This is a genomic window from Duganella sp. GW821-FHT01E12 (assembly GCF_059422325.1).
In genome coordinates, this window is the sequence record NZ_JBWKWR010000013.1 from 110,325 (window position 1) to 165,904 (window position 55,580).

General features: G+C 65.0%; 57 protein-coding genes and 1 pseudogene (2 of these 58 cut by a window edge). 33 read left to right on the plus strand and 25 right to left on the minus strand.

Going from position 1 to position 55,580, the window contains the following annotated elements; genetic code table 11:
• The 3 genes in view from AC07WS_RS26690 to AC07WS_RS26700 are tightly spaced (at most 16 nt apart) and all read left to right on the plus strand, a layout consistent with a single transcriptional unit that may run on beyond the window.
• Positions 1-460, plus strand: the 3' end of a protein-coding gene (locus AC07WS_RS26690; protein ID WP_494731977.1) for a CIA30 family protein. The gene continues 1,352 nt to the left of window position 1, outside the view; only the last 460 of its 1,812 coding nucleotides appear in the window; the start codon falls outside the window, past its left edge; it ends in the stop codon at positions 458-460.
• 16 nt (positions 461-476) lie between these two features.
• Positions 477-1,592, plus strand: coding sequence for a sensor histidine kinase (locus tag AC07WS_RS26695; protein WP_494731978.1), 1,116 nt, complete (start codon positions 477-479; stop codon positions 1,590-1,592).
• Positions 1,589-2,200, plus strand: coding sequence for a response regulator (locus tag AC07WS_RS26700; RefSeq protein WP_494731979.1), 612 nt, complete (start codon positions 1,589-1,591; stop codon positions 2,198-2,200). Before AC07WS_RS26695 ends, AC07WS_RS26700 begins: the two co-directional genes overlap by 4 nt.
• Here AC07WS_RS26700 and AC07WS_RS26705 read toward each other — a convergent pair.
• A complete protein-coding gene (locus AC07WS_RS26705; RefSeq protein ID WP_494731980.1) occupies positions 2,197-3,153 on the minus strand; it encodes a DUF535 family protein in 957 nt (318 codons plus the stop codon). The genes AC07WS_RS26700 and AC07WS_RS26705 overlap by 4 nt on opposite strands.
• Positions 3,154-3,397: 244 nt before the next feature.
• On the opposite strand from AC07WS_RS26705, the gene AC07WS_RS26710 reads away from it, so the two are divergent.
• Positions 3,398-4,381 (plus strand): ribonuclease T2 family protein, encoded by a 984-nt coding sequence (locus AC07WS_RS26710; RefSeq protein ID WP_494731981.1) that lies wholly within the window; start codon positions 3,398-3,400, stop codon positions 4,379-4,381.
• Here the strand turns inward: AC07WS_RS26710 and AC07WS_RS26715 are convergent.
• Entirely contained in the window at positions 4,378-4,668 is a 291-nt protein-coding gene (locus AC07WS_RS26715) for a hypothetical protein (protein WP_494731982.1), read from the minus strand. The genes AC07WS_RS26710 and AC07WS_RS26715 overlap by 4 nt on opposite strands.
• A 290-nt stretch (positions 4,669-4,958) precedes the next feature.
• On the opposite strand from AC07WS_RS26715, the gene AC07WS_RS26720 reads away from it, so the two are divergent.
• Both AC07WS_RS26720 and AC07WS_RS26725 read left to right on the plus strand, forming a co-directional pair.
• Positions 4,959-5,789 carry a ParB N-terminal domain-containing protein gene (locus AC07WS_RS26720; RefSeq protein ID WP_117010194.1) on the plus strand — a complete coding sequence of 277 codons (831 nt, stop codon included), beginning with the start codon at positions 4,959-4,961 and terminating at the stop codon, positions 5,787-5,789.
• 35 nt (positions 5,790-5,824) lie between these two features.
• Positions 5,825-8,014, plus strand: a complete 2,190-nt coding sequence (locus tag AC07WS_RS26725; RefSeq protein WP_494731983.1) for an acylase — start codon at positions 5,825-5,827, stop codon at positions 8,012-8,014.
• Here AC07WS_RS26725 and AC07WS_RS26730 read toward each other — a convergent pair.
• The 3 genes from AC07WS_RS26730 to AC07WS_RS26740 are packed head-to-tail and all read right to left on the minus strand — an operon-like array spanning position 7,999 to position 11,118.
• A complete protein-coding gene (locus tag AC07WS_RS26730; protein ID WP_494731984.1) occupies positions 7,999-8,535 on the minus strand; it encodes an HNH endonuclease in 537 nt (178 codons plus the stop codon). The genes AC07WS_RS26725 and AC07WS_RS26730 overlap by 16 nt on opposite strands.
• A gap of 40 nt (positions 8,536-8,575) precedes the next feature.
• Positions 8,576-9,754, minus strand: coding sequence for a trans-sulfuration enzyme family protein (locus tag AC07WS_RS26735; protein ID WP_494731985.1), 1,179 nt, complete (start codon positions 9,752-9,754; stop codon positions 8,576-8,578).
• Positions 9,751-11,118, minus strand: coding sequence for a pyridoxal-phosphate dependent enzyme (locus AC07WS_RS26740; RefSeq protein WP_494731986.1), 1,368 nt, complete (start codon positions 11,116-11,118; stop codon positions 9,751-9,753). Before AC07WS_RS26740 ends, AC07WS_RS26735 begins: the two co-directional genes overlap by 4 nt.
• Positions 11,119-11,313: 195 nt before the next feature.
• Between AC07WS_RS26740 and AC07WS_RS26745 the strand changes: the two genes are divergently transcribed.
• Positions 11,314-11,874, plus strand: a complete 561-nt coding sequence (locus tag AC07WS_RS26745; RefSeq protein WP_494731987.1) for a thymidine kinase — start codon at positions 11,314-11,316, stop codon at positions 11,872-11,874.
• Between the two features lie 19 nt (positions 11,875-11,893).
• On the opposite strand, the gene AC07WS_RS26750 is transcribed toward AC07WS_RS26745, so the two are convergent.
• The 7 genes and pseudogenes from AC07WS_RS26750 to AC07WS_RS26780 form a co-directional block, all read right to left on the minus strand.
• Positions 11,894-12,229, minus strand: a complete 336-nt coding sequence (locus AC07WS_RS26750; RefSeq protein WP_494731988.1) for a hypothetical protein — start codon at positions 12,227-12,229, stop codon at positions 11,894-11,896.
• Entirely contained in the window at positions 12,226-13,413 is a 1,188-nt protein-coding gene (gene metC, locus AC07WS_RS26755) for a cystathionine beta-lyase (RefSeq protein ID WP_494731989.1), read from the minus strand. Before metC ends, AC07WS_RS26750 begins: the two co-directional genes overlap by 4 nt.
• A 14-nt stretch (positions 13,414-13,427) precedes the next feature.
• The gene (locus AC07WS_RS26760) at positions 13,428-14,090 is read right to left on the minus strand and encodes a gamma-glutamylcyclotransferase (protein WP_494732037.1); all 663 of its coding nucleotides are present in this window, start codon (positions 14,088-14,090) and stop codon (positions 13,428-13,430) included.
• Positions 14,087-14,485 (minus strand): GFA family protein, encoded by a 399-nt coding sequence (locus AC07WS_RS26765; RefSeq protein WP_494731990.1) that lies wholly within the window; start codon positions 14,483-14,485, stop codon positions 14,087-14,089. Before AC07WS_RS26765 ends, AC07WS_RS26760 begins: the two co-directional genes overlap by 4 nt.
• A 71-nt stretch (positions 14,486-14,556) precedes the next feature.
• Entirely contained in the window at positions 14,557-15,375 is an 819-nt protein-coding gene (locus AC07WS_RS26770) for an aspartate 1-decarboxylase (protein ID WP_494731991.1), read from the minus strand.
• Between the two features lie 115 nt (positions 15,376-15,490).
• Positions 15,491-16,282: a serine O-acetyltransferase EpsC gene (gene epsC, locus AC07WS_RS26775; protein ID WP_494731992.1), complete on the minus strand. Its 792-nt coding sequence runs from the start codon at positions 16,280-16,282 to the stop codon at positions 15,491-15,493.
• A 286-nt stretch (positions 16,283-16,568) separates the two neighbouring features.
• Positions 16,569-17,015 (minus strand): annotated as a pseudogene (locus AC07WS_RS26780) (MFS transporter); the annotation flags it as partial.
• Positions 17,016-17,145: 130 nt separating this feature from the next.
• Here AC07WS_RS26780 and AC07WS_RS26785 point away from each other — a divergent pair.
• The 12 genes from AC07WS_RS26785 to AC07WS_RS26840 all read left to right on the plus strand — a co-directional run bounded on the left by AC07WS_RS26785 (position 17,146) and on the right by AC07WS_RS26840 (position 22,530).
• Entirely contained in the window at positions 17,146-17,406 is a 261-nt protein-coding gene (locus tag AC07WS_RS26785; RefSeq protein WP_494731993.1) for a hypothetical protein, read from the plus strand.
• A 106-nt stretch (positions 17,407-17,512) separates the two neighbouring features.
• Entirely contained in the window at positions 17,513-17,821 is a 309-nt protein-coding gene (locus tag AC07WS_RS26790; protein ID WP_494731994.1) for a tyrosine-type recombinase/integrase, read from the plus strand.
• A 115-nt stretch (positions 17,822-17,936) separates the two neighbouring features.
• Complete coding sequence (locus AC07WS_RS26795; protein ID WP_494731995.1) at positions 17,937-18,185, plus strand: hypothetical protein; 249 nt, start codon at positions 17,937-17,939, stop codon at positions 18,183-18,185.
• 194 nt (positions 18,186-18,379) lie between these two features.
• Positions 18,380-18,766: a hypothetical protein gene (locus AC07WS_RS26800; protein ID WP_494731996.1), complete on the plus strand. Its 387-nt coding sequence runs from the start codon at positions 18,380-18,382 to the stop codon at positions 18,764-18,766.
• Between the two features lie 343 nt (positions 18,767-19,109).
• Entirely contained in the window at positions 19,110-19,652 is a 543-nt protein-coding gene (locus AC07WS_RS26805; RefSeq protein ID WP_494731997.1) for a DUF1643 domain-containing protein, read from the plus strand.
• 10 nt (positions 19,653-19,662) lie between these two features.
• Positions 19,663-19,950, plus strand: a complete 288-nt coding sequence (locus AC07WS_RS26810) for a hypothetical protein (RefSeq protein WP_494731998.1) — start codon at positions 19,663-19,665, stop codon at positions 19,948-19,950.
• Positions 19,951-20,015: 65 nt separating this feature from the next.
• Positions 20,016-20,258 carry a hypothetical protein gene (locus tag AC07WS_RS26815; RefSeq protein ID WP_494731999.1) on the plus strand — a complete coding sequence of 81 codons (243 nt, stop codon included), beginning with the start codon at positions 20,016-20,018 and terminating at the stop codon, positions 20,256-20,258.
• 8 nt (positions 20,259-20,266) lie between these two features.
• The gene (locus AC07WS_RS26820) at positions 20,267-21,274 is read left to right on the plus strand and encodes a restriction endonuclease (protein ID WP_494732000.1); all 1,008 of its coding nucleotides are present in this window, start codon (positions 20,267-20,269) and stop codon (positions 21,272-21,274) included.
• Positions 21,275-21,346: 72 nt separating this feature from the next.
• Positions 21,347-21,568 (plus strand): hypothetical protein, encoded by a 222-nt coding sequence (locus tag AC07WS_RS26825; protein WP_494732001.1) that lies wholly within the window; start codon positions 21,347-21,349, stop codon positions 21,566-21,568.
• A gap of 64 nt (positions 21,569-21,632) precedes the next feature.
• The gene (locus AC07WS_RS26830) at positions 21,633-21,938 is read left to right on the plus strand and encodes a hypothetical protein (RefSeq protein ID WP_494732002.1); all 306 of its coding nucleotides are present in this window, start codon (positions 21,633-21,635) and stop codon (positions 21,936-21,938) included.
• Between the two features lie 171 nt (positions 21,939-22,109).
• Complete coding sequence (locus AC07WS_RS26835) at positions 22,110-22,274, plus strand: hypothetical protein (RefSeq protein WP_494732003.1); 165 nt, start codon at positions 22,110-22,112, stop codon at positions 22,272-22,274.
• A gap of 121 nt (positions 22,275-22,395) precedes the next feature.
• Positions 22,396-22,530, plus strand: a complete 135-nt coding sequence (locus AC07WS_RS26840; protein ID WP_494732004.1) for a hypothetical protein — start codon at positions 22,396-22,398, stop codon at positions 22,528-22,530.
• A 144-nt stretch (positions 22,531-22,674) separates the two neighbouring features.
• On the opposite strand, the gene AC07WS_RS26845 is transcribed toward AC07WS_RS26840, so the two are convergent.
• The gene (locus AC07WS_RS26845; RefSeq protein ID WP_494732005.1) at positions 22,675-24,066 is read right to left on the minus strand and encodes an MFS transporter; all 1,392 of its coding nucleotides are present in this window, start codon (positions 24,064-24,066) and stop codon (positions 22,675-22,677) included.
• Positions 24,067-24,177: 111 nt separating this feature from the next.
• Between AC07WS_RS26845 and AC07WS_RS26850 the strand changes: the two genes are divergently transcribed.
• Positions 24,178-24,729, plus strand: a complete 552-nt coding sequence (locus AC07WS_RS26850) for a hypothetical protein (RefSeq protein WP_494732006.1) — start codon at positions 24,178-24,180, stop codon at positions 24,727-24,729.
• Positions 24,730-24,745: 16 nt separating this feature from the next.
• Here the strand turns inward: AC07WS_RS26850 and AC07WS_RS26855 are convergent, their stop codons facing one another.
• The 4 genes from AC07WS_RS26855 to AC07WS_RS26870 form a co-directional block, all read right to left on the minus strand.
• Positions 24,746-25,174, minus strand: coding sequence for a copper chaperone PCu(A)C (locus tag AC07WS_RS26855; protein WP_494732007.1), 429 nt, complete (start codon positions 25,172-25,174; stop codon positions 24,746-24,748).
• A complete protein-coding gene (locus AC07WS_RS26860) occupies positions 25,171-25,788 on the minus strand; it encodes an SCO family protein (RefSeq protein WP_494732008.1) in 618 nt (205 codons plus the stop codon). Before AC07WS_RS26860 ends, AC07WS_RS26855 begins: the two co-directional genes overlap by 4 nt.
• Positions 25,789-25,868: 80 nt before the next feature.
• Entirely contained in the window at positions 25,869-26,234 is a 366-nt protein-coding gene (locus AC07WS_RS26865; protein ID WP_494732009.1) for a DUF2946 domain-containing protein, read from the minus strand.
• A 36-nt stretch (positions 26,235-26,270) separates the two neighbouring features.
• Positions 26,271-28,274 (minus strand): methyl-accepting chemotaxis protein, encoded by a 2,004-nt coding sequence (locus AC07WS_RS26870; protein ID WP_494732010.1) that lies wholly within the window; start codon positions 28,272-28,274, stop codon positions 26,271-26,273.
• 340 nt (positions 28,275-28,614) lie between these two features.
• Here AC07WS_RS26870 and AC07WS_RS26875 point away from each other — a divergent pair, with 340 nt between their 5' ends.
• From AC07WS_RS26875 to AC07WS_RS26905, 7 genes are all read left to right on the plus strand, one after another.
• A complete protein-coding gene (locus tag AC07WS_RS26875; protein ID WP_494732011.1) occupies positions 28,615-30,873 on the plus strand; it encodes a carboxy terminal-processing peptidase in 2,259 nt (752 codons plus the stop codon).
• Positions 30,874-31,228: 355 nt separating this feature from the next.
• The gene (locus tag AC07WS_RS26880) at positions 31,229-31,498 is read left to right on the plus strand and encodes a hypothetical protein (protein WP_494732012.1); all 270 of its coding nucleotides are present in this window, start codon (positions 31,229-31,231) and stop codon (positions 31,496-31,498) included.
• Between the two features lie 2 nt (positions 31,499-31,500).
• Positions 31,501-32,025, plus strand: a complete 525-nt coding sequence (locus tag AC07WS_RS26885) for a DNA-binding protein (protein ID WP_494732013.1) — start codon at positions 31,501-31,503, stop codon at positions 32,023-32,025.
• 205 nt (positions 32,026-32,230) lie between these two features.
• Positions 32,231-33,757, plus strand: a complete 1,527-nt coding sequence (locus AC07WS_RS26890) for a catalase (RefSeq protein ID WP_494732014.1) — start codon at positions 32,231-32,233, stop codon at positions 33,755-33,757.
• An 86-nt stretch (positions 33,758-33,843) separates the two neighbouring features.
• Complete coding sequence (locus AC07WS_RS26895; RefSeq protein WP_494732015.1) at positions 33,844-35,988, plus strand: gluconolaconase; 2,145 nt, start codon at positions 33,844-33,846, stop codon at positions 35,986-35,988.
• 52 nt (positions 35,989-36,040) lie between these two features.
• Positions 36,041-36,925, plus strand: coding sequence for a phosphatidate cytidylyltransferase (locus AC07WS_RS26900; RefSeq protein WP_494732016.1), 885 nt, complete (start codon positions 36,041-36,043; stop codon positions 36,923-36,925).
• Between the two features lies 1 nt (position 36,926).
• Positions 36,927-38,720 (plus strand): bifunctional alpha/beta hydrolase/class I SAM-dependent methyltransferase, encoded by a 1,794-nt coding sequence (locus tag AC07WS_RS26905; protein ID WP_494732017.1) that lies wholly within the window; start codon positions 36,927-36,929, stop codon positions 38,718-38,720.
• Here the strand turns inward: AC07WS_RS26905 and AC07WS_RS26910 are convergent.
• Complete coding sequence (locus AC07WS_RS26910; protein WP_494732018.1) at positions 38,671-39,282, minus strand: CDP-alcohol phosphatidyltransferase family protein; 612 nt, start codon at positions 39,280-39,282, stop codon at positions 38,671-38,673. The two genes, AC07WS_RS26905 and AC07WS_RS26910, sit on opposite strands and share 50 nt — an antisense overlap.
• Positions 39,282-40,457 (minus strand): phosphatase PAP2 family protein, encoded by a 1,176-nt coding sequence (locus tag AC07WS_RS26915; RefSeq protein ID WP_494732019.1) that lies wholly within the window; start codon positions 40,455-40,457, stop codon positions 39,282-39,284. The genes AC07WS_RS26910 and AC07WS_RS26915 overlap by 1 nt, the downstream gene beginning before the upstream one ends.
• Positions 40,458-40,546: 89 nt before the next feature.
• On the opposite strand from AC07WS_RS26915, the gene AC07WS_RS26920 reads away from it, so the two are divergent.
• The 6 genes from AC07WS_RS26920 (at position 40,547) to AC07WS_RS26945 (ending at position 47,419) form a co-directional block, all read left to right on the plus strand.
• On the plus strand, positions 40,547-41,653 hold the full coding sequence (locus AC07WS_RS26920; RefSeq protein WP_494732020.1) for a patatin-like phospholipase domain-containing protein: 1,107 nt from the start codon (positions 40,547-40,549) through the stop codon (positions 41,651-41,653).
• Positions 41,650-42,381: an SDR family NAD(P)-dependent oxidoreductase gene (locus tag AC07WS_RS26925; RefSeq protein WP_494732021.1), complete on the plus strand. Its 732-nt coding sequence runs from the start codon at positions 41,650-41,652 to the stop codon at positions 42,379-42,381. The genes AC07WS_RS26920 and AC07WS_RS26925 overlap by 4 nt, the downstream gene beginning before the upstream one ends.
• 213 nt (positions 42,382-42,594) lie before the next feature.
• Complete coding sequence (locus tag AC07WS_RS26930; RefSeq protein WP_494732022.1) at positions 42,595-44,409, plus strand: glycoside hydrolase family 16 protein; 1,815 nt, start codon at positions 42,595-42,597, stop codon at positions 44,407-44,409.
• Positions 44,410-44,627: 218 nt separating this feature from the next.
• On the plus strand, positions 44,628-45,818 hold the full coding sequence (locus AC07WS_RS26935; protein WP_494732023.1) for an acyl-CoA dehydrogenase family protein: 1,191 nt from the start codon (positions 44,628-44,630) through the stop codon (positions 45,816-45,818).
• Between the two features lie 9 nt (positions 45,819-45,827).
• The gene (locus tag AC07WS_RS26940; protein WP_494732024.1) at positions 45,828-46,967 is read left to right on the plus strand and encodes an acyl-CoA dehydrogenase family protein; all 1,140 of its coding nucleotides are present in this window, start codon (positions 45,828-45,830) and stop codon (positions 46,965-46,967) included.
• Positions 46,967-47,419: a MaoC family dehydratase gene (locus AC07WS_RS26945; protein ID WP_494732025.1), complete on the plus strand. Its 453-nt coding sequence runs from the start codon at positions 46,967-46,969 to the stop codon at positions 47,417-47,419. Before AC07WS_RS26940 ends, AC07WS_RS26945 begins: the two co-directional genes overlap by 1 nt.
• 7 nt (positions 47,420-47,426) lie before the next feature.
• On the opposite strand, the gene AC07WS_RS26950 is transcribed toward AC07WS_RS26945, so the two are convergent.
• The 6 genes from AC07WS_RS26950 to AC07WS_RS26975 all read right to left on the minus strand — a co-directional run.
• Complete coding sequence (locus AC07WS_RS26950; RefSeq protein WP_494732026.1) at positions 47,427-48,362, minus strand: diguanylate cyclase domain-containing protein; 936 nt, start codon at positions 48,360-48,362, stop codon at positions 47,427-47,429.
• A complete protein-coding gene (locus AC07WS_RS26955; protein ID WP_494732027.1) occupies positions 48,359-52,882 on the minus strand; it encodes a PAS domain-containing protein in 4,524 nt (1,507 codons plus the stop codon). The genes AC07WS_RS26950 and AC07WS_RS26955 overlap by 4 nt, the downstream gene beginning before the upstream one ends.
• Positions 52,883-52,969: 87 nt before the next feature.
• Entirely contained in the window at positions 52,970-54,037 is a 1,068-nt protein-coding gene (locus AC07WS_RS26960; protein ID WP_494732028.1) for a phosphotransferase, read from the minus strand.
• A gap of 120 nt (positions 54,038-54,157) precedes the next feature.
• Positions 54,158-54,934, minus strand: coding sequence for a class D beta-lactamase (blaOXA, locus tag AC07WS_RS26965; RefSeq protein ID WP_494732029.1), 777 nt, complete (start codon positions 54,932-54,934; stop codon positions 54,158-54,160).
• Entirely contained in the window at positions 54,934-55,488 is a 555-nt protein-coding gene (locus tag AC07WS_RS26970) for a prepilin-type N-terminal cleavage/methylation domain-containing protein (RefSeq protein ID WP_494732030.1), read from the minus strand. The genes blaOXA and AC07WS_RS26970 overlap by 1 nt, the downstream gene beginning before the upstream one ends.
• Before the next feature lie 84 nt (positions 55,489-55,572).
• Positions 55,573-55,580: the end of a hypothetical protein gene (locus AC07WS_RS26975; protein ID WP_494732031.1), read on the minus strand. 712 nt of this gene lie beyond the right edge of the window; only the last 8 of its 720 coding nucleotides appear in the window; the start codon falls outside the window, past its right edge; it ends in the stop codon at positions 55,573-55,575.

A 55,580-nucleotide genomic window follows, 5' to 3' on the forward strand; every position in this document is an offset into this window, starting at 1 on the left:
GGCCAGCCCGATCGGCATGGGCTGGGTGCCGTCCACCGACCAGTTCGCGGGCGGCAAATCCACGGTCGAGCTGAAGGTGCAGGAGGCCGGCGCGGACGGCCAGCGTCCGGTGGCGGTGAGCGCGAAAGTGCTGCCCGGCTTTGCCTATCCCTGGGCCGGACTGGCTTTCATGCCGGGCGCGCAGATCATGCAGCCTGCCGACCTGAGCGGCGCCAAGGTGCTGCGTTTCCGTGTCAAGGGCGACGGCCGGCGCTACAATGTGTCCGTCCTGTCGAGCGGGCTGAATATTCCGGTCAAACAGGCCTTCGAGGCCTCGGGCGAGTGGAAAGAAGTGGCGCTGCCGTTCGACGGCTTCAAGGGCGTGGACTTCGGGGCCGTGACGATGATAGCGTTCCACGCCGGCCCGGCGGTGGGCGACTACCAGTTCCAGATCGCCGACGTGCGGCTGGTGAACGAATAACAGAACGGGGAAGAGCTTGGGTATCGGACACAGAGTAGTGAGCGCGCTGCGCGCCCCGTGGGTGCCGCCGGCCATGGGCAAGGGGCCGTATTTGTGGGTGTGGTCGTTTCTGTTCATCCTGTGGAAATACGTCTACGTCGGCCCCAGTCCGGCCGAGCTGGTGTGGCTGGCGCTGACGGCGCTGGTGTTCTTTCCCGTGTACTTCCTCAGCTTCTGGCGCAGCGATGCGCAGGTGGTGCCGCTGCTGCTGTTCGTGGTGCTGCTGGGCGTGCTGTGGGCGCCGTACAATTCCGGCGCCAGCACTTTCTTTATTTTCGGCTGCGCCATGTGTTCGCGCATCGAACGGCGCGGCTACGCCTACCTGGGGATCGCGCTGGTGCTGCTGTGCGCCTGCCTGATGACGCCGTATGTCACGCTGAAGATCAACTTCCTGGCGCCGGCGCTGATCGTCGGCGGCCCGGTCGGATTCGCCAGCGTCATCGAGGAAAACATGCGGCGCTCGCGCGACCAGCTGCTGCGCAAGCAGGAGGAGGTGGCGCACCTGGCGCGCATCGCCGAGCGCGAACGCATCTCGCGCGATTTGCACGATCTGCTGGGCCACACGCTGTCGATGATCACGCTGAAGGCCGAGCTGGCGGGCAAGCTGCTGGAGCGCGACGCGGCGGCTTGCCGCTGCGAGATCCGCGATATCGAACAGAGCGCGCGCAAGGCGCTGGGCGAGGTGCGCTCGGCGGTGACGGGCATCCGCCAGACCGGCTTCGCGCACGAGCTGGCGACGGCGCGCGCCAGCCTGGCGGCGGCCAATGTCGGCTTCACCGAGCAGGTGCAGACCTGTCTTCTGCCGGCCGCGCTGGAGAACGTGCTGTCGCTGGCGCTGCGCGAGGCGGTGACGAATATCCTGCGCCACGCCGGCGCATCCCATTGCGAGGTGCGGATGACGCTGGAGTCGGGCATGGTGGTGCTGCGGGTGCGCGACAACGGCAGCGCGCTGGAGCGCGGCGGCGCCATCGTCCACGGCTCGGGGCTGAGCGGCATGAAGGAGCGGGTGGCCGCGCTGGGCGGGCGGCTGGCGTTGCGGGTCGACCGCGGCCTGGCGCTGGAACTGAGTTTGCCGATGGGAGTGGCTGCATGACGATGATATCTGTGGTGATCGCCGAAGACCAGGCGCTGGTGCTGGGCGCGCTGGCCGCGCTGCTCAAGCTGGAGGGGGATCTCGACGTGGTGGGCCAGGCCGCCAACGGTGAGCAGGCGCTGGCGCTGTGCCGGTCGCTGCGGCCGGACATCCTGCTGACCGATATCGAGATGCCGCTGATGACGGGACTGGAACTGGCCGCCGCCCTGGCGGGCGAGGCGCTGCCGACGCGGGTGATCATCGTGACCACCTTCGCCCGCAGCGGCTACCTGCGGCGCGCGCTGAGCGCCGGCGTGCGCGGCTACCTGCTCAAGGACGCGCCGGCCGAGACGCTGGCGGCGGCGATCCGCACCGTGCATGGGGGCGGCCGGGCCGTCGCGCCCGAACTGGCGCTGGAGAGCTGGAGCGGTCAGCAAGACCCGCTCAACGAGCGCGAGCGGCAGGTGCTGCGGCTGGCCGGCGAGGGCCGCAGCAGCGGCGACATCGCGCGCCAGATCCATCTGTCCGAAGGCACGGTGCGCAACTACCTGTCCGATGCGATCAGCAAGCTCGACGCGGGCAACCGCGTCGAGGCGTTCCGGCTGGCGCGCGACGCCGGCTGGCTTTAGGCGGGCGCGGTACCGCTGAACAGGTCGCGGCTCAGGTTTTCCTGGACCGCGTCCACGATGCCCTTGCGGAAGCGGCGCTTGGCCAAGGTGCGGGAGCGGTGCTTCTGCTGGACCAGTTCGATGGGCTTTTCGGGCAGGCTGGCATCGAGGAAGAAGGCGTTCCGGTCGGTTTCGTGGGCGCCGATGGTGCCCCAGAACGTATCGTAGTCAAAATGAATGCTGGCCTCATAGTCGGCATTGTTTTTCGACAGCTGTTCCTTGTTCGACACGCCGACGATGGTATCGATCCCGAAGATGCGCGAAATCGCCTCGACCGCGCACAGCAGCATGCGCGGCGGCGCCACGTCGGACAGCGCTTTGGTGGCGGCGCGCATGGCGTCGTGCGTGCCTTTCACACCTTGAATCTTGCCGACGAAAATAGCCCGGTTCGAGTGGTCCGTATTCCAGCAGCTGCGCGCCAGTTCCCCCGGCACGATCGTGGCGCACATCACATACAGGGTGCTGTCGTTGGCTTCGAACAGCAGCAGCAGATCGCCTTCGTGATCGACGATCCGGTAAGGCCGGTCCAGATTGCGCGGAAATGCCAGCCGTATTTTGTAATGATTATCGTCGATCGCCGATTCCCAAATAACTGGAAACTCGTCCATTAACCGGTGAAAGAAATCCGGTGAAATTTTGCTGCTGAGGCAAAGATAATGGTAGCGCAAGATTTCCTGGGAATCTTTGACCGACAGGGACTTCGATAAATAATTTCCTCTTAAATATTTATATTTGATCTTGGGGTGTATTTGGCTCAACGGGGCGACCCGTCCGGCGTTCAGGGTGGCCAGGAGGCGGCGGTGGCCGCGGAAATGCAGGGCTAATGGCAGCGCCCGCTGCCAAACCAGCATTTTGACCCTGTTCACCATACTGGCGGTGCTGCGTGATACGGAATTGCTTTGGACAGTGATCATTTTGTTTTCGCGTTTCTGGATTCAGGAGCCAAGCGTCATCTGCTTGTAACCTTCTAAATCGCTTTGTATCAGATTGTATCCAGACATTGATTTTATAACATTACAAATCGGTAATAGTATTTTCTTTCAGTTATGCTAGATATCTATTTATTAACAATTTGTGACATCAGGAAATCTTGTTTTTGATGTATCTCCGGGCTGTCCGGTAAAATGGCCGCCTTTTGGCCCATTCAGTGGAGATGTCATGCACCGTCAAATCGCAGCGGGTTTATTTTTTGCTTTCATTGCAGTAGCCTGCGGCGCCAGCGAATCGGCCAGCGGCAAGTTCACCGCCACCCAGAGTTGCGAGGCCTATGCCTCGTTTGCCAAGCGCAGCAACCCGGGCGCGGTGCAGGTGGCCGCCGGCGCCAGCTACACGGTGCGCGAGATCAACAAGGTCGATTACGACTGGCTGCGGGTGGAAGTGCCGGGCGCCGAGCCGTCGCTGCGCTGGGTGCAGCGCAGCTGCGGCACGCCGGCGCTGGCCGAGCAGCCGGCCAGGGCGGCCGGTGGCGAGCACGCGGGCGGCGAGAGCTGCAGCATCGCCAACCAGCAGGACAGCTATGTGCTGGCGATCACCTGGCAGCCCGGCTTCTGCGAGCACGTGCCCTACAACGGCAAGAAGCCGGAATGCGACGCCATGAACAGCGGCGCGCTGGAGGCGAAAACGCTGAGTCTGCACGGCCTGTGGCCGAACAAGAAGGAATGCGGCACCCGCTACGGCGGCTGCGAAGGGCCGGCGTTCGCGCTGACCAAGGAAACCATCGCCCAGATCGCGCCGTGGATGCCCAACTTCTATTTCGAGCGCAGCTTCGGCGCCTACGAGTGGAACAAGCACGGCAAATGCCAGGCCCTGCCGTCGGACGAATACTTCGTCAAGGCGGTGTCGGCGGTGCGGGTGGTGAACGATTCGGAGGTGGGCAAGATCGTGCTGGGCAGCGTGGGCAAGAGCTTCCGCGTCGGCGACTTCTTCGAGCGCGTCAAGGCGCGCTATGGCGACCGGGTGGCCGCCAGCGTGACGCTGGTCTGCACCCAGCGCAAATACTTGCAGGAGATCCGCGTGGCGCTGCCGCTGGACTTCAGCACCGAGCGCGAACTGCCGCAGCTGGTCGGCAACGGCGCGGCTCCGGCGCCGCGCGAGATCGGCTGCGACGACGAAGTCTACGTCGAGGCGGCCGGCAGGAATTAGGCGGCGGGCAGTTCCTTGAGGCCGCTCCAGGACAGCGTGGTCGCCTCGGTCACCAGCACCGAAGCGCCGGCGTGGATGGTCTCGGCCAGGCGGTGGACGGCGTCCCGTACTTCGTTGATGGTTTCGCTGCCGCTGTAGATGAAGGTGCCGGGCGGCAGGTGGTAGCCGCGGCCGTCGTCGGCCTTGACCCCGGCCGCGATATTGTATTTCGACAGTTCGTGGCTCAGGCGCAGCACGGCGTCGGGCGCGGCGTCGGCGAAGGCAATATGAAGGATGTAGGTGATCATGGTCGGGCCTTGGTGGAGGAAGCTGAATCATGCGCCAAGGTTTAGGCAAAAGCAATCTTCGGCCGGCTGACATGGAAAAGCCCCGAGCAGGCGGGAAACCTGTCGGGGCTTGGTGTCAATTGGCGGAGAAAGCTTGTTGACTGGAAAGCATGATAGTGGAGGATGCTTAAGATTGCCTTAATTGCCATTCCGGCCCGGGGCTTTGGCGGCGCGCGCGGATGGTGTAGCATGCTGGACGGCGATTTGGCCGGGCGCACAGGCGCCGGCCCGCCGGTATTTCGAGGACAACTATGCAAATCAAAATTAACGACGTGTTGCGCGGCTATATCGAGCCGCTGACCGAGGCCGAGTACGCGGCCCTGGAACGCAGCATCCTGGTGGAAGGCTGCCGCGACGCGCTGGTGCTGTGGGAAGACGTGCTGGTGGACGGCCACAACCGCTACCAGATCTGCCAGCAGCATGGCGTGCCGTTCAAGGTCACGGAAAACACCAGCTTCCGCAACCTGGACGATGTCAAGCTGTGGATGATCGATAACAACCTGGGCCGCCGCAGCATTTCCGACTTCCAGCGCGGCGTGCTGGCGCTGCGCAAGAAGGAAATCGTCGCGGCCCGCGTGGCCGAGCTGGCCGCGCAGGCGGCCGCCGAGGATGCGGCCATCGCGCCGCCTGAAGGCGAGGCGCCCAAGGCCAAGCCGGCCGCCATGCCGCTGACCTCGCGCGAGGACATCGCCCGCGCCGCGCGCCTGAGCAGCGCGACCATCAGCCAGATCGAGAAAATCCAGAAGACGGCCACGCCGGAGCTGGTGGAGGCGGTTCGTTCGGGCACGATCTCGATCAACGCCGCCGCCACGGTGGCGTCGCTGCCGGAAGCGGATCAGGTGGCCGCGGTCGCCGGCGGCAAGAAGGAGTTGCAGAAGGCCGCCAAGGAAGTGCGCGAGCTGCGCGCCGCCTCGCGTCCCGCCAAGGAGCCGAAGGAGGGCGGCGGCGACTACGGCCGGCCGTTGACGGAGGTCGAGGAACTGCGCGCCGAGAACGCCTCGCTCAAGGAAAAGAACGCGGCGCTGCGGGCGGAAATCACCGCGCTGCAGCTGCGCATCTCGGAGCTGGTCGACGCCAGCTGAGTTGTAATTCCCCACCCACCGCCCGGAGTCTGTCGATGCGTTCTTGCTTAGCCCTGATGTGTTGTGTAGCGATGAGTACGGCGGTGGCGGCGCCGCCGGAGGCCGCGCGTCTGAAGGCCACGGCCCAGCGCGTGACCATCCTGCGCGACCAGTGGGGCATCCCCCACGTCTACGGCAAGACCGACGCCGACGCGGTGTTCGGCCTGATGTACGCGCAGGCCGAGGACGATTTCAAACGGGTCGAACTCAACTACATCAACGCCATGGGCCGGCTGGCCGAGGTCGAAGGCGAGGCCGAGCTGTACCGCGACCTGCGCATGAAGCTGTTCATCAATCCGGCCGACCTGCAGGCGCAATACCGGCAAAGCCCGGCGTGGCTCAAGCAGCTGATGGTGGCCTTCGCCGACGGTTTGAACTACTACCTCGCCACCCACCCCGACGTCAAACCCGCGCTGATCACGCATTTCGAGCCGTGGATGGCGCTCAGCTTCAGCGAGGGCAGCATCGGCGGCGACATCGAATCGGTGGACCTCAAGCAGCTGCAGGAGCTGTACGCCAACGGCGCCAAGCTGCCGCTGGCGCCGCCGGTGCTGTTGTCGGCGCGCGGCGACGGCGTCGATCCGGACAAGGAGCCGGGCGGCTCCAACGGCTTCGCCATCGCGCCCGCGCTGAGCAAGGACGGCCACGCGCTGCTGCTGATTAATCCGCACACCTCGTTCTACTTCCGGCCCGAGGTGCAGGTGCACAGCGAGCAGGGCCTGAACGCGTATGGCGCCGTGACCTGGGGCCAGTTCTTCGTCTACCAGGGCTTCAACGACCGGCTGGGCTGGATGCACACCTCCGGCGGCGGCGACGTCATCGACGAATACCTGGAGACCATCAGCGGAAAAGACGGCCAGTTCTACTACCAGTACGGCCAGGAGCAGCGGCCGTTGAAAGCGCTCGACATCGCGCTGCCGTACAAGACGGCGGGCGGCATGGCCAGCAAGACGGTGCGGGTCTACTACAGCCACCACGGCCCCATCGTGCGCGCGAAGGATGGCAAGTGGATCGCCGTGCGGCTGATGAACGAGCCCCTGAAGGCGCTCACGCAATCCTACATCCGCACCAAGGCCCGCAGCTACAAGGACTTCTACAAGGCGATGGAGTTGCGCACCAATTCGTCCAACAACACCGTGTATGCCGACGCCGACGGCAATATCGCTTATTTCCACGGGAACTTCATCCCCAAGCGCGATCCGCAGTTCGACTGGAAGCATCCGGTCGACGGCAGCGATCCGGCCACCGAATGGCAAGGCCTGCACGCGGTCAAGGACACCATCACCTTGTTCAATCCGAAGAACGGCTGGATACAGAACACCAACAACTGGCCCTACACGGCGGCCGGCGCGTACAGCCCGAAGGCGAGCGACTACCCGGCCTATATGTCGATGAATCCCGAGAACCCGCGCGGCATCCACGCGGTGCGGGTGTTGGAGAACAAGAAGAACTTCACGCTCGACAGTCTAATCGCCAGCGCCTACGACACGCAGCTGCCGGCCTTCGAGCCGCTGCTGCCGCAGTTGTTCGCGGCTTGGGACGAGCTGCCCGACGGCGATCCGTTCAAGGCCAGCCTGGCGCCGCAGATCGCCGCGCTGCGCGGCTGGAACATGCGCTACGGGCTGGAGTCGGTGCCGACTTCGCTGGCGGTCTTCTGGGCGCAGGATCTGACGGCGACCTACGGCGCGGCGGCCAAGGCGCGCGAGGTGCAGGTGCTCGACTATCTGCAGGCGGCGATCACGCCGCAGCAGCGCCTGCAGGCCTTGGAGCGCGCTTCGGCCAAGCTGGCGGCGGACTTCGGCACATGGCAGACGCCGTGGGGCGAGATCAACCGCTTCCAGCGCCTGACCGGCGACATCGTCCAGCCCTTCGACGACAGCAAGCCTAGTTTGCCGGTGGCGTTCGCGTCGGCCAACTGGGGTTCGCTGGCTGCCTACGGCATGACGTCAAAAACCAAAACCAAAAAAATCTACGGCGAGCGTGGCAACAGCTTCGTGGCGGCGGTGGAGTTCGGGCCGCGCATCAAGGCGCGCAGCATCCTGGCGGGCGGGGAGAGCGGCAATCCGACCTCGCCGCATTTCAGCGACCAGGCCGCGATGTATGCGCGCGGTGAATTCAAGGACGTGTTGTTCTACAAGGCGGACGTGGAAAAACACCTGGAACGCAAATATCACCCAGGTGACTGAGGCCCGCCACCCGGCAGGGCGTCGCCGATGGTGCGCGCCGGGGCGGCTGCAGCTTCGGCTTCCGCCGCTGCCGCGGCCAGGGCTGCCGCGGCGGCGCGTGCCGCCGGGCTGGCGTAGCGCGTTTGCGGCTGCGCGGGCACGGGAGGCGGCGCCGGCGCCGGTGCCGGCTCGATAACCGGCTCCTTGCTCCACGCCAGATTCTCGACCTTGTTGTTGCGCGGGTTGCCGTCCTTGTGGCGGACGTACTTCAAGCCCGATGGATTGGGCAGGTGCGCCTCGGCCACCAGCTCGTGCACCAGGAACTCGCCTGTGCGCTGGCCGTTGCGCAGCTTGACCATCAAGCCTTCCGGCGTGACCTTGGGCCGCAGCGCCGTCACCTTGGGGCCGCCGGAAGCCAGCACGCGGCCGTCCTTCGACACCTTGTAGAAGTCGCTGCCGGGCACAGGCTTGGCGCTGGCCACGCCGATCGAGTAGACGGCGCCTATGGCCAGTACGCCAATGATGATTAAGAGGAATTCCATGAGGTCTCGGGCTGATTACGCGATTCCCGGATACTAGCACCTAAATCGCGTCGAGCGAGCGGCGAATATCGGCCCTTAAATCCTCTATATCCTCGATTCCCACCGACAGCCGTATCAAACCGTCGCCGATGCCCAGCTTGGCGCGCTGCGCCGGCGGGATGGTGGCGTGCGTCATCAGGGCCGGATGCTCGATCAGGCTTTCGACGCCGCCCAGGCTCTCGGCCAGCGCGAACACCGAGCAGCATTCGAGGAAGCGGCGCGCGCCGGGCAGGTCGGTCTTCAGGTCGATCGAGATGATGCCGCCGAAACCGTCCATCTGGCGCTTGGCCAGTTCGTGCTGCGGGTGCGATTCCAGGCCGGGGTAGTAGACCTTGCGCACCTCCGGCTGCTGCTCCAGCCAGCGCGCCAGCTCCAGCGCGCTGCGGCAGTGGCGTTCCATGCGGATCGCCAGCGTCTTCACGCCGCGCAGCGCCAGGAAGCTGTCGAACGGGCCGGCGATGGCGCCCACCGAATTTTGCAGAAAGCCGAGCTGCTCGCTCCACGCCTGCTGGTGCGGCTCGCCGCCCACCACGGCGATGCCGCCGATGATGTCCGAGTGGCCGTTCAGGTACTTGGTGGTCGAATGCACCACGATGTCGAAGCCGTGTTCCAGCGGGCGCTGCACCAGCGGGCTGGCGAAGGTGTTGTCGGCCACGGCGATGATGCCGCGCTCGCGGCAGATCTTGGCGATCGCCTTCAGGTCGGCCAGCTTGAGCATCGGGTTGGTCGGCGTTTCGACCCAGACCATCTTGGTTTCGGGCCGGATCGCGGCCAGCAGGTTCTCCGGATTGGTCAGGTCGACATAGGTGAAGTCGTGGCCGGCGCTGCGGCGGCGCACGCGCTCGAACAGGCGGTAGGTGCCGCCGTACATGTCGTCGCCGGCGATGATGTGGGCGCCGGCGTCGGCCAGTTCCAGCACCGTCGAGATCGCCGCCAGGCCGGAGGCGAAGGCGTAGCCCTGCGCGCCGCCCTCCAGGTCGGCCACGCAGCGCTCCAGCGCCCAGCGCGTGGGGTTGTGCGAGCGGCCGTAGTCCAGGCCCTTGTGCACGCCGGGGCTGTCCTGCACGAAGGTCGAGGTGGCGTAGATGGGCGGCATGATGGCGCCGGTCGACGGGTCGGGCGATTGGCCGGCGTGGATCACGCGCGTGGCCAGGGCTGCTTTTTTGTGCGCTTGGTTCAAGATAGAGTCCTTCTCAGGTGGTTCAGCAAATCGAAGCGGGTGATCAGGCCGTAGAAGGCGTCGGCGTCGGCCACCACGGCGGTCAGGCCGCGGTCCAGGGTGCTGCGCAGCGCCTGCACGCTGGCGCTCGGGTGCAGCGTTTCGAGGCGCGACGTCATGGTCGCGCCGACCAGGCTGGAGAATTGTTCGGCGTGGTTGTCGACCTTGAGCAGCAGGTCCGACTCGTCGATGATGCCGACCAGCCTGCCGTTCTCCAGCACCGGCAGCTGCGCCACGTCGGTGCTGCGCATGCGGTTGAAGGCGGTCAGCAGCGTGTCGCCGGGCGCGACGCTGACGACGTCGCCCTCGTCGTAGCGGCGGCCGATCAGGTCGCGCAGGTCGTGCAAGGGCTCGCGCCGCAACAGGCCCTGGTCGTGCATCCAGCCGTCGTTGTAGACCTTGGACAGATAGCGCGTGCCGGTGTCGCACACGAAGGTGACCACGCGCTTGGGCGTGGTCTGTTCGCGGCAGTACTTGAGCGCGGCGGCCAGCAGGGTGCCGGTCGACGAACCGCCCAGGATGCCTTCGGCGCGCAGCAGGCTGCGGGCGCTGTCGAAGCTTTCCTGGTCGGTGATGGTGTAGGCCTTGCGCACGCCGCTCAGGTCGGCGATCGCGGGAACGAAGTCTTCGCCTATGCCTTCCACCGCCCACGAGCCGCTGGTGTCGGACACATGGCCGGTGTCGACGTATTCGGCGAGGATGGAACCTTTGGGATCGGCCAGCACGAAGCCGACCTGCGGCGCGGCGCGGCGGAAGTAGCTGGTCAGTCCGGCCAGGGTGCCGCCGGAGCCGACGCCGACCACGATGGCGTCCAGCTCATGGCCCATCTGTTCCCAGATTTCCGGGCCGGTGGTGGTCTCGTGCGCCAGCGGGTTGGCCGGGTTGTTGAACTGGTCGGCGAAGAAGGCGCCCGGCAGCTCGCGCGCCAGGCGGGCGGCGTAGTCCTGGTAGTAGTCGGGGTGGCCCTTGCCGACGTCGGAGCGGGTGGTGCGCACCTCGGCGCCGAGCGCCTTCAGGTGCAGCACTTTTTCGGTGGACATCTTGTCCGGCACGACCAGCAGCACGCGGTAGCCCTTGAGCCGGCCGACCAGCGCCAGGCCCAGGCCGGTGTTGCCGGCGGTGGCTTCGACGATGGTGCCGCCTGGCTTGAGCCGGCCGTCGGCCTCGGCCGCTTCGATGATGGACAGGCCGATGCGGTCCTTGATCGAGCCGCCTGGGTTCTGCGACTCCAGTTTGAGGAACAGTTGGCAGGGGCCGGTGTCGAGGCGGGTGACCTGGACCAGCGGGGTGTTGCCGATGAGTTTGAATAATGCGGGGGTGGGCATGCGATTCTCCTTGCGAACTGTCTGCACGGGAGGATTGTGTCCGTCCGTGCTTTTTTGTAAAGAGCGGATGGTAGGCCGCTCTATAAGCGCTGGAAAGGAATGTTTTCGAGTTTCTATATGCGAAAAGCACAACGGCCAGTATGCGCCTTTTTCAAGAACGACGGTTTATAATCGCGCTCTTCAAAAGGGGCAGTAGTGGCTAAACTTTATTTCCGTTATTCTGCGATGAACGCAGGCAAATCCACCGCGATGCTGCAGGTGGCGCACAACTACGAGGAGCAGGGCCAGCAGGTGCGCCTGTTCACCGCCGCCATCGACAACCGCTACGGCGTGGGCCAGGTGACGTCGCGGCTGGGGCCGCAGCGTCAGACCGAGGTGTTCGACGCCGACACCAACTTCCTCGATGCGATCAACCAGAAGATCGCCTGCCTGCTGATCGACGAGGCGCAGTTCCTCAGCACGCAACAGGTGCAGCAGTTGCATCAGCTGGCGCAGGTGCGCGGCATCCCGGTGATTACCTACGGCCTGCGCACGGACTTCCGCGGCGAGCCTTTCCCCGGCTCGGCCTATCTGCTGGCGCTGGCCGACGATATCGAAGAGCTCAAGAACATCTGCAGCTGCGGCAAGAAGGCCACGATGAACATCCGCGTCGATGAGAACGGCAAGCGCCTGAAGGAAGGCGAGCAGATCAGCATCGGCGGCAACGAGAGCTACCGCCAGGCTTGCGGCCGCTGCTTCTACACGGACAGCCACTAGGCACCGGCGGCTGGCGTCTTCACCCGTCGCGGTGGAACGCCAGCCAGTATGACTCGCGGCAGGCGTTGTCGAAGCTGCGGCGCGCGGGCGTCACCTGGCAGCCGCCATGTTGCAGCACCTCGTAGATGATCCAGCATTCGGCGCAGGCCAGGTCGCTGGGGAAGTCGTCCTGTTCCACCACGCGCCGGATCACCACGCCGTTATCGAAGCGGAAGATGGTTTCCTCCTTTCTCACCTCAAAGCCCTGATCCACCCAGCTTTCCGTGGACTGCGTCCGCTCGACGATGGCGACGTCGCTGCTCTGGCCGTGGATGGCGCTGACATAGCTGACGAGTTGGTCCGTCGCTGAATTCATGGTGAAAAACGGCGCATGGCGTCGAAGCCCCGGCCCAGGTCGGCCAACAGATCCTGCACGCCCTCTATGCCGACGTGCAGGCGCAGCATGGTCGCGTTCCAGCGGCCGGCGGTGACGCTGCGCGCGGCGCCAGGCGCGACCGGCAGCACCAGGCTTTCATATCCGCCCCAGCTGTAGCCGAGGCCGAACAGGGCCAGGCCGTCGATCAGCACCTCCTGGGCAGGCGGCGCGATCCCGTCGCGGAACGCCACTCCCATCAGGCCGCCGGCATATTGCGGGCGGAAGTCGCGCCGCCAGAGGTCGTGGCCGGGACTGCCTTCCAGCGGCGGATACAGCACGCGTTCCACCTCCGGCTGTTCGCTCAGCCAGGCGGCCACGGCCAGCGCGTTGTCGCGATGCAGCGCCAGCCTGGCTGCCAGGGTGCGCAGGCCGCGCAACGTCAGATAGGCGTCGTCGCCGCCGACCGAGATGCCGAGGCTGCGGTGGGTCTGGTACAGCGTGGGCGCAAGCGCCTCGCCGCACAGGATGGCGCCCATCAAGACGTCGGAGTGGCCGACGATGTACTTGGTGGCGGCGTGGATCGAGACGTCGATGCCGAGCTTGAACGGCTCCCATCCCAGGGGCGTGGCCCAGGTGCTGTCGGACACCACCAGCGCGCCGTGGCGATGCGCTTCGGCCGCGATGGCCGGGATGTCCTGCACCTCGAAGGTCAGCGAGCCGGGCGATTCCACGTACACCACCTTGGTCTGCGGCCGCAGTTGTGCGCGGATGTCGGCGCCCAGCAGCGGATTGTAGTAGGTGGTTTCGATGCCCATCTGCTTGAGCAGGCCGTCGCAGAACACGCGGGTCGGCGTGTAGACCGCGTCGGTCATCAGCAAATGGTCGCCGGGGCGCAGCAGCGACAGCAGCGTGGTGGTGATGGCGTTCAGGCCGGAGGGGGCGAGCAGGCAGGCGGCCGCACCCTCCGCGTCGCACAGGGCGCGCTCCAGCGCGCGTGTGGTGTCCGTGCCCAGGCGGCCGTAGGCGGCGCGCGTACCGTGCGCGGCCTTGAGCTGGGCCACGTCCTGGAACAGCAGCGTGGAGGCGCGCACCAGCGGCGGATTGACCGGGGCGGGGCCGGGGCCGGCCGGGCGGTCGGTGTGGCCGAGGCGGGTGTGCGGGTGGAGCGGTGCGTCAGTCGTCATCGCCGATTTTCCAGTCATGTGGGTGAGTGGGGCGCGGCCGGTGGCGGGCAGCGGTGCAACACCGACTCCAGCGCGCGGTCGCGGATGCGGTGCCGGCGCAGGGCCTGCACGGTCTGCGCCAGGTAGTCGTAGCTGGAGCCGTGGGCGCCGTGCGCCTGGGCCAGCACATGATGCAGGACCTCGGGCGTGAGGCGGCCCGCATAGCAGGACAGCTCGCGGCAGATGGCGAAGCTGAAGGCGCGCACCCGGCGGCCGTCGGCCAGCCTGCAGCGCAGCCATACCGGGCGATACGACTCCATCGGCATCTCGCGCCGCCACAGCGTGGCCAGTTGCTGTTCCAGGTCGCGCCCCGCCAGGCGCAGCGCGACGCCCTGGCAGGAGCCGCCGCGGTCGAGCGCCATCACCAGGCCGGGCCGCTGCGGCGTGCCGCGGCTGACCCGGGACCATAGATACAGGCCGCGATGGTAACCGTGCACCCGTGCGATGACCTGTTCGCCGACCGGCAACTCCGGCTTCCAGATCAGCGAGCCGTAGGCAAACAGCCACAGCTCGTCCGCCATGTCGCGCCCGGCGAAAAAGGCGGCGCGGCAGGCATCGCGCTCGGCCTCGCTCAGCACGCGCGACGCGGCCAGATCGGGTGGGTAGGCGGACGATGGCCGCCCGCTGCCGTGGCTCACGTCAGCGCGCCCGGATAATGCGGTGCGTTGTGCGGGATGTCGTACCAATGCACCTGGTGCGCGGTCCAGATATGCGCTTGCAGCGGCAGGGACGGCAGGTCGTCGATGGTGCCGGCGCGCAGGATGACGAAGCTGGGATCGTTCTCGTGCTGGGCATAGATGGGCGAGCCGCAGTGCGAGCAAAAATAGCGTGTCTTGCCGGCCGAGGCCTGATAAGCCTGCAGCGCCTCGCGGCCGTTGACGATGCGCAGGCCGTCGCTGGCGGTGAGCACGCTGGTCGCGAACGCCGTGCCGTTGACCTTGCGGCAGGTGTGGCAATGGCAGTGCCTGAAGCCATACAGCTCGCTGCTGATTTCAAATTGCACTGATTTGCAATGGCAACTTCCTTTAAGCATGATCGACTCCGGTGGGTGGGAGGGCGAGGCGCGGCCGGCGCCGAAGCGGGCCGCGCCTGGACCGGCTGGCTTTATTCGGCGATAAAGTGGATGGTCGGATGGAACTCAGGCGCGGTGGTGGTGACATAGGCGGCCTGCGAGATGCGGTCGCCCACGTCGGCCACGGCGGTCAGGGCGCCGGAGATGCCGATGGTCTTCTTGGTCAGGCTGGGGACCACATAGCTTTCGGCCGAGAAGCCGCCACGGCTGGCGTTGTAGATCATGATGCTTTGCGAGGTGCAGAAGCCGGCCTTTTGCATGAATTCGATCGGCAGTTCGGCGCTCATCTCGATGCAGCCGCGCTTCTCCACCGTTTCGATGGTCAGGCCGGCCAGCAGGTTGGACAGGTAGGTGCGCGGCAGCACGGCGCGCTCGGCCACCAGTTCGGCGGTCATGTCCGGCACCTGTTCAAACTTGCCCTTGCGTTCCAGCACGACCTTCACGTCGTTCAGCTCGTTGATCATGTCATCGTGCGGATGCAGGCGCACGTCGAGGATCGAGGGCTTGAGCTTGCCGGCCACGTGCTGCTGGTGCTGCTCGCTGTCGAGGTTGGTGGTGGTGATGATGCAGCACAGCTCGCCTTCACCCAGCAGGTGGGCGATTGCGCCGCGCGCCTCGACCTGGTCGCCGTCGCCGGGGATGGCGAAGGTGTACATGCGGTTGACCCAGTTGTTGCCGCCGATCTTGGTCACGTTGATCTGCTCGTAAGGGGCGATGTCCGCCAGGCGCATCATTTCCCGGGGCAGGATCAAGCCTTCCGGCACTGCCGCCGAGGTGGTCACGTCGGACTTGTTGACGCGCACATTGTGGATGCAGCTACGTTTAACGCGATAAAAACTGTTGTGATTCATATTGCTAGCCTCTTAATGGTGGTTAAATAGAACAACAATAATTTCGCCATGAAATTTGTATTAATTCATGGCAAACGACAACATGTTTATTTCCGTGGACAGGCGATAAACAATTCTAGATAGGGTGCAAATTTCTGGCGTAATAGCCGGCGACCGTCGTACCTGGCGCGACATCCTTCACCACGACCGCGCCGGCGCCGATTTTCGATCCGGCGCCCACCGTGATGTCGCCGAGAATAATGGCGCCGGCGCCGATCAGCACATGGTCCTCCACAGTGGGATGACGTTTATTTCCCCGGCCGCCGCCGCCCGCGCTGCCGAGGGTAATTCCATGCAATAGAGATACGTGACTGCCAATTTCGGCGGTTTCTCCAATCACCAGGCCGGTGGCATGGTCGAGGAATATGCCGCCTCCCAATTTTGCTGCCGGGTGAATATCGATCGCCATATTGACGCTGGCATGGTGTTGAATCGCCAGCGCCAGACAATGGTTATTTCTGGACCAAAAATAATGCGCCAACCGGTGGAGCTGGATGGCGTGAAAACCCTTGCAAAAGAGCAGAGGCTGCCAGGCGTAGCGGATGCAAGGGTCTTTCTCGACGAAGGCCCGCAAATCGCTGGCGGCCATGGCTGCCAGCGGGGAATGGTCGAACGCTTCCTCAATGCAATGGTGCATAAAAGCCGGCAAGAATATACTGCCGCGCATTCTTTCCAACAGGGCCAACTTGAGCATCTCGTCGAAACTATGCGCCGCTTTAATCTGCCTGATCCAGCTGCCGTGTTCGAGACCCTCCGGTGCTAATTCCTGCAATGCATTTTTTAATTCCGTAAAGATAATATCGTCGCCGACCGGCATGGGGGTATCATCAGTTGTTCCTTTGGCGAGGTTTTCAACAAAGAGGCTCATGATTAATAAATCCGGTGCTTTAATGGTGATTAACTTTTGGAAATTAAAAATTAAATCAGGAAATTATTTGCTGCTAACACTATTTGCGATGGATTTAAAGCGTATGAAATGCTAACTAATGCAAAATTGTTTGTATACCAAAATTTATATATTGATATGATTTTTTTGTTGGGTGAGATTTGAAGAGATTTAAACCCGGTGGGTTGTGGTAAAGGCGGAGGAGGAGGGGGAGGGGGAGTGGCCCGTCTGAGGCGGCGCGCAAGGGCGCCGCCGGGCCGGTGCTGCGTCAGTTGATGCTTGTCGAGGGCAGGGTGGTGGCGCCGATGTGGCGCAGCACCGGCGTCTTGAATTCGAAGCGTTTGATCTCGCCGACCATCAGCACGTAGCACAACACGGTGACGGCGGCGTTGGCGCCGACGAACACCAGCGCGCCGGCGAACGAGCCGGTTTCCTGCAGGATGTAGCCGATCACGATCGGCGTGGTGATGCCGGCCGTGTTGCCGAAGGTGTTGAATAGCGCGCCGCTCATGCCGCCGGCCTCCTTGGGAGATGTGTCGGCCACCACCGCCCAGCCCAGCGCGCCGACGCCCTTGCCGAAGAAGGCCAGCGACATCACCAGCACCACCAGCCAGTCGGCGTCGACGTAGTTACAGACGATCATCGACATCGCCAGCAGCATGCCGCCGACGATGGGCGTCTTGCGCGCCATCGACAGCGACCGGCCCGACTTGATCGGGGGTGCTCGAAAATGGGTGACTGGCTTTCCGGGGACGCGAGGGTTCATGCGGTGTTAGACCCAAAAAAGAGCCTGACCGGTTCTCACTCTGAATTAAGTCTGTTTCCAACCTATTCAGAGGACCACCATGCCGCAAGCCGCAGTCTTGAAGCCGGGCCAGTACCGGCACCTTCTCCGCGTCACCAGAGCCACCAGCCGCGAACCAGAGCGCGATATCCTTGTCCTGCTGCTCGGCATCCACACAGGGATGCGCATGTTCGAAATCGCCCAGATCGAGGTCGGCGACGTAATGCTCCCGTCCGGGGGGGGCGATCCGGGCAGAAGTATCGCTCAGGGCCAGCATCACGAAGGGATTGCGCCAGCGCTGCATCTATCCGACAAACCGTGATCTGGTCGCCGCGATTGATGACTAACTCGCGCTGCGCGTCGAGCGGCGCTGGCGCATGAGCGATGATCCATAGCGGTATCGTGGCCTGCGGCCGGATAGCACACTCGTGCTCACCTTCAAGGGCCATCGCTACTCCATGAACACCAAGCGCCGAATCAATGAGGCTGGCGAGCAGGTCGATTACGCAGCCTGTGACGCGCTGCAAGCGCATGTTGCGAAGTTGTACCGGGATGCCGGGATCAAGGGCGGCAGTTCTCACGGCGGCCGGCGAACCATGGCCAGCCGACTCTTGGCCAACGGCGTTGAGCTGAGCACCGTACAATTGATGCTAGGGCACGCCGAACTGGACCACGTCGATTCGTATTTGGAGATTTCTCATGCGCGGCTTCGTCAGGCATTCGCCGACGTGTTGTGATAATTGGTGAGATTGCATCCGCTGCAAATAATCTAAAATGTTCTTTCAATTTGGAAACATCTCATTGTCGCGGAAACAACCAGCTTCAATGACATTCACGCCCCATGGAAAACAAATGGCAAATAAGACATTTGGTGATGTGGCGTACGTTCATGCTGCTGCGCAGGACTGCGTGCCTAGTGCGTCTGTACCCGCACCTTATGCGGTAGGCGATACGGTTGGAGTTGAGTTGGGAGACGGCACGATTGTCGATGTCGAACTTAGCGTGGCCGATATCGTCTACGGCAGCTTCCAAGGTGTGGTGAAAGATAATGTGACCGAAGGTATCGAAATCGGCGACGTTGTTACCTTCCGTTTTAAATAGGCGGGAAAAACGCTGCTCATTGATACGGGAAGAATCATGTGTGACCCAACGCAAACTCTTCAGGGAAGCTCGAATTACCGGTGATTTTGCCAGCGCGACAAATCAGGTAGGAGTCAGTTCGTCAACATCATGCCAGAATTGGGGTGGTTTTTCGAGGTGCCCTTCAGTGGGTGCAGGAAAAGGATGTGATGTCAATGTACATCGACACCGCGAAGACGTTTATCTCTCTCAGTTCCGGTGCGCTCGGATTGACAATGGTCCTCAGAGAGAAAATCGTCGGCGCAAAGCCAGGAACAGGTGTGACCAGGCTTCTGCTCAGTGCATGGGCGTTTTACTTGGTGGCAATTTGTGCGGGCGCATTTTACACATACGAGGCGGTCAATTTCTTGGATGCCCAGTCCTGTTCACCAGGCGAAGCGGGACCATTTCAAGTTTTGGTAGACTCTCCCGGCTACCTTTATAGCTTAATGCTGTCCACATTTATCGTGGCATCCGTTCTTCTTGTGCTTTCATCCTGGACTCAACTATCGACGATGAGCAAACCTAAAGGCGAATCGGCGCCGGAGGAATATCGTGACTGATTGCGGATTGCTGTTCAATGACGGTTGGAAAATTCTGACGTTGGAAACGCGCCCTGGCGGCGCCCGCAACCGGCCGGCCGCTGGCGCAAGGAAAATACCGTATAAACGGTTTATAAGGAAAATACATAATGAAAACGTTCAATGCTGTAGCAATCGCAATTGTGTTGAGCGGATGCGCCTTCGTCCCAGTGCAGGAACAGACATTGAAGAATGCCAGTGGTGGTGCAATCATCTGTAAGCAGGTCGGCACTGGGTTGATTTCATCATCTGTCGGTAGATCACGGTTCGATGAATGTGTGTCAAACGCCAAGGCTAGCGGTTACCAATAAGCAGAGAAGATAGCGTGATACGCCGAGAAATAAAATACCTGACCGGATCAACCGGCGCAATCTTTTCCGACTGCGAGGTTTACCGCTACTTGCTGTGGAGGGTATGGAACGATACGCTGCCAACGGCCCTGCTGTTGCTGATGAATCCGAGCAAAGCCGACGAAGTTGACAACGACCCCACAGTTGCACACCAGATAAAGCGCGTGATGATGTGGCCGCAGCTGGGCTTCAACTTCGCTGTTGGCGGTCTGGAGGTGGCCAATGTATTTGCCTATCGGGAAACGGAGTCTGACAAACTTGCTCCGCTACACGCTTCTGGATTTGACCTTGTCGGCGAGGACAACGATGCGATGATTCTTGAGGCGGCTCGACGTGCTTCGATCGTAGTTTGTGGGTGGGGGCAGCCTGGCGCTCTCGGCGGCCGTGGCGAGGCGGTATTGCGGTTGCTGAGAAACAATGGCATCAAGCCGTTTGCGCTGAAGTTGAGTAAGGATGGAACGCCGAGGCACCCCTTGTACGTTGGCTATAAGACCGCCCCGATTGCGATCGAGGGTTAAGGAAAACCCCATGACTAAGACCTCCATCGACGTTCGCGGCGAAGCTAGCGAGCATGACGAGAAGTTCGAAGAAGCCATGGCGGAGGGGGACGAATTTTGTGCAGCCTTTCATGCGCGGGATGCGATTCAAGCACAGATGCGGGCCGAGGAACTATTTCGTGCTGAACATCCAGAAGTGGAGCGGCTCGACACTGTTCACAAGGATTTGATGCGATGCGTCGATGTTCTCGCGGGAATCTCTAAATGGCTGGCGGGTATCTTCTGCGTGCTTTGCTATATCGCCTACAAATTGCATTAATGTGAAAATCCGGCGCTCTCGTGGTGCCCCGTAGCTGGCCGGAAGCCAGCTTACAAGGAACCGCAATGAACACACCTACGATTGCCGAAGCACAGGCGCTGGACGGTAAGATTTTCGCGACGCTGAACGAACGCAAGATCGAAGTCTTGGACTACTACCGTGATCGCGGCCGCAAGTTTGGCGTGGCCGTCTCGATCCTCAACGAGGCAGATCCCGAGGAGCTGGCGCGCGCCGCGTCCAAAGGGCAAGCAGACCAGATTATGAAGCGTGCGAATAGCCGCGTGTCGGTGACCTTCTCGGCCAGCTAGGAAAGAGTATGCACCCTAACCCGTCTGCCGATCAACTTCGATCTAGGCTGAGCTCAACTGAGCGTGACGCGTATAGCGATTTCGATCATTTCTATCGGGATGATGACTCGAATGAGTGGATCCTTAATGGCAATAGTTTGCCCCAGAAACGTAATAGAGAAATTTTCACGTGGATCGATCGGGCCATGCGCGGACGCACGCACTGTCCCTTTTGCAACAGCAATCTTATCGGCAGCGACACGTTTGAATACTACGACGACCTTGCAGGTGAATCGGTTGTAGTCGACGATGAAGCCAATGCGGACGGAATGTGCGTCCATGGAACGCTTGCAGTGTGCCAACGATGTTGGTACTGGCATTGGTTTTCTGGCGGCACGAAGGGTCGCATTGTTGTATGGGATGCGTCTGTGGGGAAGTTGAGGTCCTTTGAACCGAAGGCCCCCGAAGGATGCTTTCAAGAACTTGCGATATGGCTCCGCCGAGATCCGAAACGATGGAACTCTCTAGATCCAAAAGTTCTCGAAAAATTTGTGGCCGATATCTGGCGCCAAAATTATGCACACGCCGAGGTTATCCATGTTGGAAAGCCCAAAGATGGTGGTACAGACGTCCTCTTTATCGATTCGTCGGAGCGGCAATGGCTGATTCAAGTAAAACGTCGAAAAGATTCACGGAAAGGTGAAGGAGTTTTAACGCTGCGACACTTGTTGGGCACTATGGTTACATATCCGTCTAAACACGGCATCGTAGTCTCTACAGCCGATCACTTCTCGACATATGCGCTAAATGAAAGGAAACGAGCCGCAGATGCCGGTCTTACGGTGGAGCTTATTGATCGCGGAAGGTTGGATCGGATGCTGCAGGGATATCACCCCGCATTCCCATGGTTGAAATTCTTGGAGGTGAACCATCCTTCGCATGCAGAGTCTTATGCACAGCGAGGATTTGGTCCTGAGAACAGGACGAGGCCGGTGAAAGATACGTACACTATCGATATGTTTGCTAACAGCAATTGACACCACTGTACGAGGACGTCAGTAGGCATGGTGCCTCCCCAGTTGAAAGGCCGCCTCGTAGCGGAATCGATCATGGCGAAAAAGGGATTCAATGTCCATATCATTAAGGCGGGAATGGAGGCTGAATATCGCATGCTAATGTTGGGGCAGGTAACCGACGCCAGTGGCAAACAGATTCGCTCCGACCTAGTTATGAGCACTGTCATTATCGAAGCCGTCAGCTTGCCGGCGGCGAAGCGCATCGTTCGCGAGAAATATCCCAACGCGAACACTCGCGTCATCCCACTCGATTAATCGGGAAAATTCCGGGGTGCTTTCGCACAGGTGAAAACGATTTATACAATTTTAGGACAAACAGATGGGCCAAGCAAAACAACGCGGCAGTAGAGATGAACGAGCAGCCCAAGCTCTACAGAAAATCGAGGCGATCAAGCCCAAGTCAATTGTCTGCAACAATTGCAAGGCCGAGATTACCGATGTGCATACGACGGACGCGCGCGGCATGGTCGGTATTGAAGGCGCATTCGCTGGAATGTGCGACTGCGGTCACACTACCTGGGCAGTCGCCGGTCATCCGGACACCGTTGCGGGTCTGATGGAATCTCTGCACGAAACGACGGGCGGGGAGTCAATTGTCGGCTCGATGCCGATTAAACGAAACTGAAACGGAAAATCGCCTACTGCAATACCAAAGCCCGCCCCGAGCGGGCTGTGGCATTGAGAAGGTCGGGCGCGGTGCTAGGCCGATAAGGAAGCGAGTGACGAAATGGGACAGGCGAATGCACGCGGAACTAAGGCTGAACGAGTCGCTCAAGCGATTGCGCGAAAAGGAACAGTGACCATCACCAATCCTCTCACAGGGAAGCCGTTTGAAAAGACTCCGGACGGGATTTCGCTGGAAGGAGTGACGTTCCCAGATAAGGACGCGGCGTGGAAGTTCATTACTGAGCATTGGAAGAATCCCGTTGAAATGGCGGATGTTTCTGCTCACGCGGGTTAGGGAAACGGTATAAATCATTTATAAGGAAAACCCGCGCCTTATGGCGCAACTCGCTGGCAGGCAGCCAGCGAGTTGCCAGGGTTCGCGAAAACGAAAATGGTATAAATGATTTAGAATATTTATGAACAACATGAAATTGTCTGCCTTGCGCTTTGTGAAGGACAGCGCGGTGCTGGCCAGCGAGGGATATGCCCACAGCAGAGTCGCGCCACCTCCTCGGCGCTGGACGATCAATTCCGTCCGAATGATCGGCTGAAGAGGCAATGGATGGGGGCATCCCGTCTAAAACGACGCTGGGTTCCGTCGTACAGCAGATAATGCGTTGACCTTGTATCTGACTATCGGTCGTTCTTGATAATTCTGCGGCGGCGTTCCCGGCCGTCGCAGAGTCGGTGCGTCATCAGTTGACGCTCGTCGCGGGCACGGTGGCGCCTGCATCCGGCACCGCGCCGTCAATGTGGCGCAACACCGGCGTTGTGAATTCGAAGCGTTTGATCTCGCCGACCATCAGCACGTAGCACAACACGGTGACGGCGGCGTTGGCACCGACGAACACCAGCGCGCCGGCGAACGAGCCGGTCTCCTGCAGGATGTAGCCGATCACGATCGGCGTGGTGATGCCGGCCGTGTTGCCGAAGGTGTTGAACAGCGCGCCGCTCATGCCGCCGGCCTCCTTGGGCGAGGTGTCGGCCACCACCGCCCAGCCCAGCGCGCCGACGCCCTTGCCGAAGAAGGCCAGCGACATCACCAGCACCACCAGCCAGTCGGCGTCGACGTAGTTACAGACGATCATCGACATCGCCAGCAGCATGCCGCCGACGATGGGGGTCTTGCGCGCCATCGACAGCGACTTGCCGGACTTGATCATGCGGTCGGAGATCACACCGCCCAGCACGCCGCCAAGGAAGCCCGCCACCGCTGGCAGCGCCGCCACGAAGCCGGCCTTGAGGATCGTCATGTGGCGCTCGCTGACCAGGTAGACCGGGAACCAGGTCAGGAAGAAGTAGGTCAGCGTGTTGATGCAGTACTGGCCGATGTAGACGCCCAGCAGCATGCGGTTGCCCAGCAGCTGGCGGATGCAGGACCAGGTGTCGAGCGTGGTGGTGGCGACGGCCCTGTCCTTGCTCTCCAGGTCCACCAGCGCGCCGCCGGCCGCGATGTAGTCCAGCTCGGCCGCGTTGATGGCCGGATGATCCTTCGGCCCGTAGACCGTCTTGCGCCAGACCAGCGACATGACGATGCCCAGCCCGCCCATCACGTAGAACACGCTCTCCCAGCCGAAGCTGTGGACCAGCCAGCCCATCAGCGGCGCGAACAGCACCGTGGCGAAATACTGCGCCGAGTTGAAGATGGCCGCCGCCGTGCCGCGCTCGGCCGTCGGGAACCAGGCCGAGGCCAGCCGGCTGTTGCCGGGGAAGGAGGGCGCCTCGGCCGCGCCGATCAGCAGCCGCAGGCAGAACAGCGTGGACAGCGCGGCGGCGCCGGTCAGAAAGCCCACCGTGCCCATCAGCATGGTGAAGGTGGACCACAGGAAGATGCTGAAGAAATACGTGCGCTTGGAGCCGAAGCGGTCCAGCAGCCAGCCGCCCGGCAGCTGGGCCAGCACGTAGGACCAGGCGAAGGCCGAGAACACAAAGCCCATCTGCACGGGCGACAGGCCCAGCAGCTTCTTGAGCTCCGGCCCGGCGATGGCGATGGTGGCGCGGTCGGCGTAGTTGATGGTCGTGACGGCGAACAGGATGGCCAGTATCAGCCAGCGTACCCGGCTGGCCTTGGTCGGTTGAGGTGTCATGCGGTCTCCTTGCTATGATGGTTTTGCAGCGATCATAACTTAGATGTCAGACATCGTACAACTATATTGTGCGCAATTGACGCGCCCCCGCCTCCGTGCGACGATGCGGCCATGAGCAGCCTGTTTGAATGTAGTACGCTCGCGCCGGCGTGGTTTTGCCAACACCGCGACATTTTGCTGTATCTGGCGCCTTCCCTCGTGCTGGCCCTGCTGATCCGCGTCCTGTCGGCGCGGCATCCCATCTTTTTCCTGTTCACCGTGGCTGGCACCGTGTGCCATGAACTGGCGCATTTCGTGGCCGGCCTGCTGACCTATGCGCGGCCGGCCGCGTTCACCGTGATCCCGCGCAGGGTGGGGCACGGCTGGGAGCTGGGCTCGGTCAGGCTGACGCGGGTGCGCTGGTACAACGCCGCGCCGTCGGCGCTGGCGCCGTTCGTGGTGGTGCTGCTGCCGTTCGTGGTGGCGTGGTGGCGCACCCGCGCCGGGCTGCATTTCCAGTGGATAGATTTGGCGCTGGCGTTCGCCGTGGCGCCGCAGTTCCTGGCCTGCTGGCCGTCGACGGTCGACTGGAAGATCGCGCTGCGCTCCTGGCCGTACCTGCTGATCGCCGGCCTGCTGTGGTGGTCGATGTCCTACTGGTGGCCGCTGCTGCGGGCGCTCTGACGGCCACCGGGCGCGCTTAGTGCGCGCCGTTCAAGGGCTTGACGACGGCGTCCACCGCGACCTTGCTGCGAACCTTGTGTGCGTCTTCAAACTCCAGCGTCAGCGGGATCTTCTCGCCGTTGCTCAGCGGCTGCTTCAGCTGCATCAGCATCAGGTGGTAGCCGCCCGGCGACAGCTGGACCGGCTGGCCGGCGGGCAGCGCCAGGCCGTCGATCTGGCGCATGCGCATAACGTCGTCGGCCATCTTCATTTCGTGTACCTCGACCACGCCGGCCGCCGGCGAGCTGGCGCCGACCAGGCGGCTGTTCTGCACCGAGGTCAGCGTCATGAAGGCGCCGGTGGCTTTCTGCGAGGCCACGGTGCCGCGCACCCAGGCCTCGCTGACGGTCACTTGCGCGAACGCGGGCAGGGCGGCGAGGAGCATCAGGTAGATCATGCGTTTCATGAGAAGAGTTCTTTCAGGAAGCTGGTTTCTTTTTTGGGTTGCATCAGTTGGCGCAGATCGGCCGCGCATTGCTGGGCGGTTTGCTCGTGCTTGAAGGCCAGGCGGATCTTGCCGGCGGCATCGAACACGTAGGTGATGGCCGTGTGGTCCATTGTGTACGAGCTGCCGCTGGGGACTTTGCGGTAGAAAATCTTGAAGTCCTTGGCGGCCTTGGCGGTTTGCGCGGCGTCGCCGCGCAGGCCGACGAAGCCGGGATCGAAGGCGCGCATGTAGTCGGCCAGCAGCGCGGCGGTGTCGCGCTCGGGATCGACGGTGACGAACAGCACTTGCAGCCTGGCGCCGTCGGCGCCCAGCAGTTTCTTGATTTCGACGGCGCGCGACAGGGCGGTCGGGCAGACGTCCGGGCATTGCGTGAAGCCGAAGAACAGCAGCACGTATTTGCCTTTGAAGTCCTGCAGCGAGGCGGGCTTGCCGTCGCCGTAGAACAGGCGGAAGTCGGGGCCGATGCTGCTGCCGGTGATGTCGATGCCGGTGTAGGCCGGCGCCGCGGCATGCGCGGCCAGCGGCAGTGTGGCCGCCGCGGCCAGCGCGGTGAGTAGGGTACGGCGTTGCATGGTTGATCCTGTGAGTCGTTGAACAGGCGCACGCCGGCCGTCGCCGGTGCGGCGCGGTGGCATGCGGATTTAACGGGAGGTCAAGCCAGGGCGGGCGGCCCGCGCGGCTGCGCGCTGGACCAGTTGAACAGCGGGGTGGGGGATTGGTAGTGCAGCGCCGGATAGGCGTCGTGGCCGCGCAGCACGGTGAGCGCGGACGACGGCGCCGGCGGCGGCGCGCAGGTGTCGGCATGGGTGGCGCACAGCGCGCAATGCTTGATCGCGTGCGTGGCCGGATCGCCCGGCGCGGGCTTGGCCGGCGCGCCGCTGCTGCAAATTTCCAGCGCCAGCGGATCGCGCTCCAGCGCGGCCATCGCGTGGCCGATCGCCGGGGCGAACAGGTTCAGCACGATCGCCATGCAGACGATCAGGCTGTAGCCGCGCCGGTGCTTCAGAAATTTGCCCATGGCGCGATTATAGGGCAAAGCCGGCGCCGGCGCAGCTTACCTCAGCGCGAGGCGGGGCGCGGCGTGGGCATCGCCCAGCTTGAAGATCCGCACCACTTGCTCCAGGTCGGATGCCTGGTCCTGCAGCGCATGGGCCGCCGCCGCCGCTTCCTCGACCAGCGCGGCGTTCTGCTGCGTGACCTGGTCCATCTGCGCGATCGCCTCGTGCACCTGGCCGATGCCGGCGCGCTGCTCTTCGCTGGCGCTGCTGATCTCGGCCATGATGTCGGTCACGCGGCGCACGCTGACCACCACTTCCTGCATCGTCGTGCCGGCCCGCGCCACCTGCTCGCTGCCGGTTTCGACCTTGCCCACCGAATCGTCGATTAGCGCCTTGATTTCCTTGGCCGCCGTGGCCGAGCGCTGCGCCAGGTTGCGCACTTCCGAGGCCACCACCGCGAAGCCGCGGCCCTGCTCGCCGGCGCGTGCCGCTTCCACGGCCGCGTTCAGCGCCAGGATGTTGGTCTGGAAGGCGATGCCGTCGATGACCGAAATGATGTCGACGATCTTGCGCGAGGACTGGTTGATCGAGCCCATGGTGTCGACCACCTGCGCCACCACTTCGCCACCCCTGGCGGCGATGCCGGACGCGGCCAGCGCCATCTGGTTGGCCTGCGCGGCGTTGTCGGCGTTCTGCTTGACGGCGCTGCTGAGCTGCTCCATCGACGCGGCGGTCTCCTCCAGGCTGGAGGCCTGCTCTTCGGTGCGCGACGACAGGTCGAGGTTGCCGGCGGCGATCTCGTTGGAGGCGGTGGCGATCTGCTCGGCGCCCAGGCGCACCCGGCCGACCACGCCCGACAGGTTCTGGCTGATGCCGTTCAGGGCGCGCAGCACGCGGCCGATCTCGTCCTTGTTGTCGATGGCCAGTTGCACGTCCAGGTCGCCCTGGGCGATGCGGGCCGCGGCCGCTTCGGCGCGGGCCAGCGGGCGCGTGACGTTGGCGCGCACCAGCAGGAACAGGACCACGGCGAACAGCGCCAGCGACACCAGGCCCAGCAGGGCGTAGCGGTTGCGCAGCTGGCCCGCTTCGTGGGTGATCTCCTCGGTGTAGGTGCCGCCGACGATCAGCCAGTTCCATGGCTTGAAGGTGTGGAACTCGACCATCTTGTCGCGCGGCGCGGCGCCGGCGCTGTCGGACCAGGCGTAGCTCATCGCGCCTTTCTGTTGCGCCAGCATGTCCTTGACGAAGGGACGGCCGTCGCTGCTCTGGCTGTCGATCAGGTTCTCGCCTTCCTTGGCCGGATGCACCAGCGCCGTGCCCTGCGCCTTGCCGGGCGCCGCGTTGAGCACGTAGATGTAGCCGGTGTCGCCGATCTTGATGGCCTTGATTTTTTCCTTCAGCATGGCCATGTTCTTCGAGATGTCCAGGCCGATGAACAGCACGCCGATCACCTGGCCGCGCTCGTCCTTGATGGGATCGTACTGCGTGATGTACTGCTTGCCGAACAGCGTGGCCAGGCCGATGTAGTTGCCGCCGGCGCGCAGCGGCGCGTAGCTCGGGTGGGCGTGGTCGAGCTGGGTGCCGACCGCGCGCTCGCCGTTTTCCTTCTTCAGCGAGGTGCTCACGCGCACGAACTCCTCGCCGCTGGCGGCGAAGATGGTGGCGACCACGCCGGTGTCGGCGGTGAACTTGTCGGGGATGGCGAAGTCCAGGTTCAGCGCGCGGCCGTCGTGCTTGAGCGTGGGCGTGGGCTTGCCGCCGATGTCGACCGTGGCGCCGGCGTCCAGCGTGAACTTGCCGTCGCCGAAGCCGGCCGCGAACAGGCGGGCAAAGCTCGACGCCTCGTTGGTCATGGCGGTGTTGAACACCTCGACGGTGTTGGCGATGCCGCCCAGCGTGTTGGCGACGTTGGCCTTGGCGCGCTCGGTCAGCATGGCCGAAGTGCTCATGTTGATCAGGCTCAGCAACATGGCCAGGATGACGGCGATCAGGCCGAAAGTGAAAACGGAAATCTTGGTGCCGACGCCCCAGTCGCGGGGGGTCATAGTAAAGGTTTGCATGTGCTTATCAGGTCTAGGTACTGCGGATTGAGGGCTCGAAGGCGAGCATGCTCCAGCGGAGCGACTGCGTGAGGACATCAGGGCGCCTCACGGGTCGAGGCGAACGGGCGCTGCCGGAGTGCTGCGTGGCGGGCCGTCAAAAAACAACAGAGCGGCATGATATCACAGTTTTGCTGCATGGCAACATCGATGCCTGTGGGGTATTTCAGGCCCGCTTAAGCTTGCGCAGGGACACTGCAAACTCCCAGAGCCTGGGTGCGGTGCTATCCTGTAGAATGGAATGGCAGGCAGGAGCACTGCGCAGGACGATATTGATAACACTACGTTTCGGAGTAAGCCGATGAAGAAGCAAATGCTGTTGGTGGCCATTTTAGCGGCGCTGTCGGCGCAGGCCGGCGCCGCCGTGCCGGAAAAAGCCGCGGCGGAGACCGTGCTCAAACCCCAGCCTGGCCAGGCCCAGGCGGCCGTATGGGCCTCGCGGGTGCTGACCAAACTGCATTACAAGTCCACCCCGCTGGACGACGCCATGTCGGAAAAAATCTTCGACCGCTATTTTAAATCGCTGGATTCGGAAAAACTGTTCTTCACCCAGGCCGACCTCGACCAGTACGCCATCGTGCGCACCCGCCTGGACGACGCCATCAACGGCGAGAACCTCAGCGTGCCGTTCGCCATCTACAACCTGTACCAGCAGCGCTTCAACGAGCGCATCGCGTACGCGCGCGAACTGCTCAAGACCAAGCCCGACTTCAGCCTCGACGACAGCTACCAGTACGACCGCGAGAAGGCCGACTGGGTCAAGAGCGACGCCGAGATGAAGGAACTGTGGCGCAAGCGCGTCAAGAACGACTGGCTGCGCCTCAAGCTGGCCGGCAAGGACGACAAGGGCATCCGCGAGACGCTCGACAAGCGCTACGAGAACTACATCAGCCGCTCGCGCAAGCTGACCAATGAGGACGTGTTCCAGATCTTCATGAACGCCTACGCCATGTCGATCGAGCCGCACACCAACTACCTGGGCCCGCGCGCGTCGGAGAACTTCGACATCGCCATGCGCCTGTCGCTGGAAGGCATAGGCTGCGTGCTGCAGACCCGCGACGAATACACGGTGGTGCGCGAAGTGGTGCCGGGCAGCCCGGCCGGCTTGTCGGGCAAGATCAAGGTCGGCGACAAGATCCTCGGCGTGGCCAAGGACGACAGCTCGCCGATGACCGAGGTGCTGGGCTGGCGCATCGACGACGTGGTCGCGCTGATCCGCGGGCCCAAGGATTCCACCGTGCGGCTCGACATTCTGCCGGCCGACGCCGGCGTCGACGGCAAGCACGCGCTGGTGTCGCTGGTGCGCAAGAAGATCAGCATGGAGGAGCAGTCGGCCAAGAAGTCCATCCTGGAAGTCAAGGATGGCACGGCCAAGCGCCGCATCGGCGTGATCTCGCTGCCGACCTTCTACCAGGACTTCGAGGCCAGCCGCAAGGGCGACAAGGACTACAAGAGCGCCACCCGCGACGTGGCCCGCCTGCTGGGCGAGCTGAAGAGGGAAAAAGTCGACAACGTGCTGATCGACCTGCGCAACAACGGCGGCGGTTCGCTGGCCGAGGCGGTGCAGCTGACCGGCCTGTTCATCGACAAGGGCCCGGTGGTGCAGCAGCGTAACAGCGACAACAAGATCGAAGTCGAAAGCGACACCAACCCGGGCATGGCCTGGGATGGCCCGCTGGGCGTGCTGATCAACCGTGGTTCGGCCTCGGCCTCCGAGATTTTCGCGGCCGCGATCCAGGATTACGGCCGTGGCGTCATCATCGGCGAGCCGAGCTTCGGCAAGGGCACGGTGCAGACCATCTTCGGCCTGGACCGCTTCTCGCAGAACGACAAGGTGCATTACGGCGAGCTGAAGATGACCATCGCCCAGTTCTTCCGCATCAACGGCGGCACCACCCAGCTGCGCGGCGTCACGCCCGACATCAAGCTGCCGACCATGGCCGATTCGGACACCTTCGGCGAGTCGAGCTACGACAACGCCTTGCCGTGGACCTCGATCAAGCCGGCGGTCTACATCCCGGCCGGCGAGTTGAAGGAAATCCTGCCGCTGCTGGACAAGAAGCACGAGGCGCGCGTGGCCAAGGACAAGGACTTCCAGTACCTGACCGAGGACATCGCACTGGTCAAGAAGCAGCGCAAGGACAACCTGATCTCGCTCAACGAGGCGGTGCGCCGCAAGGAGCGCGACGCCCAGGAAGCCCGCGCCAAGCTGCGCGAGGCGCGCCTGCTGTCGACCACGCCGGGTGCGGACGATCCGGTGTTGCTGCCGGATCCGAAGGACGTGCTGAACAAGGCGATCTCGGCCAAGCCTGCCAACGGCAAGACGGCGCCGGTGCCGAAGGTGGCGGCGGTCAAGGGCGCGCTGCGCACCGACGACGGCCTGCAGGGCGACGAGCGCTCGCTGACGGCCGAGCTGGACGCGGAAAAGGCCGCCAAGGCCGCCAAGGACGTGCTGCTGAACGAAGCGGTCCACATCCTGGCCGACGAGGTGGGACTGCTGAAAACCGACACCCGCATGGCCTCGCGCGTGCTGCCGTACGCGATGGACGCCAACAAATAAGCTGTTGAACACAACCGGGCCCCGTGCATGTCGCGGGGCTTTTTTTTTAGTTATTCACGGTGTGTATTTCTGCTATTGCCAATATAAATTGGACCTATATGCCGCGATGCAGCATCATTCACCTGTCTCCTCTATCTCCTCCAAGGAAATAGATTCAGCCCGCTAACTTAGCGGGCTTTTTTTTTCTTGTGGGGTTTAATAAGCACTTGGCCCATTCCTTTTAACACCCAAGACTTAGCCATATTATTCCGTACCGCAACAAGGCTCATAGTTGGTTGCTATGCGTTTGATGCGCGCCCCACAATCGGTTGTCACTTGACAACCGATTGCCATGCCACTAGGATTGGAGATATGGATGGCTCGTACTGCGCACCCGAAAAAGGAAGTTGAGGATGCTCTTAAACATGCTGAAGCAAACGGCTGGCGCGTTGAAGTAGGTGGCAGCCACGCGTGGGGGAAGATTTATTGCCCTTACAACGATGATGAATGTCGTTGTGGCGAGTACTGTATCACCTCGGTGTGGAGCACTCCCAAAAATGCGGGCAACCACGGCAAAGCTCTCAAGCGTGTGGTTGATAACTGCACCACGCATAAGAAAAAAACTGATGATGCCGCTAAGGAGTAGCGATGGAATTTACTTTCAAACTCAACTATCAATTATCCAGTGACGACGCCAATCCGGATGAATTGGTTGAGCGGCTGGGTGAGGCTGGCTGCGATGATGCTTTGGTTGGCATTGGCCAACCGGGTCGCATTGCGCTGGAATTCACGCGTGAAGCTGACAATGCATTTGCTGCGCTGACTAGTGCACTTGCGGATGTCAAAATGGCTATTCCCACCGCAAAACTTATCGAGGCGGGTCCTGACTTAGTTGGCCTCACAGATATCGCAGATGTGGTTGGCGTTACTCGACAGAACATGCGCAAACTCGCGATCACCAATTTTTCGACCTTTCCAGCTCCAGTACATGAAGGAAGCTCCGCATTATGGCATCTCATAGATGTTTTGCGCTGGATGTTGCCGCGCGGGGGCTACAAAGTGGACCAAAGTACGGTTGATATCGCAACGACCGCCAAGCAGCTTAACCTGGCCAAGCAAAATCAGCAGCTTGAGCCTGAAGTACTTCGTCAAGTTCAGGGGTTGTTGGTGTAAGTTGTGCCCTCTCGCTCTAGACGGATGCAGAAATAGCAGTTGGGCTGTTTGCCTAACTGCTATTTTTCATTGGATTGAGATAGTTGTTCCTAGTCTCGGTTAGAAGGTGATAGTTTGCTATCGATTTCATAGTTTTAATTGTGTTTATTAATGATGTTGAGATGGCTATAGTGACTGAACATCAATTAAACCAGGAGACGTCACCATGAACCCACTGCACACCCCGGCCCGCGCACTGATGCTGGCCTTACCTCTGATCGCCGGCGCCGCCGCCGGCACCACGCTGACGCGCGACAACGGCGCCCCGGTCGGCGACAACCAGAATTCGCAGACGGCCGGCCCCAACGGCCCGGTGCTGCTGCAGGACGTGCAACTGATCCAGAAGCTGCAGCGCTTCGACCGCGAACGGCAGCCGGAGCGGGTGGTGCACGCGCGCGGCACCGGCGCCTACGGCGTGTTCGTGGCAGAGCAGGACCTGTCCGCGCTGACCCGCGCCGCCGTGTTCCGCCCCGGTACGCAGACGCCGGTGTTCGTGCGCTTCTCCAGCGTCATCCACGGCAACCATTCGCCGGAAACGCTGCGCGATCCACGCGGCTTCGGCACCAAGTTCTACACCAGCGAAGGCAACTGGGATCTGGTCGGCAACAACCTGCCGATCTTCTTCATCCGCGACGCCATCAAGTTCCCGGACATGGTGCATTCGCTCAAGCCCGCGCCGGACAGCAACATCCAGGACCCGAACCGTTTCTTCGACTTCTTCTCCCACCAGCCGGAAGCTACCCACATGCTGACGCGCGTGTATTCGGACTTCGGCACCCCGGCCAGCTACCGCGAAATGGACGGCAACAGCGTGCACGCCTATAAATTCGTCAACGCCCAGGGGCAGATCCACTACGTGAAATTCCACTGGAAGAGTCTGCAAGGGCAGAAGACCCTCAGCGCCAAGGAAGCGTCGGCCATCCAGGCCACCGAGTTCAACCACATGACGCGCGACCTGATCGGCGCCATCCAGCAAGGCAACTTCCCGCGCTGGGATCTGTACGTCCAGACGCTGACGCCGGCGCAACTGGCCGCGCTGGACTTCGACGGCCTGGACGCCACCAAGACCTGGCCCGGCGTGCCGGAAGTGAAGGTCGGCAGCATGACGCTGAACAAGAACCCGGACAACGTGTTCCTGGAAACCGAGCAGTCGGCGCTGGCGCCGTCCAACCTGGTGCCCGGCATCGAGGCCTCTGAGGACCGCCTGCTGCAGGGCCGCCTGTTCTCATACGCCGACACCCAGCTGCACCGGATCGGCGCCAACGGCCTGCAACTGCCGGTCAACCGTCCGCGCACCGCGGCGGCCAACTACAACCAGGACGGCGCGCAGAACAGCGGCAGCCGCAAGGGCGACGTCAACTATCAGCCCAGCGAGCACGCGGCCCTGGCCGACGATGCGCAATACAAGTCCAGTCAGCTGCCGTTGAGCGGCGCCACGCAGCAGGCCCGCATCGTCAAGACGCAGAACTTCAAGCAGGCCGGGGATTTCTATCGGTCGCTGAACGCGCAGCAGCAGGCCAACCTGGTGAGCAACCTGGCGGGCGACTTGGGGCAGGTGAAGGATGACGGCGTGAAATACACCATGCTGTCCTACTTCCAGAAGGCCGACGCCGGCTATGGCCGAGCGCTGGCAGCCGCTTTGAAGGCCGACAGCGCCCGTGTCGCCCAACTGGCGGCACAGTTGCGCGATTGAGGCGCCGGCATTGCGCGGGCTGGTAGCTCTTGCCATTAAGATCAGGTAGAATATTTTCTTCTGATCAACTTTTAGGCTTCTGCAACGTGACTCCCAGCCAATTCAAGCTAATCGCCGTCGCCCTTGCCGTGGGCGGCGCCTTGGGTGGGGGCGGAGCGGCCTACATCCTGACGCATCCGCCGGGCGCCGGCGCGGGCCTGGCCAAGCCCGCCGTTCCGCAAGGCACGCAACCGCACTGGCGCGCCCGCGTGACCAGCATCGCCGGCGACGGCATGCCGGGCGCGAACAACGGGCGCGGGCGCAGCACCCGCTTCGCCGACCCGTTCGGCGTGGCGGTCGACAGTGCCGGCAATGTCTACGTGGCCGACGGCGGCGACAACAACCGCATCCGCAAGATCGCCCCGGACGGCACCACCACCACGCTGGCCGGCGCGGTCGAGGGCTACGCGGAAGGGGCGGGCAAGGCGGCCGCGTTCAACACGCCGTCCGGCCTGGCGATCGACGCCGCCGGCAACCTGTATGTGGCCGACACCGGCAACAACGCCATCCGCAAGATCACGCCCGACGGCACGGTCAGCACGCTGGCTGGCGACGGCCTGGCGGGCGACAAGGACGGACGCGGCGCGGCGGCCCAGTTCAACGGCCCGGTTGGCGTCGCGGTGGACGCGGCCGGCGTGGTCTACGTGGCCGACACCTACAACGACCGCATCCGCCGCATCGCGCCCAACGGCGACGTCACCACCGTGGCCGGCGGCGGCCGCGCCGGCGATGTGGACGGCCCGGGCGCGCAGGCGCTGTTCAACGGACCCACCGGTCTGGCGCTCGGCGCCGCCGGCGAGCTGTACATCGCCGACACCGGCAACCATGCCATCCGCAAGCTGGGCAAGGACGGCAGCGTGAGCACCATTGCCCAGGCCAAGGACGGCGAACGCGCGCCGCTGCTGCAATCGCCGATAGGGCTGGCACGCACGGCGGACGGTTTCCTCTACGTGACCAGCAACGCCCACGGCCGCCTGGCGCAGATCACGCCGGCCGGCGAGGTGCTGGCGCTGGAAGACGTCGACCATCCGGCCCAGCCGGGCTATGGCGCCGACGGCGGCGTGCGCTTCTACGCGCCGCGCGGCCTGGCGCTGGCGCGCGACGGTTCGCTGTACGTGGCCGACAGCGCCACCTACCGCCTGCACCGCGTGGCGCCGGCGCTGGACGGCGAGGCGGGCGCGCCAGACGAGCCCTTGTCCGGCATCCCGGCGCACGGCGCCACCATGCTGTGGCCGGTCAAGCCGCAGGACAAGCCGCACGAAGTGGTCGGCCTGATGGGCGAGGTGCGCGGCAACTTCGACGGCGAAAGCCGCGACCATTTCCATTCCGGCCTCGACGTGCAGGCCGCGATCGGCACGCCGGTGCTGGCTGTCACCGCCGGCAAGATCAGCGATCCGCTCGCCAGCTGGGGCTACGGCGAGCTGTCGGAAGGGCTGGCGCTGGACGGCATGCGCTACATCCACATGCGCGTGGGGCGCGGCGCCAACGACAAGCCGCTCGACCCGCGCTTCCAGCTGCTGAAGGACGAGAAGGGCGTGCCGTCGGCGGTGCGCGTCAAGCGCGGCACCCGCTTCGTGGTGGGAGAAACGCTGGGCACGGTCAACCGCATGGCCCATGTGCACCTGGACTATCTGCCCAACGGCGACGCGCTCAATCCGCTGTCGCTGCCGTTCGTGGACCTGGAAGACACCATCGCGCCGCACATCCAGAGCATCACGCTGACCGACAGCAGCGGCAAGCCGCTCAAGGACAAGGTGGACGGCCGCCTGCTGGTGCCGCGCAGCCTGGGCGAGGTGCAGATCGTGGTCGACGCCTACGACCAGATGAACGGCGACCAGGCGCGCCGCCGCCTCGGCCTGTACAAGCTGGGCTACCAACTGCTGAACGCCGACGGCGAGATCATCCCCGGCATGGAGCAGCCGCTGATCACGCAGCTCTACGACCGCCTGCCGCGCAACCGCGACGCCGTCAAGCTGGCCTACGCGGCCACCAGCGGCATCACGGTGCACGGCGCGGCGGAGACGCGCTTCTCCTACGCCATCAACAACACGCTCATCCATGGCAAGCTGACGCCGGGCGGCTGGAAGGTCGGCGCCCTCGGCCCCGGCAACTACACGCTGCGCATCACCGCCGAGGACTACGCGGGCAACGCCGCCACCAAGGGGCGCGATGTGCTGATCACCGTAGACTGAGCCGCATGCCGGAAAACGCTATACAATTGCCACAAAAATAATTGAGGCATTTATGCAATTGCTGTTTTCCCTGTTGGGCACCGAGATCCTCACCGCGCTCGGCATGCTGTACCTGATGCTGGGCATGGCGTCGCTGGGCGTGGGCGTCAAGCTGCGCGCGCGGCCGCACAGCCAGCTGCGCGACCAGGTCAACGCCTGGTGGTGGATCTTCCCGGTGGTGACCGTCAGCCTGCTGCTGCATCCGTTCGGGGCGACGCTGCTGGCGATGCTGATCGGCGTGCTGGCCTTGCGCGAGCTGGCGCCGTTTGCCGGCCGCGCCTTCGTGGTGCCGGCCGCCGTCGTGTTCGAGGCCGCGCTGTTGCTGCCGGCGCCGGTGGCCATGACGGCGCTGCCGCTGGCCATCGCGTTGAAGGCCGCCTTCTATTTCCGCAACCGCAGCGGCGCGGCGCTGGCGTGGCTGTTGTGGCTGGTGCTGTGCTACAGCTGCCGCTTCCTGCCGCTGTACGACAGCCTGCCGCTGGACGCCCACGCTCGCTTGGCCTGGCTGTTCTACCTGTACGTGCTGACCGCGCTGAACGACGTGGCCCAGTTCATCAGCGGCACCATCTTCGGCCGCCACCGCATCGCGCCTGGCATCAGCCCGAACAAGACCTGGCAGGGACTGCTGGGCGGCGTGGTCGCGACCACCGCGCTGTCGCTGGCGCTGGGCGGCTATCTGCACCTGGCCGGCGCCGCGCAGCTGGCGGCGTGCGCGCTGCTGCTGTCGCTGGGCGGCTTCTGCGGTGACCTGATGTTCTCGGCCGCCAAGCGGGCGCTGGGCGTCAAGGATTTTTCGCAGCTCATTCCCGGCCACGGCGGCATTCTCGACCGGGTCGACAGCCTGGTCGTGACCGCGCCGCTGCTGTACTTCCTCATCACTCATTTCCTGGAAAAATAATATGAAAGCTGAACGCTCACTGGCATGGCGCACCACCGAATCCGGTTTCGACTGCAACGACGGCGTGCGCCTGTTCTACCGCGCCTGGCAGCCGCTGGCGCCGCGCCAGGACGGCCCGCAGCGCGCGCTGGTGTTCCTGCATCGCGGCCACGAACATTCGGGCCGCATCCAGCCGCTGGTCGAGCAGTTCGGCTACACGCAGGACTGGGCCTTCGCCTGGGACGCGCGCGGCCACGGCTACTCGCCCGGCGAGCGCGGCGACGCGCCCAGCTTCGAGGCGCTGGTCGAAGACTTCGACACCTTCATCGGCCACATCGCCGCTACCTACGGCATCGCGCCGGAGAACATCCTGGTGGTGGCCAACAGTGTCGGCGCGGTGATCGCCGCCACCTGGCTGCACGATTACGCGCCGCGCGTGCGCGGCGTCATCATGGCCGCCGCCGCGTTCGACATCAACCTGTATGTGCCGCTGGCTAAGCCGGCGCTGCGTTTCGCCCGCTGCTTCAAGCCGGATCTGTTCGTGACCAGCTACATCCGTCCCGGCATGCTGACCCATTCGGCGCAGGAGGCGGCCGCCTACGCCGCCGATCCGCTGATCGCCAAGGCCATCTCCGCCTGCGTGCTGCTAGGCCTGGCCGACACCGCGCGGCGCATCGTGCAGGACGCCGCCGCCATCGATACGCCGGTGCTGATGCTCACCGCCGGCAAGGACTACGTGGTCAAGGAAGGCCCGCAGCAGGACTTCTACCAGCGCCTGTCGTCGCCGTTGAAGCGCTACGTGCATCTGCCGGAAGCCTTCCACGCGCTGTTCTACGAGCAGGACACCAGCGTGGCGCTGGCGGCCAGCCGCGAGTTCGTCGAGCAGTGCTTCGAGCGCGCGCCGCTGGCGCCGTCGCACTATCTGAGCGCGGATCGCGACAGCCACAGCGCCCGCCAGTACGCGGCGCTGCAGGCGGGCCAGAGCTGCGGCCCGCTGACCAAGGCGTGGTTCGGCATGCAGCGCGTGATGCTGGGCATGATGGGGCCAGTCAGCAACGGCATGAAGATCGGTTTGCAGCACGGCTTCGATTCCGGCGCCTCGCTCGATTACGTGTATCGCAACCAGGCCGGCGGCCGCTTCCTGTTCGGTGGGATGATGGACCGCGGCTATCTGGACGCGGTGGGCTGGCGCGGCATCCGCCTGCGCAAGCGCCAGCTGCAGCAGATGCTGGGTGAGCGCATCGCCGCGCATCGCGGCACGGCGCCGCTGCGCATCCTGGACGTGGCGGCCGGCTCCGGACGCTACGTGCTGGAGACCATCAAGCGCTTCCAGGACCGCGATATCGAAGTCACGCTGCGCGACTACACCCAGCACAATCTCGATCAGGCGCGCGCGCTGGCGGATCAGTTGCAGCTGCAAGCCAAGGTCGATTACCAACTGCGCGACGCCTTCAGCGCCGGCAGCTACCGCGCGGAGGAGGGCGAGTACGACATCGTCATCGTCTCCGGGCTGTATGAGCTGTTCTGCGAGAACGCGCCGGTGGCGACTTCGTTGCAGGGCATCGCCAGCGTGCTGCGCGCCGGCGGCTACTTGATCTACACCGGTCAGCCATGGCACCCGCAGCTGGACATGATCGCGCTGACCTTGACCAGCCACCAGGGCAAGCCGTGGCAGATGCGCCCGCGTCCGCAGGCGGAGATGGATGGGCTGGTGGCGCATGCTGGCTGCCGCAAGATCGCCACCCGCATCGGACTGGAAGGGATCTTTACGGTGTCGCTGGCGCAGAAGCCCGCAGCGCCTGCCGCAGGCGATTGACGACCGTCCACGCGGACAGGGCGATCACCAGCGCCAGGACGCCGTTCATCAGCAGCGGGGCGGCGCCGTAGGCGATCAGCAGGCCGAGAAGGCCGAACCAGAAGGCGCGGTCGCTCTTGCCCATCGGGCCGTCGAAGCGGCGCGCCGCGCCCACGCTAAGCGCCAGCACGCCGGCGAATTCGGCCAGCAGCGCGGCCGCCACGGCCAGCACCACCAGCGGCGCGTGCAGCGCCAGCATGAAGGGCAGGTACAGCGCCACGTCCGACACCTGGTCGCAGATTTCGTTGAGCAGCGTGCCGAGGCGCGTCTTCTGGCCGGTGGCGTTGGCCAGCATGCCGTCGATGGCGTTGAGCGCCATGCGCAGCAGCAGGAACAGGGCCAAGCCGGCCCACAGGCCCGCGCGTTGCGGCTGCGTCGCCAGCGCCGCACCGTAGGCCACCGACAGCAGCATGGTCGCCAGCGTGATCTGGTTGGGTGTGACGCGGCAGCGCACCAGGGCGCGCATCAACGGTTGCAGCAGTTGCTGGAATTGCGGTTTCAGCTGGTAGATCGAAAAGCTCATTACGGGTATTGCTCCTTGTAGAGTTGGGCGATTTGGCGGCTGCGCCGGTAGCCCATGGCGCAGTGCAGGTAAATGGCGCGGCCTTGTGCCGCATGCGCGCGGATGGCGGCCAGGATGGGGCGGGCCGATTGCGCATCCGGCGCGTGCAGGTCGAGCAGCGGGAAGTGATGATAGCTGCGATGCCGCAGCGTGCGCGTCTCGCTCAATTCATTGGACAGGTCGATGACGGCGCAATCGGCCGGCAGTTGCGCGGCTTCGGCGTCGGTCAGGCGGCGGCCCACCCACAGCTTATCGCTGTGCCGCGTGAACGGCGGGCGGTGGCGCTCGTGCCAGCGCACCAGCTGCCATGTGAGCAGGTAGCCGCACAGGTAGGGCGCGTACATCGCCCAGATCCACAGCGGATAGCGGCCGTCGCGCTTGTGCAGGAAGGCGGCGTGGCGGCGATAGTAGGCGCGCGCCACCAGCAGCAGGCTGGCCGCCAGGTACAGCCACCACGGGCCGCCCAGCGCGAACCAGGCCAGCAGCGCCAGTCCCGCCAGCACGGTGTAGTAGAAGGCCACCGGCTTGCGCACGTCGCCGTCGGACGGCAGCAGGTGCAGCGCCAGCGCGCCCAGCGCGGCGCCGCCGGCCACGTCGAGCGCGTGGTGCTGGTAGGTGAACACGGTGCTGAGCGCGACCAGCATCAGCCACGCGGCCAGTGCGGCGCGCAGGAGCGCCGATGTGGTGGCGGTGCGCAGCGCGGCCCAGAAGATCAGGCAGTACGCCACGTGTAGCGACGGCAGCTGGTTGTAGGGCTGGTCCATCGCGGCCAGTTGCGCGAACAGCCAGGCGGGCAGCGCGTCGTCGACGGCGGGGCGGGGCAGCGAGAAGCGCAGCGGCCAGGCGGCGAAGATCAGGCAGGCGGCGATGGTGGCGAACGCGGTGCGGCGGCTCAATGCGGACAGCCCGGCGCGGTCGCGCACCAGCAGAAAACTCAGCACGAAGAACAGGCCGGACGTCATGTACGGCAGCACCATCCACGGCAGGAAGGGCAGCGCCGCTTCCCACGCCATCGCGACGTTGCCGACGTCATGCTGACGTTGCGCGAGGTGGTTGGTCAGCGGGTAGCAGATGCCGAACAGCGCGCCGTTGAGGGCAAGCTGGGTCAGGCGCTGCGGCGTGCTTGGCCGGTTCATTGTCTGGCTGTCCTTGTTGATAACGATGTAATTGAGGCATTATGTCACGCATGAGCAATGCAGCGCGAGACCCACGATATCAACGATGCATGGTGCTGGCCGGAGGCGGCTTCCGCTTCGGCTACTACCTCGGCATGCACGCGGCGGCCGTCGACGCGGGCCAGGAGCCGGACCTGCTGCTGGCCACCTGCGGCGGCGCGGTGGCCGGCGCCATCATCCGCAATCTGCCCGACAGCGCGGCGCGCAAGGCGTGGCTGGCGTCGCCGCAGATGTATGAATTTTTCCGCGGCCTGCGATCCGGCCCGCGCGCCACGCCGCTGCGCGCGCTGGCCAGCATCGCGCTGCGGCGGATGAACGGCGCGAGGGCTGCGCGTATTCCCGATCTGTTCAACGATTATCTGTTCGAGATTCCGCCGGTGCTGCCGCTGCCGCCCGAGCCAGTGAGCGTGGCCGCGACGGCGCCGCCTTCCGCATCGGCGACTGCGCCTGTCGGAGCTGGGCCGGCCCTGGCCATCGTCGGCGGTCGGCTGCTGTTCGGCGCCGGCGAAGCGGGCCAGATGCGGCAGGGCCGCGCCATCTATCGCGTTACACTGTTTGGCGATAAGCGTATCGCCACGCTGGCGGCCGGCCAACCATCCGCCATCGGCCGCGACGGCTGGACCGACGCCGTCGCGCACGACCTCGCGATCGACACCACGATGTCGCTGGCCGACGCGGCCCGCATCTCGATAGCCGACATGGTCTACTTCCGCTGTCAGTCCGCCGGCGGCGCGGACTACACCGGCGGCGCCATCGACCTGTTCCCGATTGAGCTGGCGCGCTGTCTCGCGCGCCACGTCAGCATGGAAATGAAGCAGTCCTACGACCAGCTGACGGCCGTTCCGGCCTTGCGTGCGGTGTTCGGCTTCGACGCCAATGCGCGCCTGCGCCATGTGCACGGCCAGCCGGCCGACGTCTGGATCGACACCTCCGACGTCAGCCGGTCCTTGCGCGGCACTGGTGTACAGAAGCGCATCGCGTGGCGCGCCAACCGCGTGCAGCTGGTGGCGCCGGCCACTTACGAACGCTACGCGGCCGACGTGGAAGCCCAATGGCAGTATGGCTACCGGCGCGCACAGGAAGCCTACGCGCTGGCCGCGCAAGGCCAACGCGCCGCGATGCGCAACGCAACCCGACATAACAAGGCAACAGCATGAACGTAATGATCATCGGCGGCACCAGCGGCATCGGCCTGGGACTGGCGCAGCACTACTGGCGGCAGGGAGCGCGCGTCGCCATCTGCGGGCGGCATCCGGACAAGCTGGAAGGCTCGCTGCTGCTGCGCGAGGACCGCGTCAGCGTGCACGCCTGCGACATCGCCGACCGCGCCGCCGTGGCGCGCACGGTGGCCGCGTTCGCGGAACTGGACCTGTTGATCGTCACCGCCGGCCAGTACACCGACGCCGCCGCCATCGCGCGCGATCCCGCCAGCACCTTGCCGGTGTTGCGCGTGAACGTGGGCGGCCTCGATCATGCCTTCAGCGCCGCCGCCGACGCGATGATGGCGCGCGGCGGGCGAGGGCAGCTGGTCGCGGTGGCGTCGATCGCCGGCTTGCAGCGGGACTATCCGGGCGGCTCGCTGTACAGTGCCAGCAAGCGCGCCGCCATCGCCATCTGCGACGCCTACCGCAAGGCGCTGGCGCCGTTCGGCATCGGCGTCACCGTGATCGTGCCAGGCTACGTCGACACGGCCCGCCTGCGCGAGTTGAACAACGGCGACGCCAGCGGCAAACCCTTCCTCATGCCGGAGCAGGAGGCGGTGCGGCGCATCGCAGCCGCCATCGAACGGCGCGACGAGCGCTGCGTCTTCCCGTGGCAGATGCATGCGCTGGTCGGCGTCTTCAACCGCTTGCCGGCCTTCCTCAAAAGCTTCCGCAAAAAGTAAGCACGCGCACGCTTGCGCATCTTCGTTGACAAAAAATATTAATAAGAATATATTTTGAGGACGAAATTGGAATCGTTTCCAATTTCGTTTGGCGACAGATTCCGGGCAAGCGGGCCGTGCCTCGTCCCATGCTCCTGACCGCAGACGGAATAGCGCGAACCGGACGCCCGTCCGGTTCGAATGTGGAAGTATGGATACGAGGAGACATACATTGTGAATAAACAGAAATTCGTTTTGTCCGCCGTGGCGGCCGGTATTCTGTCGGCGTACGGCCCGCACGTGTTTGCCAGCGTCACCAGTCCCGTCATCGGGCCGTTGCTGTGGTCCGAGGAGTTCAACGGCGCCGCGCTCAACACCACATTGTGGACGGCGGTGGACGGCAATGGCTGCCAGATCAACCTGTGCGGCTACGGCAACCAGGAACTGGAGTACTACAGCCCCAACAACGTCTCCATCGTCAACGTCCCGTTCGAGCCGAACACGCGGGCGCTGGCGCTGCGGGCGCAGAACCAGACGGTGGGCAGCAACGTCTTCACCTCGGGCAAGATCGGCTCCTTCGGCAAGGTGCAGGTGCAGTACGGCATGGTCGAGATCCGCATGGCCACGCCGCAGCTGGGTATAGGCTTGTGGCCGGCCGCGTGGATGCTGGGCGTCAGTCCGCAGGCGTGGCCGCGCAACGGCGAGATGGACATCGTCGAAATGGGCCACAAGACCAGCAGCCGCGCGGCGGCCGGCACGCCGACGCCGGCGATCGACAACTTCGTCGGCTCCAATGTCATCACCTGGCAGCAGGCCGCCTGCGTGCCGGGCAACGAGAGCTGCGCCGCCTCCACCGCGTGGCAGACCAAGAACTGGTACACGCCGAGCCAGTCTTTGGCCAACCGCTTCGTCATCTACCGGCTGTACTGGACCGACACGCAGATGCGCTTCACGGTGGTGGACAACGGCGTCGAGCACGACCTGTACGACAATCCGCTGCCGGTCAATTCGACCGCGCTGCAGGCGCCGTTCTACCTGCTGTTCAACCTGGCCGTGGGCGGCAACTTCACCGACGCCGCCACGCCGGGGCAGGTGACGGCGCCGCTGCCGGGCACCATGTATGTGGACTACGTGCGGGTGTATCAGCTGGACGGCAAGGGCACGGTCAAGCTGGGCAGCCAGAGCACGCCGGAGGTGGGCAAGTTCGGCGTCTTCACCGACAATACGCCGGTCAACAACAAGCTGGTGGCCGGGACCAGCTCCGACATCTTCGTGTGGAACAACGCCTCCGTCACGCAGGGCAACCTGCCGCCGTATGAGGGCAGCAACGTGATGGCGTGGAGCTTCAACACGCCGGGGCAGTGGTTCGGCGGCAGCGTCGAATCGCGCCAGGCGCGGGACATGAGCAACTTCCGCAACGGCACCATGAAACTGAAGATCAAGATCCCGGCCAACGTCGCCTTCACGGTGGGGGTGCAGGACACGTACACCAACCAGAACGCGGTCAAGTTCCCGGCCAACGCCACCACGTACGGCCTGGTGCGCAACGGCGACTGGGGCACGGCGACCATCCCGGTGGCCGACCTGGCCGGCAGCAAGATCGCCTTGCAGTCGATGCTGGACCTGTTCCAGATCGCCAGCGACGGCGCCGCGCTGCCGGGCTCGGCGTTCCAGATGGCGATCGACGACATCGTCTGGGATACCGGGGTGCCGACGCCGACGCCTACACCGACTCCAACGCCGACACCTACTCCAACGCCCACTCCGACTCCGACGCCAACTCCCACTCCGACACCGACGCCAGCCGCGCAGCAAACCAGCGCGACGATGCTGAAGTTCTCGCTCAACACCAGCAGCTGGGCGGACGTGCACTACACCGTCAACGCCGGCGGCCAGCTGAACGTGCGGATGACGCAGAGCGCCGGCACCAACAGCTACACCGCCAGCGGCCTGAAGATCGGCGACGTGGTCAACTACAGCTTCACCTACTGGGATACGGCGCATAACTACGCCGTCGACACCGCGCAGCAAAGCTACACGATGAAATAACCGTTGGGGGTCAAGTCTGACATTCGGACACGGCCTCTGCGGTAGGCGCCTGCCTACCGCAGAGGCCGTGTCCGAATGTCAGACTTGACCCCAATTTTCTTCATCGCAATTTTCATTCTGTCGCCCTGTAAAAATGCCACAATGCGTGGCGGGATATCGGGTACAATTATTTGAACGATCGTGCTTTTTTAGCGGGGTCATAAGAATATGGAGACAGCATGGATTTGAACTACACGGCGGCGGATCTGGCGTTCCGCGACGCGGCGCGCGCTTTCCTTGACGCTAACCTGCCCGGCGATCTGCAGAAGAAGGTTCGCAACCATCTGCGCCTGAGCCGCCAGGATTATGTGCGCTGGCATCAGATCGTCGCCAAACAGGGCTGGGCCGCGCCGGCCTGGCCGGTCGAGCACGGCGGCCCGGGCTGGAGCGCCACCCAGCGCCATATCTGGGAGGAAGAGTGCGCCCGCGCCGGCACGCCGCCCATCCTGCCGTTCGGCGTCAACATGGTGGCGCCGGTCATCATGGCCTTCGGTAACGAGGCGCAGAAGGCCCACTATCTGCCGCGCATCCTCAGCTGCGAGGATTGGTGGTGCCAGGGCTATTCCGAACCGGGCTCCGGTTCCGACCTGGCCTCGCTCAAGACCACCGCGGAACGCGCCGGCGACCATTACATCGTCAACGGCCAGAAGACCTGGACCACGCTGGCCCAGCACGCCGACATGATCTTCTGCCTGGTCCGCACCGACACCACCGTGCGCAAGCAGGAGGGCATCTCCTTCCTGCTGATCGACATGAAGACGCCGGGCATCACCGTGCGCCCCATCATCATGCTCGACGAGGACCACGAGGTGAACGAGGTCTTCTTCGACAACGTCAAGGTGCCGGTGCAGAACCTGATCGGCCAGGAGAACAAGGGCTGGACCTACGCCAAGTACCTGCTGGGCCACGAGCGCACCGGCATCGCCGCCGTCGGCCGCTCCAAGCGCGAGCTGCTGTTCCTGAAGAAGATCGCCTCCGAGCACTACAAGCACGGCAAGCCGCTGCTGCAGGACCCGGTCTACGCGGCCAAGGTGGCCAGCCTCGAGATCGAACTGATGGCGCTGGAGACCACGGTGCTGCGCGTGATCACGCGCGAGTCGCACGCGCCGGGCCCGGAGGCCTCGCTGCTGAAGGTGCGCGGCTCGGAGATCCAGCAGCTGCTCACCGAGCTGATGGTCGAGGCGCTGGGCCCGGACGCGCTGCCCTTCGACACCGACTACCTCGAAGGCAAGGCCGACCACGCGGTGACAGGCGACGACGCCGCCGCGCCGCTGGCCGGCTACTACTTCAATTTCCGCAAGACGTCGATCTACGGCGGTTCGAACGAGATTCAGAAAAACATCATCACCCAGATGATCCTGGGACTGTAAGGGGCAGCGATGGACTTTAATTTGAAAGAAGAACAGCAGCAGTTCGCCGATGCCCTGCGCCGCTGGATCGACAAGGACTACGGCTTCGATGTGCGCCATCGCATCGTGCATTCGCACAGCGGCGTCTCGGACGTGGCCTGGAACACGCTGGTGGAACTGGGCATGACGGCGCTGCCGGTGCCCGAGGAGCAGGGTGGCTTCAACGGCAGCGCGGTCGACCTGTGGGTGGTGATGCAGGAGCTCGGCCGCGGCCTGGTGGTCGAGCCGTATTTCGCCACCGTGTGGGGCGCGCAGTTCCTCAAGCTGGCCGGCAACCAGCACCGCCTGCTGGAGGAGGTGGCCAGCGGCGAGCTGAAACTGGCTTGCGCGCTGGGCGAGAAGCATGCGCGCCATGAGCTGTCGGACGTCAAGACCATCGCCAGCATCAACGGCGAGGGCTACCGCATCGACGGCAGCAAGACCGTGGTGATCCACGGCGCCCAGGCCGGCGCGCTGATCGTGTCGGCGCGCAGCGCCGGCGCCCAGCGCGACACCAACGGCATCAGCCTGTTCGTGGTGCCGGCCGACACGCCGGGCGTGACCGTGCGCGACTACCGCACCATCGACGGCCAGCGCGCCGCCACCGTGCAGTTCAGCCATGTGGCGGTGCCGGCCTCGGCGCTGCTGGGCAAGCTGGGCGGCGGCTGGGACATGCTCGACGAGGCGGCCGACTACGGCGCCAGCCTGCTGTGCGCGGAGGCGGTGGGCGCGATGGACGCGCTGTTCGCCGCCACGCTGGACTACCTCAAAACCCGCAAGCAGTTCGGCACGCCGATCGGCGGCTTCCAGGCGCTGCAGCACCGCATGGCCGACATGTACATCCATCTGGAGCAGGCCCGTTCGATGGCGATGCTGGCCGCGGCCCGCATGTCCTGCGGCGACGCCGAGGAGCGCCGGCGCGTGGTGTCGGCGGCCAAGGTGCGGGTGGGGCAGGCGTCCAAGTTCCTCGGCCAGCAGGCGGTGCAGCTGCACGGCGGCATGGGCGTGACCGACGAGCTGCCGGCCGCGCACCACTTCAAGCGCCTGGCGATCATCGAGCTGACCCTGGGCGACGTCGACCACCACCTGGAGCGCTTCATCGCCCAGCGCGGCTTCCAGCAGCACAGCTGATGCGCAGCTTCGCCAACCTGGCGGCCATGAAGGCCGAGATCGGCAACGAGGTGGCGGTGTCGGACTGGGTGGAGATCACCCAGCAGCGCATCGACCTGTTCGCCGACGCCACCGGCGACCACCAGTGGATCCACACCGACGCCGAACGGGCCGCGCGCGAGTCGCCCTATGGCGCGACGGTGGCGCACGGCTTCCTGACGCTGGCGCTGCTGCCGGCGCTGCTGGTGAACGCGCTGCACATGGTGGACATGACGATGGGCCTGAACTACGGCCTGAACAAGGTGCGCTTTCCGGCCCCGGTGCCGGTCGGCAGCCGGCTGCGGGCCCGCCTGACCATCGCCGCCATCGACGACATCGCCGGCGGCGCCCAGATCCTGTGGGGCGTGGTGATCGAAAGGGAGGGCGGCGACAAGCCGGTCTGCGTCGCCGAATTCGTCATGCGGCGCTACTGAGGCCGCATCAGGCCGGGCCGCCGATCTCGGCCTTGAAGTAGCGGTTGCGGCCGTCCTGCTTGGCGCGGTACAGCTGGTTGTCGGCCATGCGGATCAGGGCGTTGCTGTCGAGGTTGTCCAGCGGCGGCAGCGCCGTGCACACGCCCAGGCTGACCGACACGAACGGCGCGGTCGGCGCGGCCGCGTGCGGGATCGCCAGCGCCCGCACCTCGTCCAGGATGCGGCGCGCCACCACCTCGGCGCCCAGCGCCGCCTCCTGCGGCAACAGCAGGATGAATTCCTCGCCGCCGTAGCGCGCCAGCAGGTCCTGCGGGCGCGAGGCGCAGCGCGCCATCGCCGCGCTCACCTGCTGCAGGCACTGGTCGCCGGCCTGGTGGCCGTAATGATCGTTGTAGAGCTTGAAGTGGTCGACGTCGATCATGATCACCGACACCGGCAGGCCGGTGCGCGCGCAACGGCGCCATTCGGCGTCCAGCGCGTCGTTGAAGCTGCGGCGGTTGGCCACGCCGGTCAGGCCGTCGGTCAGGCTCAGTTCGCGCATGGCGTCGGCCTGGCGCTTGATGGTCAGCTGGCTGCGCACGCGGGCGCGCACCACGGCCACGTTGAAGGGCTTGCTGATGAAGTCGACCGCGCCCGCTTCCAGCGCGCGCGTCTCGTCTTCAGGCTGGTTGAGCGCGGTGACGAAGATGACCGGGATGTCCTGCAGGCGCGGCGAGTTCTGCAACGCCGCGCACACCGCGTAGCCGTCCATGCCTGGCATGACCGCGTCCAGCAGGATCAGGTCGGGCTGCTGCTCGAGCGCCAGCTCCAGCGCCTTTTCGCCGTCCAGCGCGAACAGCACTTCATGCTCGTCGCGCAGGGCGTGATGCAGGATCTGGATGTTTTCCATGGCGTCGTCGACCACGAGTATCCGCCCGTTCCTGGCCAGGTTGGTCCAACTCATGCGCTGTCCTTTCGATGCAACATATCCGCCACTATTTTTTGCGCCGCCGTGAAATTCAGCGTCTCCACCGCCTCCGCCAGCGCGCCCTGCTGCGCGCCGCCCGCCAGCGCCGGGCGCAGCGCCCGGAACACTTCCAAGGCTTTCAGGTTGTTATTCTGAAGCAAACACTGTAACTCCGCCAGCTTTTGCGGCAAGTCGTGCACCGGTAAGTTGTCATCGGGAATCGTGTCTGGCGGGACTGACAACTGGCGGACGTCGGCGACCAGCCGCTGCAAGGCCTGCTCCAGCAGATCCAGCGCGGCGTCCAGCGCGCCCGGGTCCGGCTGGTCCTGGTGCAGGGCCGCTTCGGCGCTCGCGCTCAGGCCGGCGACCTGGGTCGCGCCCAGGTTGGCCGCCACGCCGCGCAGGCGGTGCAGGCTTTGCGCGGCCTGCTGGCGCTGGCCGGCCGCCAGTTGCGCCCGGACCTCGGCCACGGTGCCGCCCTGCGATTGTTCGAAACGCTTGAACAGCGCCACCAGCGCCTCGCGGTTGCCGCCCAGCCGGGCCAGCGCGGCCCCGGTGTCGACGCCGGGCAGCGGCGGCAGGCCGGCCGCCGCGGCGGTCGGCGCGCCGGCCGCTGGCGCCGCTGCCGGCGAGGGCGCGGGCTGGCCGTGCACCAGCCGGGTCAGCACGTCGATCATTTCCTCGACGTCGATCGGCTTGGCCACGTGGGCGTTCATGCCGGCCTGGTCGGCGCGGCGGCGGTCGTCCTCCATCACGTTGGCGGTCATGGCGACGATGGGCAGCCGGGCCAGCGGGCCGCCGGCGGCGCGGATCGCGGCCGTGGCGTCGTAGCCGTTGAGCACCGGCATCTGCACATCCATCAGCACCAGGTCGCAGCGCTGCGGGTCGGCGCGCAGCAGGTCGACCGCCAGCTGGCCGTTGGCCACCGTCTCGACCGTGGCGCCCGCGTGCGCCAGCATGAATTGCGCCACTTCCTGGTTGATCTCATTGTCTTCCACTAGCAGGATGCGCATGCCGTTCAGCCGTCCGTCCAGCGGCCCGCGCTCGCCCGGGGGCGCGTCGCGGTGGCCGCCGGCCAGCAGCGCGGACACTTGTTCCAGCAGGCGCGCGGGGAAGAAGGGCTTGGCCAGCACGCCGGCCACGCCCAGGCTGTCCGCCAGTCCGGGCTGGGTGGCGGCGAGGTGCTCGGGCGCCATCAGCAGCACCGGTGGCAGCGCCAGGCCGGCGCGCAGCCGGGCCAGCACGCTGGCGGCGTCGCCGTCCGGCATGTCGCGATCCAGCAACAGCAGGTCGTAGGGCCGGCCCTGGCGCTCGCGCTGGCGCAGCATTTCCAGGGCGGCGGCGGCGTCGGCGGCGCAGCTGGCGACCCAGCCCAGGTGGTTGCAGGCCAGTTGCAGCGCCAGGCTGGCGCTGGCGTTGTCGTCGACGATCAGCAGCGTCAGGCCGGCGGCGCCGGGCGGCGGCGTCGGCGCGGCCAGCGGCGCGCCGCACTCGAACGGGCAGCTGAACAGGAATTCCGATCCGGCGCCCGGCGCGCTGCTGACGGCGATGGCGCCGCCCATCATGTCGGCCAGCTGGCGGCAGATCGCCAGGCCCAGGCCGGCGCCGCCGAACTGGCGGCTGCTGCTGCCGTCGGCCTGCGCGAAGGCGTCGAAGATGCGGGCCTGCTGCGCGGCCGGGATGCCGATGCCGGTGTCGCGCACGCGGAACTCCAGCAGCATGGCGCGCTGGCCGGGCCGGCCGGCGCCGGGCGCGGCCCGCACCTGCAACACCACCTCGCCGCGCTCGGTGAACTTGACGGCGTTGCCGATCAGGTTGAGCAGCACCTGCTGCAGCCGCATCGGGTCGCCCGACAGCTCGGCCGGCAGGCGCGGGTCGATGTCGTAGACCAGCTCGATGCCCTTGTCGCAGGCGCTGCCGCTGACCAGCACGCTGATGCCGTCGAGGATGCGCTCCAGGCTGAAGGCGGCGTGCTCGAGCACCAGCTGGCCGGCCTCGATCAGCGAAAAGTCCAGCACGTCGTTGACCAGGCCCAGCAGCGATTGCGTGGCCAGCTGGATCTTGTCCAGATGGCCCCGTTCGCGCGGCGCCAGCGGGGCCGCCTCCAGCAGGCGGGCCAGGCCGATGATGGCGTTCATCGGCGTGCGGATCTCGTGGCTCATATTGGCCAGGAACTCGCTCTTGGCGCGGCTGGCGGCCTCGGCCCGGTCGCGCGCCAGCACCAGTTCCTCGTTCAGTTCCTGCAGGTGCAGCTCGGTTTCCTTGAGCTCGGTCACGTCGGACACCAGCACGAAGAAGCCGCGCACCGCGCCGCGGCCGTCGATGTCCGGGATGTAGTTGACCCAGGTGTGGCTGACCTCGCCCGAGGGCCAGCGCAGCTGGTCGGCGAACGCCTGCGGCTGGCCGGCCAGCGCGCCCCGCACATACGGCGCGCACACGGCGTACGGCGCCTCGCCCAGCACCTCGGGCATCGAGGCGTCCAGCATCTGCGCGCTGTCGCGGCCATGCCAGTCGAGGAAGTAGCGGTTGGCGAAGCGGCAGCGCAGGCCGGCGTCCCAGTAGGCCACCATGCCAGGCAGGTTGTCGGCCACGGTGCGCACGAAGTGCTCGCTTTGCGCCAGCTTGGCCACGGTGGCGCGCAGCGCCTCCTTGGCTTCCTTGCGCTCGGTGATGTCGAGCGAAATGCCCAGCACGTGCGTGGCGGCGCCGTGCTCGTCGCGCAGGGCCACCTTGCGGGTGGTGACGTAGCGGGTGCGGCCGTCGGCATTGGTGACCGGCTCCTCGGCGATCTCGGCCACCTCGCCGGGCGGCGCGGCCAGCACCCGGCGGTCGGCCTCGGCGAAGCTGTCGGCCTGCGCGGCCGGCACGAAGTCGTAATCGTTCTTGCCGATGAATTCCTCGCCGCCGGCGCGCCCGAACATCTGCGCGCCGTAGCGGTTGAACATGTCGTAGCGCAGGTCGGCCGCGCGCTTGAGGAAGATCATCGCCGGCATGTTTTCCAGCACCGAGCTCATCAACTGGCGCGAGCGCCGCAATTCCGCCTCCGTGCGCTTCAGTTCGCTCACGTCCATCAGCAGCGCGGTGATGCCGGCGATGCGGCCGTCGGTGCCGAACTGCGGATAGTAGCTCAGCACCCAATGGCACAGCTGGTCGGGCGAGGAGGCCGGATGGCCCGAGCGCTGCAGGCCGGTCAGCGGCCGTCCGCTGTCGAGCACGGTGCGGTAGTCGGCCAGCACGCCGCGCCGCACGGCGTCGTCGGCGATCATCTCGCCGACGTGGCGGCCCAGGTGGGCGCCGACCGGCTGGTCGTTGAGGGCGGCCAGGTAGTCGTTCAGGCGGACGAAGCGCAGCTGGCTGTCGACATAGCTGAGGCCGACTGGCGCGGTGGCGTACAGGGTTTCCAGCTGGGCCCGGCTTTTTTCCAGCTGGGCGGTGCGCTCGTCCACCAGTTGTTCGAGCTGGGTCCTGTTGCGGCGCAGGTCCGCTTCCAGCGCGCGCAAGGCCAGGCCGACCTCGCCGGCTTCGCGGAAGGTGGCCGCGCCCAGCGCGAGCGGGCTGCCGGCGGCCAGCGCCTGGGCCGGCCCGACCAGCTCGCGCACCGAGCGGGCGATGCGGCCGCCGACCCACCAGGCCAGTGAAAAGCCGGCCAGCAGCAGCGCCGTCATGGCTAGCGAGATGGTGGTGACGGCGTCCAGCAGCTCCCGCAGCGCCTGGTCCTGCGGGGTGGCGATGGCGACGATGGCGCGGCTCACCGGCGAGCGGCTGAAGGCCAGGTAGATCGGCGTGCCGTCGGCCGCCGTGGTGGCCAGCAGGGCGTCGCCGGTGGCGCGCAACTGCGCCCGCAGCGCGGCCTCGGCCGGCGCGCCCAGCAGCTGGCGCGAACTGCCGGCCTGGGTCACCATCACGCCTTCGCTGTCGAACAGCGACATGGCCTGGTGGCGGCCGATGTTTTCGTCGCGCAGGATGTTGGCCAGGCGCTCCGGCTTGAGCAGCGCGGTCAGGGCGTAGGCCAGGCGGCGCTCGACCCGCACCGGCACGTCGATCGCCAGCTGCGCGTTGGCGCCGCTGCCGACCAGCGACAGTTGCGCCTGGCCGTGGCCGTACAGCGGCACCAGCCGGCGCCGGTTGTCGGCGGCCCCCAGCGCGGCCGGCAGCGGCGCGCCGGCCTGCAGCACGATCTTGCCGGAGGCGTCGCTGAGCAGGAATTGGGCGGCCGGGAATTGCGGGCCGAGCAGGGCGGCGGCCTGGCCGCGCAGCGCCTCCAGGTCGCCGCTGCGCAGGCTGGGCGAGCCGGCCAGCGCGCGCGCCGCGCTCTCGCCCTGCAGCAGGTCGCGGTCGACGGCGGCGGCCACCAGGCGGGCCGCCTGGCCGGTGTCCTCCATCAGCGTATCGCGTTCGCGCTGGTAGAACCGGGCCACCACGGCGCCGAAGCCGATCACCGTCGGCAGCGCGCAGGCCAGCACCAGCAGCGCGATCTGCGAGCGGATGGATGGCAGGCGGCGTGTCGGTGCTGGCACGTGGTGGACCTCGGCGGTGATGCGCTATCGGGCAGGCAGCACGATAGTAGCCGAGACTGGCCGTTTCAGAAAGCGATTTTGTCTATGTCAGATGGGCTTGCCGCAGGCGTAGCTCCAGCCCAGTTCGGCCATCGGACGCGCCATGCGGCCCGACTCCAGCGCCTGGGCGCTGGCCGCCGTGCCGTCGACGTAGCGCTTCATGATGCCTTGCATGATGCTGGCCAGGCGGAACATATTGAAGGCCAGGTAGAAGTTGAAATCCTCCAGCCGGATGGTCTTGCCGGTGCGCTCGGCGTAGCGGGCGATGTATTCCTGCTGCGAGGGGATGCCCAGCGCCGCCAGGTCCAGCCCGGCGATGCCGCGGAACTGGCCGGGCGCGATGTGCCAGCTCATGCAGTGGTAGGAAAAGTCGGCGAACGGGTGGCCCAGCGTCGACAGCTCCCAGTCCAGCACGGCCAGGATGCGCGGCTCGGTCGGGTGGAACAGCAGGTTGTCGAGGCGGAAGTCGCCGTGCACGATGGAGGTGTCCTCACCCGGCGGAATATGGGCCGGCAGCCAGGCGATCAGCTGGTCCATCGCCTCGATGGTCTCGGTCTGCGAGGCCAGGTATTGCTTGCTCCAGCGCTCGATCTGGCGCGCGAAATAATTGCCCGGCTTGCCGTAGTCGGCCAGGCCGATGGCGGCGTAGTCCACCGTGTGCAGCTGGGCGATCACGCGGTTCATCTCGTCGTAGATGGCGGCCCGCTCGGCCGGCGTCATGCCGGGCAGGGCCTGGTCCCACAGCACCCGGCCCTCGACGAACTCCATCACGTAGAAGGCGCGGCCGATCACCGCCTCGTCGGTGCACAGCGCGTACTGGCGCGCGGCCGGAAAGCCATGCTTGCTCAGCGCGTCCATCACGCGGTACTCGCGCTCGATCGCGTGCGCCGACGGCAGCAGCTTGGCGGCCGGCGCCGGCTTGGTGCGCAGCACGTAGTGCCGGCCGCCGATGCTGAGCTTGTAGGTGGGGTTGGACTGGCCGCCCTTGAACTGCTCCACCGCCAGCGTGCCGTCCGGGTAGCCGGCCACGTGCTGGCGCAGATAGGCGTCCAGCGCCGCCACGTCGAACTGGTGGCGCGCCGACACCGCCTTGGTGCCGATGAATTCTTCGAACATGCTGTCTCCCGCTGTTGTGAGTATCAGCTATTCTAGACCAATAAAAGTACGTGCGTGCTTTTTATTTTTCAACTGGCTGCGGCGCCGCCGCGGGGCCAGCCCGGCACGGGCCGCTGGGGCTTATCGCTTGAGCAGCGCCGGGATCTCTTGCAGGAATTGTTCGCCGGCGCGGATGCCGGTCGGCGTCGGGTTGTCGTCGTCGCCGGGGCCGTCCTGGATCAGGCGGGCGAAGGTGCGCGTCTTGCCGCCTTGGAGCGCCCAGCCCACGTACCAGCCGTAGCCGCCGGCGCCGCCCACCTTGGCGTGCACTTCCCAGCCGCCGGGACGCTGGTCGGCCAGCAGCAGCGCCGCCGTCATATCGTAGGCGCGGGCGCTGACCGGCAACTGGCGCCGCACGATCTTGCGCACAAAGGCCAGCTGCTCGCGCGGAGAAATGCGCAGCGAAGAGTTGATCCACGATTTCGTCAGGCCATTGTCCTGGCCGGGGTCGCCCGCCACATCCTGGTTGCCGTAATCGAAAGCTTGCACGTAACGCTGGAAGCGCTGCGCGCCCAGCGCCTTGACGGTCTGCTGCGAGTACCAGATCACCGAATACCTCATCCAGCGGCTGGGATCGGTCGTCTGCTTCCAGCTGTCGCGCCAGTCGACATAGCCGGGCAGGAAGGGTAGCGCGGGCGTGTGCACGTCCCGCAGCACGCCGGCGTCGTAGCCCATCAGGCTGATGGCGATCTTGAAGGTGGAGGCGGGCGTGACGCGGGTGGCGCAATCGCCCTGTTCCAGCAGCACGGCGCCGCTGTCGGCGTCGGCCACCAGGGTGCACACGGTTTTTGCCCGGGCCGGCAGCGCGGCCAGGGCCAGCAGGCCGGCGCCCGCCAGCAGCCGGGACAGCCGCCGCATCAGAAGAACAGGGCGGTGCGCTGGATGACCGTGCCGTTGTTGGTGTAGGCGGCGGTGGCGCGCACCGAGCCGGTGTTGTATTTGCCGTCGTCCAGTTTGCTGTCGACCTGTTCGGCGAACGAGTCCGGCAGGTTGTCGAGGCGGATGCCGTTGCCGCCGCGCCCGCCCACCACGTCGTTGTAGATGTAGACCGCGCCGCCCTGCGCGCTGGTCATGAAGTCGGTGGTGCCGTTGAACGAACCGGTGATGAAGCCGGCCAGCGCCAGGTGCTGCGGCGCCAGCTGGTATTCGGCGATCTGGCCGTCGCCGTTGCCGTTGCCGGTGGCGCCGGGCGCGTGCGTGGTGGCTTGCGGATCGTCGCCGGGCAGGGCGTGGAACTTGTCCTGGTAGGAGTTGACCGCCGCCGACAGCGCGTTCGATTGCTGGATGATATTCTTGACCTTGGCGCTGTCGATCAGCCCCTGTCCTTTCAGCACGCCGCCCAGCAGCAGGCCGATGATGACCAGGACTATCGCAATCTCAACCAGGGTGAAGCCGCGTTGGGCTCGCTGCATGGGGCATCCTTTCGTAACGGGTGTCGGCGGCGCAAAGACCTTGCGCTCCATAGACGCCATGATAGACGGAAAGTGCCGTGCCGCCTAGCGCT

Excerpts from the sequence above, each read along its gene's own strand:
- AC07WS_RS26700 (WP_494731979.1), top strand. The coding sequence starts at position 1,589 with ATGACGATGATATCTGTGGTGATCGCCGAAGACCAGGCGCTGGTGCTG.
- AC07WS_RS26705 (WP_494731980.1), bottom strand. The coding sequence starts at position 3,153 with ATGATCACTGTCCAAAGCAATTCCGTATCACGCAGCACCGCCAGTATG.
- AC07WS_RS26710 (WP_494731981.1), top strand. The coding sequence starts at position 3,398 with ATGCACCGTCAAATCGCAGCGGGTTTATTTTTTGCTTTCATTGCAGTA.
- AC07WS_RS26715 (WP_494731982.1), bottom strand. The coding sequence starts at position 4,668 with ATGATCACCTACATCCTTCATATTGCCTTCGCCGACGCCGCGCCCGAC.
- AC07WS_RS26720 (WP_117010194.1), top strand. The coding sequence starts at position 4,959 with ATGCAAATCAAAATTAACGACGTGTTGCGCGGCTATATCGAGCCGCTG.
- AC07WS_RS26725 (WP_494731983.1), top strand. The coding sequence starts at position 5,825 with ATGCGTTCTTGCTTAGCCCTGATGTGTTGTGTAGCGATGAGTACGGCG.
- AC07WS_RS26730 (WP_494731984.1), bottom strand. The coding sequence starts at position 8,535 with ATGGAATTCCTCTTAATCATCATTGGCGTACTGGCCATAGGCGCCGTC.
- AC07WS_RS26740 (WP_494731986.1), bottom strand. The coding sequence starts at position 11,118 with ATGCCCACCCCCGCATTATTCAAACTCATCGGCAACACCCCGCTGGTC.
- AC07WS_RS26750 (WP_494731988.1), bottom strand. The coding sequence starts at position 12,229 with ATGAATTCAGCGACGGACCAACTCGTCAGCTATGTCAGCGCCATCCAC.
- metC (WP_494731989.1), bottom strand. The coding sequence starts at position 13,413 with ATGACGACTGACGCACCGCTCCACCCGCACACCCGCCTCGGCCACACC.
- AC07WS_RS26765 (WP_494731990.1), bottom strand. The coding sequence starts at position 14,485 with ATGCTTAAAGGAAGTTGCCATTGCAAATCAGTGCAATTTGAAATCAGC.
- AC07WS_RS26770 (WP_494731991.1), bottom strand. The coding sequence starts at position 15,375 with ATGAATCACAACAGTTTTTATCGCGTTAAACGTAGCTGCATCCACAAT.
- epsC (WP_494731992.1), bottom strand. The coding sequence starts at position 16,282 with ATGAGCCTCTTTGTTGAAAACCTCGCCAAAGGAACAACTGATGATACC.
- AC07WS_RS26785 (WP_494731993.1), top strand. The coding sequence starts at position 17,146 with ATGCCGCAAGCCGCAGTCTTGAAGCCGGGCCAGTACCGGCACCTTCTC.
- AC07WS_RS26795 (WP_494731995.1), top strand. The coding sequence starts at position 17,937 with ATGGCAAATAAGACATTTGGTGATGTGGCGTACGTTCATGCTGCTGCG.
- AC07WS_RS26800 (WP_494731996.1), top strand. The coding sequence starts at position 18,380 with ATGTACATCGACACCGCGAAGACGTTTATCTCTCTCAGTTCCGGTGCG.
- AC07WS_RS26810 (WP_494731998.1), top strand. The coding sequence starts at position 19,663 with ATGACTAAGACCTCCATCGACGTTCGCGGCGAAGCTAGCGAGCATGAC.
- AC07WS_RS26815 (WP_494731999.1), top strand. The coding sequence starts at position 20,016 with ATGAACACACCTACGATTGCCGAAGCACAGGCGCTGGACGGTAAGATT.
- AC07WS_RS26820 (WP_494732000.1), top strand. The coding sequence starts at position 20,267 with ATGCACCCTAACCCGTCTGCCGATCAACTTCGATCTAGGCTGAGCTCA.
- AC07WS_RS26825 (WP_494732001.1), top strand. The coding sequence starts at position 21,347 with ATGGCGAAAAAGGGATTCAATGTCCATATCATTAAGGCGGGAATGGAG.
- AC07WS_RS26830 (WP_494732002.1), top strand. The coding sequence starts at position 21,633 with ATGGGCCAAGCAAAACAACGCGGCAGTAGAGATGAACGAGCAGCCCAA.
- AC07WS_RS26840 (WP_494732004.1), top strand. The coding sequence starts at position 22,396 with ATGAACAACATGAAATTGTCTGCCTTGCGCTTTGTGAAGGACAGCGCG.
- AC07WS_RS26845 (WP_494732005.1), bottom strand. The coding sequence starts at position 24,066 with ATGACACCTCAACCGACCAAGGCCAGCCGGGTACGCTGGCTGATACTG.
- AC07WS_RS26850 (WP_494732006.1), top strand. The coding sequence starts at position 24,178 with ATGAGCAGCCTGTTTGAATGTAGTACGCTCGCGCCGGCGTGGTTTTGC.
- AC07WS_RS26855 (WP_494732007.1), bottom strand. The coding sequence starts at position 25,174 with ATGAAACGCATGATCTACCTGATGCTCCTCGCCGCCCTGCCCGCGTTC.
- AC07WS_RS26860 (WP_494732008.1), bottom strand. The coding sequence starts at position 25,788 with ATGCAACGCCGTACCCTACTCACCGCGCTGGCCGCGGCGGCCACACTG.
- AC07WS_RS26865 (WP_494732009.1), bottom strand. The coding sequence starts at position 26,234 with ATGGGCAAATTTCTGAAGCACCGGCGCGGCTACAGCCTGATCGTCTGC.
- AC07WS_RS26870 (WP_494732010.1), bottom strand. The coding sequence starts at position 28,274 with ATGCAAACCTTTACTATGACCCCCCGCGACTGGGGCGTCGGCACCAAG.
- AC07WS_RS26875 (WP_494732011.1), top strand. The coding sequence starts at position 28,615 with ATGAAGAAGCAAATGCTGTTGGTGGCCATTTTAGCGGCGCTGTCGGCG.
- AC07WS_RS26880 (WP_494732012.1), top strand. The coding sequence starts at position 31,229 with ATGGCTCGTACTGCGCACCCGAAAAAGGAAGTTGAGGATGCTCTTAAA.
- AC07WS_RS26885 (WP_494732013.1), top strand. The coding sequence starts at position 31,501 with ATGGAATTTACTTTCAAACTCAACTATCAATTATCCAGTGACGACGCC.
- AC07WS_RS26890 (WP_494732014.1), top strand. The coding sequence starts at position 32,231 with ATGAACCCACTGCACACCCCGGCCCGCGCACTGATGCTGGCCTTACCT.
- AC07WS_RS26900 (WP_494732016.1), top strand. The coding sequence starts at position 36,041 with ATGCAATTGCTGTTTTCCCTGTTGGGCACCGAGATCCTCACCGCGCTC.
- AC07WS_RS26905 (WP_494732017.1), top strand. The coding sequence starts at position 36,927 with ATGAAAGCTGAACGCTCACTGGCATGGCGCACCACCGAATCCGGTTTC.
- AC07WS_RS26910 (WP_494732018.1), bottom strand. The coding sequence starts at position 39,282 with ATGAGCTTTTCGATCTACCAGCTGAAACCGCAATTCCAGCAACTGCTG.
- AC07WS_RS26915 (WP_494732019.1), bottom strand. The coding sequence starts at position 40,457 with ATGAACCGGCCAAGCACGCCGCAGCGCCTGACCCAGCTTGCCCTCAAC.
- AC07WS_RS26920 (WP_494732020.1), top strand. The coding sequence starts at position 40,547 with ATGGTGCTGGCCGGAGGCGGCTTCCGCTTCGGCTACTACCTCGGCATG.
- AC07WS_RS26925 (WP_494732021.1), top strand. The coding sequence starts at position 41,650 with ATGAACGTAATGATCATCGGCGGCACCAGCGGCATCGGCCTGGGACTG.
- AC07WS_RS26935 (WP_494732023.1), top strand. The coding sequence starts at position 44,628 with ATGGATTTGAACTACACGGCGGCGGATCTGGCGTTCCGCGACGCGGCG.
- AC07WS_RS26940 (WP_494732024.1), top strand. The coding sequence starts at position 45,828 with ATGGACTTTAATTTGAAAGAAGAACAGCAGCAGTTCGCCGATGCCCTG.
- AC07WS_RS26945 (WP_494732025.1), top strand. The coding sequence starts at position 46,967 with ATGCGCAGCTTCGCCAACCTGGCGGCCATGAAGGCCGAGATCGGCAAC.
- AC07WS_RS26950 (WP_494732026.1), bottom strand. The coding sequence starts at position 48,362 with ATGAGTTGGACCAACCTGGCCAGGAACGGGCGGATACTCGTGGTCGAC.
- AC07WS_RS26960 (WP_494732028.1), bottom strand. The coding sequence starts at position 54,037 with ATGTTCGAAGAATTCATCGGCACCAAGGCGGTGTCGGCGCGCCACCAG.
- blaOXA (WP_494732029.1), bottom strand. The coding sequence starts at position 54,934 with ATGCGGCGGCTGTCCCGGCTGCTGGCGGGCGCCGGCCTGCTGGCCCTG.
- AC07WS_RS26970 (WP_494732030.1), bottom strand. The coding sequence starts at position 55,488 with ATGCAGCGAGCCCAACGCGGCTTCACCCTGGTTGAGATTGCGATAGTC.